At 65.8% G+C, this 55,785-nt stretch carries 54 protein-coding genes, 2 tRNA genes and 1 pseudogene (1 of these 57 only partly in view); 23 read left to right on the top strand and 34 right to left on the bottom strand.

The window, feature by feature from the left end:
• The 3 genes from CHB74_RS00285 to CHB74_RS00275 all read right to left on the bottom strand — a co-directional run.
• On the bottom strand, window positions 1-1,471 hold the 5' portion of the coding sequence (locus tag CHB74_RS00285) for an FAD-binding protein (RefSeq protein ID WP_089217607.1). The gene continues 239 nt to the left of window position 1, outside the view; the window shows 1,471 of its 1,710 coding nt (coding positions 1-1,471); it begins with the start codon at window positions 1,469-1,471; its stop codon lies beyond the left edge, outside the window.
• Between the two features lie 99 nt (window positions 1,472-1,570).
• The gene (locus CHB74_RS00280; protein WP_089217606.1) at window positions 1,571-1,942 is read right to left on the bottom strand and encodes a carboxymuconolactone decarboxylase family protein; all 372 of its coding nucleotides are present in this window, start codon (window positions 1,940-1,942) and stop codon (window positions 1,571-1,573) included.
• Window positions 1,939-2,763: an SDR family oxidoreductase gene (locus CHB74_RS00275; protein WP_089217605.1), complete on the bottom strand. Its 825-nt coding sequence runs from the start codon at window positions 2,761-2,763 to the stop codon at window positions 1,939-1,941. The genes CHB74_RS00280 and CHB74_RS00275 overlap by 4 nt, the downstream gene beginning before the upstream one ends.
• Window positions 2,764-3,039: 276 nt before the next feature.
• Between CHB74_RS00275 and CHB74_RS00270 the strand changes: the two genes are divergently transcribed.
• The 3 genes from CHB74_RS00270 to CHB74_RS00260 are packed head-to-tail and all read left to right on the top strand — an operon-like array spanning window position 3,040 to window position 5,916.
• A complete protein-coding gene (locus CHB74_RS00270; RefSeq protein ID WP_245842515.1) occupies window positions 3,040-3,945 on the top strand; it encodes an AraC family transcriptional regulator in 906 nt (301 codons plus the stop codon).
• A 34-nt stretch (window positions 3,946-3,979) separates the two neighbouring features.
• A complete protein-coding gene (locus CHB74_RS00265; RefSeq protein WP_218821354.1) occupies window positions 3,980-4,930 on the top strand; it encodes an LLM class flavin-dependent oxidoreductase in 951 nt (316 codons plus the stop codon).
• Window positions 4,927-5,916, top strand: coding sequence for an NAD-dependent epimerase/dehydratase family protein (locus CHB74_RS00260; RefSeq protein ID WP_089217602.1), 990 nt, complete (start codon window positions 4,927-4,929; stop codon window positions 5,914-5,916). The genes CHB74_RS00265 and CHB74_RS00260 overlap by 4 nt, the downstream gene beginning before the upstream one ends.
• On the opposite strand, the gene CHB74_RS00255 is transcribed toward CHB74_RS00260, so the two are convergent.
• From CHB74_RS00255 to CHB74_RS00245, 3 genes are read right to left on the bottom strand one after another with little or no spacing between them, the layout of a single operon-like run.
• A complete protein-coding gene (locus CHB74_RS00255) occupies window positions 5,913-6,683 on the bottom strand; it encodes an SDR family oxidoreductase (RefSeq protein WP_089217601.1) in 771 nt (256 codons plus the stop codon). The two genes, CHB74_RS00260 and CHB74_RS00255, sit on opposite strands and share 4 nt — an antisense overlap.
• The gene (locus CHB74_RS00250) at window positions 6,680-8,143 is read right to left on the bottom strand and encodes an aldehyde dehydrogenase family protein (RefSeq protein ID WP_089217600.1); all 1,464 of its coding nucleotides are present in this window, start codon (window positions 8,141-8,143) and stop codon (window positions 6,680-6,682) included. The genes CHB74_RS00255 and CHB74_RS00250 overlap by 4 nt, the downstream gene beginning before the upstream one ends.
• Before the next feature lie 4 nt (window positions 8,144-8,147).
• A complete protein-coding gene (locus tag CHB74_RS00245; protein WP_179220651.1) occupies window positions 8,148-8,981 on the bottom strand; it encodes an NAD(P)-dependent oxidoreductase in 834 nt (277 codons plus the stop codon).
• A gap of 207 nt (window positions 8,982-9,188) precedes the next feature.
• On the opposite strand from CHB74_RS00245, the gene CHB74_RS00240 reads away from it, so the two are divergent.
• The 5 genes from CHB74_RS00240 to CHB74_RS00220 all read left to right on the top strand — a co-directional run bounded on the left by CHB74_RS00240 (window position 9,189) and on the right by CHB74_RS00220 (window position 14,714).
• Entirely contained in the window at window positions 9,189-9,860 is a 672-nt protein-coding gene (locus CHB74_RS00240) for a glutathione S-transferase family protein (protein ID WP_089217598.1), read from the top strand.
• Window positions 9,861-10,148: 288 nt separating this feature from the next.
• Window positions 10,149-12,440 (top strand): TonB-dependent hemoglobin/transferrin/lactoferrin family receptor, encoded by a 2,292-nt coding sequence (locus CHB74_RS00235; RefSeq protein ID WP_089217597.1) that lies wholly within the window; start codon window positions 10,149-10,151, stop codon window positions 12,438-12,440.
• 19 nt (window positions 12,441-12,459) lie between these two features.
• Window positions 12,460-13,458 carry a DUF6607 family protein gene (locus CHB74_RS00230; protein WP_089217965.1) on the top strand — a complete coding sequence of 333 codons (999 nt, stop codon included), beginning with the start codon at window positions 12,460-12,462 and terminating at the stop codon, window positions 13,456-13,458.
• A 9-nt stretch (window positions 13,459-13,467) separates the two neighbouring features.
• Entirely contained in the window at window positions 13,468-13,914 is a 447-nt protein-coding gene (locus tag CHB74_RS00225; protein ID WP_089217596.1) for a hypothetical protein, read from the top strand.
• A complete protein-coding gene (locus tag CHB74_RS00220) occupies window positions 13,911-14,714 on the top strand; it encodes a ferredoxin--NADP reductase (RefSeq protein ID WP_089217595.1) in 804 nt (267 codons plus the stop codon). The genes CHB74_RS00225 and CHB74_RS00220 overlap by 4 nt, the downstream gene beginning before the upstream one ends.
• Window positions 14,715-14,767: 53 nt before the next feature.
• On the opposite strand, the gene CHB74_RS00215 is transcribed toward CHB74_RS00220, so the two are convergent.
• Window positions 14,768-15,817 carry a Glu/Leu/Phe/Val family dehydrogenase gene (locus CHB74_RS00215; RefSeq protein ID WP_089217594.1) on the bottom strand — a complete coding sequence of 350 codons (1,050 nt, stop codon included), beginning with the start codon at window positions 15,815-15,817 and terminating at the stop codon, window positions 14,768-14,770.
• Window positions 15,818-15,896: 79 nt separating this feature from the next.
• Window positions 15,897-15,973, bottom strand: a tRNA-His gene (locus CHB74_RS00210).
• Window positions 15,974-16,090: 117 nt separating this feature from the next.
• Between CHB74_RS00210 and CHB74_RS00205 the strand changes: the two genes are divergently transcribed.
• The 4 genes from CHB74_RS00205 (at window position 16,091) to CHB74_RS00190 (ending at window position 19,000) form a co-directional block, all read left to right on the top strand.
• On the top strand, window positions 16,091-16,504 hold the full coding sequence (locus CHB74_RS00205) for an RrF2 family transcriptional regulator (RefSeq protein ID WP_089217964.1): 414 nt from the start codon (window positions 16,091-16,093) through the stop codon (window positions 16,502-16,504).
• A 96-nt stretch (window positions 16,505-16,600) separates the two neighbouring features.
• Window positions 16,601-17,524 (top strand): NAD-dependent epimerase/dehydratase family protein, encoded by a 924-nt coding sequence (locus tag CHB74_RS00200; protein ID WP_179220650.1) that lies wholly within the window; start codon window positions 16,601-16,603, stop codon window positions 17,522-17,524.
• The gene (locus tag CHB74_RS00195) at window positions 17,521-18,297 is read left to right on the top strand and encodes a glycosyltransferase family 2 protein (protein ID WP_179220649.1); all 777 of its coding nucleotides are present in this window, start codon (window positions 17,521-17,523) and stop codon (window positions 18,295-18,297) included. Before CHB74_RS00200 ends, CHB74_RS00195 begins: the two co-directional genes overlap by 4 nt.
• Window positions 18,298-18,382: 85 nt before the next feature.
• Window positions 18,383-19,000 carry an EthD domain-containing protein gene (locus CHB74_RS00190; RefSeq protein ID WP_089217591.1) on the top strand — a complete coding sequence of 206 codons (618 nt, stop codon included), beginning with the start codon at window positions 18,383-18,385 and terminating at the stop codon, window positions 18,998-19,000.
• Here CHB74_RS00190 and CHB74_RS00185 read toward each other — a convergent pair.
• The 3 genes from CHB74_RS00185 to CHB74_RS00175 form a co-directional block, all read right to left on the bottom strand.
• Complete coding sequence (locus CHB74_RS00185) at window positions 18,985-19,737, bottom strand: SDR family NAD(P)-dependent oxidoreductase (RefSeq protein WP_089217590.1); 753 nt, start codon at window positions 19,735-19,737, stop codon at window positions 18,985-18,987. The two genes, CHB74_RS00190 and CHB74_RS00185, sit on opposite strands and share 16 nt — an antisense overlap.
• The gene (locus CHB74_RS00180) at window positions 19,734-20,987 is read right to left on the bottom strand and encodes an MFS transporter (RefSeq protein WP_089217589.1); all 1,254 of its coding nucleotides are present in this window, start codon (window positions 20,985-20,987) and stop codon (window positions 19,734-19,736) included. The genes CHB74_RS00185 and CHB74_RS00180 overlap by 4 nt, the downstream gene beginning before the upstream one ends.
• A gap of 140 nt (window positions 20,988-21,127) precedes the next feature.
• Window positions 21,128-21,562 carry a helix-turn-helix transcriptional regulator gene (locus CHB74_RS00175; RefSeq protein ID WP_245842514.1) on the bottom strand — a complete coding sequence of 145 codons (435 nt, stop codon included), beginning with the start codon at window positions 21,560-21,562 and terminating at the stop codon, window positions 21,128-21,130.
• Between the two features lie 7 nt (window positions 21,563-21,569).
• Here CHB74_RS00175 and CHB74_RS00170 point away from each other — a divergent pair.
• From CHB74_RS00170 to CHB74_RS00155, 4 genes and pseudogenes are all read left to right on the top strand, one after another.
• Window positions 21,570-22,688 (top strand): annotated as a pseudogene (locus CHB74_RS00170) (DUF885 domain-containing protein); the annotation flags it as partial.
• Window positions 22,689-22,753: 65 nt separating this feature from the next.
• The gene (locus tag CHB74_RS00165; protein ID WP_089217588.1) at window positions 22,754-24,817 is read left to right on the top strand and encodes a transglycosylase domain-containing protein; all 2,064 of its coding nucleotides are present in this window, start codon (window positions 22,754-22,756) and stop codon (window positions 24,815-24,817) included.
• Between the two features lie 51 nt (window positions 24,818-24,868).
• Window positions 24,869-25,828 (top strand): aspartate carbamoyltransferase catalytic subunit, encoded by a 960-nt coding sequence (locus tag CHB74_RS00160; protein ID WP_089217587.1) that lies wholly within the window; start codon window positions 24,869-24,871, stop codon window positions 25,826-25,828.
• Window positions 25,819-27,045 carry a dihydroorotase gene (locus tag CHB74_RS00155; protein ID WP_089217586.1) on the top strand — a complete coding sequence of 409 codons (1,227 nt, stop codon included), beginning with the start codon at window positions 25,819-25,821 and terminating at the stop codon, window positions 27,043-27,045. The genes CHB74_RS00160 and CHB74_RS00155 overlap by 10 nt, the downstream gene beginning before the upstream one ends.
• A gap of 45 nt (window positions 27,046-27,090) precedes the next feature.
• On the opposite strand, the gene CHB74_RS00150 is transcribed toward CHB74_RS00155, so the two are convergent.
• The 5 genes from CHB74_RS00150 to carA all read right to left on the bottom strand — a co-directional run bounded on the left by CHB74_RS00150 (window position 27,091) and on the right by carA (window position 33,197).
• Complete coding sequence (locus CHB74_RS00150; protein WP_089217585.1) at window positions 27,091-27,753, bottom strand: rhomboid family intramembrane serine protease; 663 nt, start codon at window positions 27,751-27,753, stop codon at window positions 27,091-27,093.
• A 12-nt stretch (window positions 27,754-27,765) separates the two neighbouring features.
• Window positions 27,766-28,242: a transcription elongation factor GreA gene (gene greA / locus CHB74_RS00145; RefSeq protein ID WP_089217584.1), complete on the bottom strand. Its 477-nt coding sequence runs from the start codon at window positions 28,240-28,242 to the stop codon at window positions 27,766-27,768.
• Window positions 28,243-28,324: 82 nt separating this feature from the next.
• Window positions 28,325-31,669, bottom strand: coding sequence for a carbamoyl-phosphate synthase large subunit (gene carB, locus CHB74_RS00140; protein WP_089217583.1), 3,345 nt, complete (start codon window positions 31,667-31,669; stop codon window positions 28,325-28,327).
• The gene (locus tag CHB74_RS00135; protein WP_089217582.1) at window positions 31,669-32,031 is read right to left on the bottom strand and encodes a ribonuclease E inhibitor RraB; all 363 of its coding nucleotides are present in this window, start codon (window positions 32,029-32,031) and stop codon (window positions 31,669-31,671) included. The genes carB and CHB74_RS00135 overlap by 1 nt, the downstream gene beginning before the upstream one ends.
• Entirely contained in the window at window positions 32,028-33,197 is a 1,170-nt protein-coding gene (gene carA, locus CHB74_RS00130; RefSeq protein WP_089217581.1) for a glutamine-hydrolyzing carbamoyl-phosphate synthase small subunit, read from the bottom strand. The genes CHB74_RS00135 and carA overlap by 4 nt, the downstream gene beginning before the upstream one ends.
• A gap of 135 nt (window positions 33,198-33,332) precedes the next feature.
• Between carA and CHB74_RS00125 the strand changes: the two genes are divergently transcribed.
• The 5 genes from CHB74_RS00125 (at window position 33,333) to CHB74_RS00105 (ending at window position 39,278) form a co-directional block, all read left to right on the top strand.
• Entirely contained in the window at window positions 33,333-33,788 is a 456-nt protein-coding gene (locus CHB74_RS00125; protein ID WP_089217580.1) for a GatB/YqeY domain-containing protein, read from the top strand.
• A 46-nt stretch (window positions 33,789-33,834) separates the two neighbouring features.
• Window positions 33,835-35,694 (top strand): DNA primase, encoded by a 1,860-nt coding sequence (gene dnaG, locus CHB74_RS00120; protein WP_089217579.1) that lies wholly within the window; start codon window positions 33,835-33,837, stop codon window positions 35,692-35,694.
• Between the two features lie 16 nt (window positions 35,695-35,710).
• On the top strand, window positions 35,711-37,732 hold the full coding sequence (gene rpoD / locus CHB74_RS00115; RefSeq protein WP_089217578.1) for an RNA polymerase sigma factor RpoD: 2,022 nt from the start codon (window positions 35,711-35,713) through the stop codon (window positions 37,730-37,732).
• 200 nt (window positions 37,733-37,932) lie between these two features.
• Complete coding sequence (locus CHB74_RS00110) at window positions 37,933-38,589, top strand: DUF6975 family protein (RefSeq protein ID WP_089217577.1); 657 nt, start codon at window positions 37,933-37,935, stop codon at window positions 38,587-38,589.
• Window positions 38,590-38,753: 164 nt separating this feature from the next.
• Window positions 38,754-39,278 carry a nuclear transport factor 2 family protein gene (locus tag CHB74_RS00105; RefSeq protein WP_089217576.1) on the top strand — a complete coding sequence of 175 codons (525 nt, stop codon included), beginning with the start codon at window positions 38,754-38,756 and terminating at the stop codon, window positions 39,276-39,278.
• On the opposite strand, the gene CHB74_RS00100 is transcribed toward CHB74_RS00105, so the two are convergent.
• Genes CHB74_RS00100 through CHB74_RS00060 form a run of 9 tightly spaced genes read right to left on the bottom strand, consistent with a single transcriptional unit; the run spans window position 39,268 to window position 47,621 of the window.
• The gene (locus CHB74_RS00100; RefSeq protein ID WP_089217575.1) at window positions 39,268-39,855 is read right to left on the bottom strand and encodes a retropepsin-like aspartic protease family protein; all 588 of its coding nucleotides are present in this window, start codon (window positions 39,853-39,855) and stop codon (window positions 39,268-39,270) included. The two genes, CHB74_RS00105 and CHB74_RS00100, sit on opposite strands and share 11 nt — an antisense overlap.
• Window positions 39,852-40,622 carry an MBL fold metallo-hydrolase gene (locus CHB74_RS00095; RefSeq protein ID WP_089217574.1) on the bottom strand — a complete coding sequence of 257 codons (771 nt, stop codon included), beginning with the start codon at window positions 40,620-40,622 and terminating at the stop codon, window positions 39,852-39,854. The genes CHB74_RS00100 and CHB74_RS00095 overlap by 4 nt, the downstream gene beginning before the upstream one ends.
• Before the next feature lie 4 nt (window positions 40,623-40,626).
• Window positions 40,627-41,403, bottom strand: coding sequence for a TatD family hydrolase (locus CHB74_RS00090; protein WP_089217573.1), 777 nt, complete (start codon window positions 41,401-41,403; stop codon window positions 40,627-40,629).
• Window positions 41,403-42,923 carry a methionine--tRNA ligase gene (gene metG, locus CHB74_RS00085; protein WP_089217572.1) on the bottom strand — a complete coding sequence of 507 codons (1,521 nt, stop codon included), beginning with the start codon at window positions 42,921-42,923 and terminating at the stop codon, window positions 41,403-41,405. The genes CHB74_RS00090 and metG overlap by 1 nt, the downstream gene beginning before the upstream one ends.
• 3 nt (window positions 42,924-42,926) lie before the next feature.
• Window positions 42,927-43,913 carry an AAA family ATPase gene (locus CHB74_RS00080; protein ID WP_089217571.1) on the bottom strand — a complete coding sequence of 329 codons (987 nt, stop codon included), beginning with the start codon at window positions 43,911-43,913 and terminating at the stop codon, window positions 42,927-42,929.
• Window positions 43,910-44,533: a dTMP kinase gene (tmk, locus tag CHB74_RS00075; protein WP_089217570.1), complete on the bottom strand. Its 624-nt coding sequence runs from the start codon at window positions 44,531-44,533 to the stop codon at window positions 43,910-43,912. The genes CHB74_RS00080 and tmk overlap by 4 nt, the downstream gene beginning before the upstream one ends.
• A 17-nt stretch (window positions 44,534-44,550) precedes the next feature.
• A complete protein-coding gene (locus CHB74_RS00070) occupies window positions 44,551-45,726 on the bottom strand; it encodes a D-alanyl-D-alanine carboxypeptidase family protein (protein WP_089217963.1) in 1,176 nt (391 codons plus the stop codon).
• A gap of 55 nt (window positions 45,727-45,781) precedes the next feature.
• Window positions 45,782-46,567, bottom strand: a complete 786-nt coding sequence (locus tag CHB74_RS21860) for an SPOR domain-containing protein (protein ID WP_179220648.1) — start codon at window positions 46,565-46,567, stop codon at window positions 45,782-45,784.
• Complete coding sequence (locus CHB74_RS00060; protein ID WP_089217569.1) at window positions 46,551-47,621, bottom strand: lytic murein transglycosylase; 1,071 nt, start codon at window positions 47,619-47,621, stop codon at window positions 46,551-46,553. Before CHB74_RS00060 ends, CHB74_RS21860 begins: the two co-directional genes overlap by 17 nt.
• Before the next feature lie 117 nt (window positions 47,622-47,738).
• On the opposite strand from CHB74_RS00060, the gene CHB74_RS00055 reads away from it, so the two are divergent.
• Both CHB74_RS00055 and CHB74_RS00050 read left to right on the top strand, forming a co-directional pair.
• Window positions 47,739-47,828: transfer RNA gene (locus CHB74_RS00055), tRNA-Ser, on the top strand.
• Between the two features lie 135 nt (window positions 47,829-47,963).
• Window positions 47,964-49,607, top strand: coding sequence for an MFS transporter (locus tag CHB74_RS00050; RefSeq protein ID WP_179220647.1), 1,644 nt, complete (start codon window positions 47,964-47,966; stop codon window positions 49,605-49,607).
• An 18-nt stretch (window positions 49,608-49,625) separates the two neighbouring features.
• Here CHB74_RS00050 and CHB74_RS00045 read toward each other — a convergent pair whose 3' ends face one another.
• Genes CHB74_RS00045 through gspG form a run of 9 tightly spaced genes read right to left on the bottom strand, consistent with a single transcriptional unit; the run spans window position 49,626 to window position 55,624 of the window.
• Window positions 49,626-50,084 (bottom strand): hypothetical protein, encoded by a 459-nt coding sequence (locus CHB74_RS00045; protein ID WP_089217567.1) that lies wholly within the window; start codon window positions 50,082-50,084, stop codon window positions 49,626-49,628.
• Window positions 50,084-50,806, bottom strand: a complete 723-nt coding sequence (locus CHB74_RS00040; RefSeq protein WP_089217566.1) for a type II secretion system protein N — start codon at window positions 50,804-50,806, stop codon at window positions 50,084-50,086. The genes CHB74_RS00045 and CHB74_RS00040 overlap by 1 nt, the downstream gene beginning before the upstream one ends.
• The gene (gspM, locus tag CHB74_RS00035; protein ID WP_245842513.1) at window positions 50,803-51,294 is read right to left on the bottom strand and encodes a type II secretion system protein GspM; all 492 of its coding nucleotides are present in this window, start codon (window positions 51,292-51,294) and stop codon (window positions 50,803-50,805) included. Before gspM ends, CHB74_RS00040 begins: the two co-directional genes overlap by 4 nt.
• The gene (gene gspL, locus CHB74_RS00030; protein WP_089217565.1) at window positions 51,294-52,397 is read right to left on the bottom strand and encodes a type II secretion system protein GspL; all 1,104 of its coding nucleotides are present in this window, start codon (window positions 52,395-52,397) and stop codon (window positions 51,294-51,296) included. The genes gspM and gspL overlap by 1 nt, the downstream gene beginning before the upstream one ends.
• Entirely contained in the window at window positions 52,394-53,377 is a 984-nt protein-coding gene (gspK, locus tag CHB74_RS00025) for a type II secretion system minor pseudopilin GspK (RefSeq protein WP_089217564.1), read from the bottom strand. The genes gspL and gspK overlap by 4 nt, the downstream gene beginning before the upstream one ends.
• Window positions 53,374-54,144: a type II secretion system minor pseudopilin GspJ gene (gspJ, locus tag CHB74_RS00020; protein WP_089217563.1), complete on the bottom strand. Its 771-nt coding sequence runs from the start codon at window positions 54,142-54,144 to the stop codon at window positions 53,374-53,376. The genes gspK and gspJ overlap by 4 nt, the downstream gene beginning before the upstream one ends.
• Window positions 54,141-54,614 carry a type II secretion system minor pseudopilin GspI gene (gspI, locus tag CHB74_RS00015; RefSeq protein ID WP_089217562.1) on the bottom strand — a complete coding sequence of 158 codons (474 nt, stop codon included), beginning with the start codon at window positions 54,612-54,614 and terminating at the stop codon, window positions 54,141-54,143. The genes gspJ and gspI overlap by 4 nt, the downstream gene beginning before the upstream one ends.
• On the bottom strand, window positions 54,601-55,143 hold the full coding sequence (locus tag CHB74_RS00010; protein ID WP_425442218.1) for a GspH/FimT family pseudopilin: 543 nt from the start codon (window positions 55,141-55,143) through the stop codon (window positions 54,601-54,603). The genes gspI and CHB74_RS00010 overlap by 14 nt, the downstream gene beginning before the upstream one ends.
• 22 nt (window positions 55,144-55,165) lie before the next feature.
• Complete coding sequence (gspG, locus tag CHB74_RS00005; protein ID WP_089217961.1) at window positions 55,166-55,624, bottom strand: type II secretion system major pseudopilin GspG; 459 nt, start codon at window positions 55,622-55,624, stop codon at window positions 55,166-55,168.
• Between the last annotated feature and the right edge of the window lie 161 nt (window positions 55,625-55,785).

The following is a 55,785-nucleotide window of genomic DNA, read 5'->3' as shown; positions in this document are numbered from 1 at the left end:
AGAATGGCGCCTTTTCGAGCGGCAGCAAATTGGGGTTGGGCTGAACCTTGGGGTCGCCATAATAACGGTCATAGGGCTGATGCCCACGCCCGAAATCGGGATCCTCGCCCTTGCGGGCGTTGGCGTTGAAGCGTTCGACCGTTTCGACAAGCGCATCGACTGGTAGACCCAGCTTTTCGGCCAGTTCGGCAATGCTGCTCGCCTTGGTGACGATTTCCTTCACCTCGCCGCGCATGGTGAAATCCGGGAATACCGGCATCACCGGGCCCATCGGGTATTTTTTACGGAAGGTCGCGTCGAAGATCACATAAGCCGGCGTCGTTTCGGCACCTGGCAGGTTCTTCTCGAACATCTCCTTGCCGCAGATGTGATAGGACGCCGCTTCGTTGGTGAAGCGCTTGCCGGCCTGATTGACGATCATCGAACCCGGCAGCGAGCGTTCGAAGAATAGCGGGCGCGCGCGATCCTCGCCCGGCACCTTGATCGTGGGGGCCCACCAAGCCGAATCGAGCCGATCGACCGCCGCACCGATCTTCTGCGCCGCAATCAGCGCATCGCCGGTGTTGCAGGGCTGGCCGCCGCTGGCGTCGGGATCGGGCGACTGCTTCAGGTTGGCGCCTCGCAGTTCGGCGTTCCGTTCGAACCCGCCGGCCGCCAGGATCACGCCCTTGCGCGCGCGGATGCGCTGGTGGCGGCCATCCCGGGAAACGATCGCGCCGACCACCCGACCGTCTTCGACGATCAGATCCTCGAACGCGGTCTTGCGCCACAGCGGCACATGGCGCTTGTCCATGGCGAGCTTCAATCGCGCGACCAGCGCATTGCCGCCGGTCAGGAAGCGCGCGCGATCGGATTTGATGCGCTGGCCGACGTCCGAATAATAGCGCCAGAGCACCTTGATCAGGCTCTTGATCCAGCCCGGCCAGCGCGTGATCATCGGCGCGGCCTCCGCCGCCGTCCAGCTGATCTTACCGAACAGCATCGCGGCGGGGTGCGTCGGCCGCATCCACTTCAGGTCGTCGCCCAGCAGGCGCCCGTCCACCGGCACCGGATCATGGCTGCGCCACCCGAGCTTACCGCCCGGAAGTTCGGCGTGATAATCGGTGTAGGGGATCGAGTTGTAGAGGACATTCGCCTCGCGCTCGACATATTGCAGCATCGCAGGCGCGGTATCGACGAACGCCTCGATCTGCTTGCGATCGACCTTGCCGGCCAGTGCGGCGATATATTCGATCGCTTCGTCGCGCGAATCTTCCTGACCCGCCGCCTTGGCGAGATGGCTGTTCGGGATCCACAGAACGCCGCCCGACGTTGCCGTAGTGCCGCCGAAAAGTTCGCCTTTTTCGATGACGAGCACATCGGCGTGGTTGTCCGCCGCCACGATCGCCGCCGTCATCGCGCCTGCGCCGGACCCGACGACCAATATGTCGGTTTCATGGTCCCAGCCGGCCGTGACCTTCCCCTCCATCATGCACTCACCCTCTGCAACTCGCGCATTCCGCGCGGCAATTTTGAAACTGTTGGAACACGGCATGGCAACGAATGCCGCCCGCCGCAACGTCCGATCGGATTAGCTTTGTTCGGCCAGCACCCTGTTCAACACCTGCTGAAAACCGGATGCGCGCGGATAGCCGACATAATTGACCATGAAGACCAGGATTTCGCGCGCTTCCGCCGCCGTCAGTTCGCCATTGGCGAGCGCCGCGCGAAGCTGGACTTCCTGAATGCCGGTTTCGCCTAGCGCGAGAACCGCGCCGATGATCAGCAGGCGACGCGAACGGATGTCGAGCACGTCACGCGACCAGATTTCGCCGAACAGATGATCGATCGTATTGTCGATGAACGCATCGCGCTTTTCGGCCGGCGGGATCGGCACGACCGGGCCATAGACCCGGCCGAACATGGCCTCGCCGGTTTGACGCCGGCCCTCGACGCCGCTCACGCCACCGCCTCCGCCAACAGCCGGTCGAGCGCAATCTGGCCCGTCGCCATGCCCGCCGTGAAACCGGCATCGGTGATGAAGTTGCAGCCGTTGATATAGCTCGCGCCTTCGGAATTGAGGAATATCAGCGGGAAGGCCTGCTCCTCGGGCGCGGAACGCCGGCCAAGTGGCTGGGTATAGACATCGATCACCTTGGCACCGGCAAAGCTGTCGAAATCGGGCGTCATGCCGCTGATCGTCGGCCCCGGGCTGAGCAGGTTGAGCCGGATGCCGCGATTTTCGGCAATCCGCGCCGATTCGCGCATGGCCCACACGATGATGGCCTCCTTGGAGAAGGAGTAAGGATCGCCGAGTTCCGCCAGTCGAGGCTCCGCCCACGCCACTGCCGCACTGCCGTCAGACGTCGTGACGAATTCGGTGACCGTCGCGGCGCGGGTGACCCAGCCATTGCCGGCCGTCGAAGCGATGATCGCAATCGCCCCGCCATCGCGCACCAGCGGCCGCGCCCGCTCGATAAAATAGCGGGCATTGATGAAGTTGACCTTGAGCACATCCATCGCCGGATGCGTCTGCGGCAGACCCGAACAATAATAGATGGCGTCGAGCGGGCCGGCGATCTGCCCCAAGGCCGCATCTATGGAGCCGGTGTCGCGCAGGTCGCAGAGCGTGAACGCGCTTAGGCCGATACCGTCGACCGACTTCCAGTCCATGCCGTGCACGCGCGCACCCAGCCGAACGAGTTCCTCCGCCGTCGCCCGGCCGATGCCCGAATAGCAGCCGACAACCAGAACATTCCTGCCCTCATGGGACCAAACCGACATCCACCCTCTCCTTATCCGCTTGTCCGGCCCATCCTTCCATCGCCGTTCCCAGGGTCGCGAGCGCGACCTGTTCGGAAATAGGGACAAGTTTCGCACAACGGACGCAAACTCCGCCTCGCATCTTCTCTCTTTCTATGACATGCGCAGCGATGTTATTAGCTCCTCACGCATAACAGAGAGACGAAGGCGTCCAAACGATAAAATGCGGAAACGGAGAATCGGATAACTGAGAGAGGTGCGACGCACGTGATCGAGACAAAGCCAGCGGACACCCCGATGTCCTCCCCCCAGGTCGATGCGGCCATCGCCGCACCCAATTGCGCCATTCAGATCGTCAGCATGGTCCACCCCTCGCCGGTGGAATTCAGCCATGTCGAAGCGCATCACACGATCGCTATGCAGCGCCAGCGCAAGCAGGCCTTTTCGTCCGGGCGCTACCTTGTGGAAGGCGCCGAGAAGCGATTCGAAGATATCGGCCGGGTTCTGGTGGTGCCGGCAAACGTGCCGTTGCAGGTGCGCGCCGAAGGCGGGCCGACGCAGGCGGTGCGCTGCATCTTCAGCCAGGATGCCTATGCCCGGATCACCGGCCTCGACGAACTGGTGCACCCCAATGAAATGGTCGGCTGCCTGGACGTCAAAAGCCCGCGAATCACCGACACGCTCGCCCGCCTTGCCAATGAAGCTGAAGCCCCGGGCTTTGCGTCGCGCGTGCTGGCGGAGGCGCTTGGCACTTCGCTGATGGTGGAAATCGCGCGCTATGTGAACGACCTGCAGCCGCGCTCGACCATCCAGCGCGGTGGCCTGGCCCGGCGCACGCACCGCCAGATCATCGAGTATGTCGAAACCCAGAACGGCACGCCGTCGCTCAGCGATCTGGCCAAGCTGACCGGTCTCAGCCGGCGCCACCTGAGCCGCGCCTTCAAGCAGACCACCGGCCAGACGATCTACGATTATGTCGAACAGGTTCGCTTCAATCGCGCGGCCAACATGCTGGCGGACACCGATTTCCTGATCAAGGACATCGCCTTCAAGCTTGGCTTCACCTGTTCGAGCAGCTTCTCGGTCGCGTTCCGCCGGGCTTGCGGCGAAACGCCCAAATCGTTCCGCAAGCGCATGCGTCCGGGGGCAATCGAAGAAGCGGAAACCCCGCGCAGCGGAGCCCCCATCCACGCGGCTTTCTGACGTGGCGCGCATAGAGGCCGTCCTCCGCCTGAACATGAGTGGTCAGGCGGAGACGCGGAGCGCCGAATCCGACCGTTATCGCGCCGCGATCGCGATGTCGGAGTTTGCCGACAAGGCCGGCTTCGCGGTGGTCAATGTGGAGGAGCATCACGACGCCGCGTTGGGCTGGCTGTCGTCGCCGCTGCTTCTGGCCGGGATGATCGCGGCACGGACGAGCGACATCATCATTCGCGGCTCCGCCGTGCTCGGCCCGCTATATGACCCGATCCGGCTGGCCGAAGATCTGGCGATGCTCGATCTCGTCAGCCGGGGGCGTTTCCTGATGGTGCTGGGGCAAGGCTATCGCCCCAGCGAATATCACGCGATGGATCGGGACTTCGATACGCGGGGCGCCGATACCGATTTCCTGATCGAAACGCTGTTGAAAGCATGGAAGGGCGAAGCTTTCGACTATCGCGGCCGCACGATCCATGTGTCGCCACCGCCCTACACCCAGCCGCACCCGCCGCTTTATTATGGGGGCATGAGCGCCGCCGCCGCGCGCCGTGCCGCGCGATGGGGGCTACCCTTCCTGCCCGGCCAGCCGATGCCCGAGATCGAGGCAATCTATGTGGCCGAGTGCGAACGGCTGGGCGTGGCGGCGCAGGTCGAAACCTTCACCGACATGACGCAGATTTTCGTCGATCCGGACCCGGAAGCGGCTTGGCGCGAACTCGGCCCCTTCTTCCTGCGCGAAGTCGATCAATATGCCGAATGGATGAAGGCCGGCGTGCAACGCGTCTATGACGCCGGCAGCGGATCGATCGAAGCGCTGCGCGCCGCCGGGACCTATGAAATCCTGACGCCCGCCCAATGCCTCGAACGGGCCCGATCGCTCGACCGCCCATGGCGCCCGATCCTGCACCCGCTGGCCGGGGGCATTGCCCCAGAGCGCGCGTGGCGCTGCCTGCAACTTTTCCGGGATGAGGTGCTGGCGAAGCTGTGAGCGGCACCATCCTCGTCACCGGCGCCGGCGGATTCCTTGGCAGCCATGTCGTTCGGCAATTGGCGGCGGACGGCCGGCGCGTCAGGGCCTTTGTCCGCAAGTCGACCAATGTGGCGGCACTCGCGGGATTGCCGATCGAATGGGCCTATGGCGATGCGCTCGACCCCGCATCGGTCCACGCGGCGATGGCGGGATGCGAAAGCGTGATCCACTGCGTGGTCAACACTCAGGCCTGGCTGCGCGATCCGACGCCGATGTTGCGGGTGAACGTGGATGGGCTGCGCATCGCCATCGACGCGGCGCTTGCCCATGGTGTGCAGCGTTTCGTGATGACGAGCACGATCGGCACGATCGGGCTCAACCCCGGCGGCCTTTCCACCGAAGAGGACATATTCAACTGGGCCGCCAGCGCCGGACCCTATATTCGCGGCCGTGTCGAGGCCGAAGCCCTGTTCTTCGACGCGGTGCGCCAACGCGGCCTTCCCGGTGTCGCGATGTGCGTTGCCAATACCTATGGCCCCGATGATTTCGCTCCCACGCCGCATGGCCGGCTGCTGGCGGCGGCGGCATCCGGCAAGCTCGGCTTCACGATCGACGCGGGATTGTCCTGCGTGGGGATCGAGGATGCCGCTACCGCGATGATCCTGGCGGTGGAGCGCGGGCGGATCGGCGAGCGATATATCGTGGCTGATCGCTGGCTGCGCTATGAGGAGCTCTGTTCGATCGCCGCCGATCAGGCCGGCCAATCCCGGCGTTTCCGCAAGCTGCCCTTTCCCCTGCTCTATGCCGCCGGGTTTCTGGCGGACGGCATCGCCCGCCTGCGCGGACGCGACAGCCAGTTGTCCGTCGAATCCGTGCGGTTGAGCCACATCATGAACGATATGTCGGCGGCCAAGGCCCGGACGGAGCTTGGCTGGAGGCCGCAGCCCGTCGAACGATCCATCCGGGCGGCGGTCGATTGCTATCGCGCCCGCGGGCTCGCTTAGCCGCCCTCCATCACCTTGGGATGGCGCCCCACGGGCCGCATCATGACGAATTCGAACGCCGCCTTGTCGGGCAGATCGAAGCAATGGGCGATCTGCTCGCCCACCGCCTCCACCTCCATCATTCCGTTCCAATAGGGGCCGCGTTCCAGCCATTCGGTATAGGCCGCGCCGGCCACCGCTTCGTCCCAGCCCTGGCCGAAACCGGTTGCGGTATCGCCCGGAATGAAGGTCGTCACACCGATATCGTCCTTCTGCACCTCGTGCCGCAGTTCATCGGCAAAGCGCTCCAGTCCGGCCTTGGTCGCGCCGTAGATCGACAGGAAGCTGAACGCGCCATCGCGGTGAACCGTGGCTGACGAGACGTTGACGATGCGCCCGCCGCCGCGCGCGCGGAGATAGGGGATCACCGCCCGGCAGGTGAGGATCGGCGCCAGAAAATTGATGCGGATCTGTTCGTTCAGCTGATCGAGATCGAGATTTTCGACGGTGTTGGGATAAGCCACGCCGGCATTGTTGACGATGCCGTCGATACCGCCGAAATGCCCTGCCACCTTCTCCATCGCCTCGCCAATCTGGCCCGCGTCGGCGATATCGAGCGCGATCGGCATGGCATCCCCGCCGATAGACGCGGCCGCCGCAGCCAGACCTTCGGCGTCCCGCCCCCACAGCGAAACCCGCGCGCCCCGCCGGGCAAGCGCCGCTGCTGTGTGGAAGCCCATGTTGCGCGCCGCGCCGGTGACGATCACCGTCTTGCCCGATACGCTCATGCGTCCACCCCGATCGTCTTGGTTTGCAGATATTCCTCGAAACCCTCGACGCCCATCTCGCGCCCGATGCCGCTTTGCTTGTAGCCGCCAAAGGGCGAATCCGGGGCAAAGACGTTAGCAGCATTGATGTTCACGGTGCCGGTGCGAATGCGCCGCGCCACGTTCAACGCCCGCTCCGGATCCGCCGACTGGACGGCGCCGCCAAGCCCATAGATCGATTCGTTGGCGATCCGAACCGCGTCATCGTCGTCGTCATAGGGAATGGCGACGAGGACCGGCCCGAATATCTCCTCCTGCGCGATCCGCATGTCGTTGCGCACATCGGCGAACACGGTCGGCCGGATATAATAGCCGCCTTCAATCTCCGCAGTACCGCCCCCCGCGACGATGCGGGCGCCTTCCTGCTTGCCCAGATCGATATAGCCGAGCACCCGATCATATTGCGCGCGCGACGCCACCGGACCTAGGATCTGCTCTTCGGACGCCGGGTCCCCATAAGGCATCTGGTCGTACATCGCGGCGATCGTCGCCACCGCTTCGTCATAACGGGATCGGGGCAGGAGAATGCGGGTGGGCAGCGAGCAGCCCTGCCCCGCATGATAGCAAACCGCGAGCGACGAATAGAGCGCATCGGGAAATGGGGCGTCGTCGAGCACGATATTGGCCGACTTCCCGCCCAGTTCGAGGAACACCCGTTTCAGCGTCGGCGCGGCGGCGGCCATGATCCGCCGCCCGGTCGCGGTCGATCCGGTGAAGGAGATGATGTCCACGCGCGGATCGGCGACCAGTTGCTCGCCAAGCCCGGCCTTGTCCGCCCCGGTGACGACGTTGAGCACGCCCGCAGGCAGCCCGGCACGATGGGCCGCTTCGGCAAGGAGAATGGCCGACCACGGTGTTTCCGGCGCGGGCTTCAGCACCACCGTGCATCCCGCCGCCAGCGCGGCCGTCACTTTGGCAAGATTGATCTGCACCGGCATGTTCCACGGCGTGATCGCACCGACCACGCCCGCCGCCTCCTTGATCACCAGGCGACGCGTCGGATGGCCCATGGCGGTCGCCACGCCGATGTCGCGCTGCCATTCGTAGCGGCGGGCCAGATCGAGCGTCCATTCCATGAAATTGATCGGAAGGTTGAGCCCCGGACCACGGGTGACGCCGATCGTGGCGCCGGTTTCGGCTGAAATGCGGGCGCGATAATCATCGGCCAGGTCGAGCAGCGCGTGCCGGAAGCGATCGAGATGATCCAATCGCTTGCCGACGTTCGTCGACCAGTCGGTCGTATCGAATGCGCGCCGCGCCGCGGCGATGGCGTCATCCATGGCCTGCGCGGTGCCATCGGCGGCTTCCCCGACCTTCCGGCCCGTTGCGGGTGCGATGTTGCCGTATGTCGCGCGCCCCTCGGCATCGCGGAAAGCGCCGTCAATGTAAAGCTGCGACGTCGGGAATGTCATTTCGGTCATCGGTTCAGAACCTCGTTACGGCGGCGCGGAAATGCTGGGCGGTCGCATCGCCCAGGGGAACGGCAAGGCCGCATTCCCCCGCGAGTTCAGCGGCGAGCGACAGATCCTTTTCAGCGAGCGTCGCCAGCGCCGTCTGCGTCGCGGCAAAAGCTGCCGCGCCGATCTGCTCCGGCCCGGCCGCTCGAAAGCCGACATAGGCGCGCATCGCAGGCGTAAGATTGCCGTTATCGCCCATCACCTCGCTTAGCTTTGCCGGGTCCAGGCCGGCGGCGGCGGCAAGGCGATATGCCTCCACTGCGCCCAGCAGCTCGACATAGGTCACGAGATTATTGACGATCTTGAGCGCCATGCCCTGCCCCACGGGGCCGGCATGAACGATGTTCGAACAATAAGCGGCAAGCAGCAGGCGGGCGGTTTCGATCGCATCCGCATCGCCGCCGACCATGCAGGTCAGCCGTCCGTTCCGCGCACCATCTGCCCCGCCGGTAACGGCGGCGTCGATGACGGAGACGCCCTGACGCGCGGCGCGTTCAGCCAATTCGACAACCGTTGCAGGCCGCACGGTGCTGTGGATCGCGATCAGCCCGCGCGACATCGTGCCGAGCAGCGCCGTGACGACCGCGTGCACATCGGCATCGTCGCGCACGCATAGGCCGATGAGTTCCGCCCGACGCCCGACATCCGCTATGTCGGACGCGATGGCCGCGCGCCCATCGAACGACCGGGCTGCCTCCGCCACGACATCGAACACGGTCAGGTCGAACGCGCCACCGACCAGCCGTTCAGCCATCGGCAGGCCGATATTGCCAAGGCCGATATAACCCACCTTGAGCGCCATTTTCGCTCCTCTCATCCTGCGGGCTTGTTGCCGCCCGTCATTTCGGGTGCAGGTCTAGCCAACCCCATCGCCGCCGAGAATGAGCATGCCGGAACAAATGGCCAGATGTGACGATTTGGCCCGGAACTACATGTTCAACGGAATATTTACGTTAAAGGCACAACAGCCCTTCCGCCCGCGCGATCACGCCCGTAACAAGGGCGGGCTATGTGGCAGTTGTTCCAATTTCCGCTCTGTCCGTTTTCCCGCAAGGTCCGGCTCCTGCTCGGCGAGAAGGCCGTAGGGTACGAACTTGTCCGCGAATCGCCCTGGGCGCAGCGCGACGAGTTTCTCGACATGAATCCCACCGGGCAGACGCCGGTGATGGTGGACAGTGCCGCCGGATTGGTGCTGATCGATTCCAGCACGATCTGCGAATATTTCGAGGAAACGATCGACAAGGCATCGATGCTGCCCGGCACCGCCGCCAATCGCGCGGAAATCCGGCGGCTCGTCGCCTGGTTCGATGAACGCATGTACGCCGAAGTGGTGGCGCCCCTGATGCACGAACGGATGCTCAAGCGCATCGTTCACCGCATGACGCCGGACGCCAAGGCCCTGCGCGAAGCGATGAAATCCGCCAACGCGCATCTCGATTATCTCGATTATCTGCTCGATCACCGCCGCTGGATCGGCGGGCCAGTGCTGAGCCTTGCCGATCTGGCCGCCGCTGCGCATCTTTCGGTCGCGGATTATCTCGGCGGGATCGACTGGCGCGGCCATGATCGGACCAAAGAATGGTATGCGGCACTGAAGTCGCGCCCCAGCTTCCGTCCGCTCCTGTCCGAACGGATGGAGATCGTCGGCCCGCCCGATCATTATGACAAGGTCGACTTCTAAAGCCCTCCTCGTACAGCCCCGGCACGCCCCGCCGCGCTGACAGATTGCGATCCGCCCAAGCCGTTCGGGCGCGCCGACCAGCGCGACCGAGCGGCTTTTTGCGCTGGCGCGCGACCGGCGGCTGTGGCGCGGCAAGCCATTCCTATCCATCGATAACTGCCGTCCGCGCCGGTTGTTCAGGCCGGCCCGGCAAGGCTGCCTTCATCCCCTTGACCATCAGTCCTCCCGCCACTAATCGCGTCGATATTGCGAATCTATTGCATTAGCATCAACGCGGGGTGGAACAGAATGCATCGTCGGACTTCGAACATCAGTGGCGCCGGCACGCGCGCCGCGGCGCTCCATAGTGTCGCGTGGATCGCGCTTGGCGCCATGGCGCCCTTCTGCATCGCGGCCCCGGCCTTTGCGCAGGATGGCGACCCGCTGTTCCTTCCTGACGCCCGCAACACCATCACCGTCAGCGCCACGCGTATCCCCACCTCCATCCTGGACGTGCCGGCGACGGTGAGCGTGATCGACGACACCAAAATCGCTGACAATCTTGTCGCCGACGTGAAGGATCTGGTGCGTTACGAACCGGGGGTCAGCGTCCGCCGTGCGCCCAGCCGCTTCGGCGCGGCGCAGGGTTCCACGGGCCGCGACGGCAATGCCGGCTTCAACATTCGCGGTCTCGAAGGCAATCGCGTGCTGATCCAGGTCGATGGCATTCGCGTACCCGATGATTTCAGCTTCGGCGCCCAGGCCGTCGGGCGCGGCGATTATGTCGACCTGAGCCTCGTCAAGTCCGTGGAAATCCTGCGCGGCCCGGCATCGGCCCTTTATGGCAGCGACGGCCTGGCCGGCGCGGTGAGCTTCACCACCAGCGATCCCGCCGATCTGCTGGCCGGCCAGGGCGATTTCACCGCGCTTGGCCGTGTCGCTTACGATTCCGCCGACGACAAGTTCAGCGAGACGGCAATCGTTGCCGGGCGCTCGGGCGACTGGTCGACGCTCGTGGCCTACACCCGCCGCGACGGCCATGAATATGAAAATCAGGGCACGAACGATGCGCCCAACGCCACGCGGACCAAGGCCAATCCGCAGGACACTTCATCCGATGCGGTGCTCGGCAAGATCGTGTGGACGCCCAGCGATGCGCACCGCCTGCGGCTGACGGTCGATTACCTGAACGACCATATCGACACCAACGTGCTGAGCGGGATCGCCGCGCCGCCAGCGACGGGCACGCTTTCGCCCACTGCCGTGATCGGCCTGACCGCCGCCGACAAGACCGAGCGCACCCGCGTCTCGTTCGACTGGCGCTACCAGGGCAGCGGCGCGATCGATTCGGCGCAGGTCGCCTTCTGGTATCAGGACAGCGAAGCCCGGCAGTTTACTGCCGAAGATCGCAACATCGCCGCCGACCGGACGCGCCTCAACACGTTCGAAAACCGCGTCATCGGCGCGAGCGCGGAAGCGCGGAGCGATTTCGCCACCGGATCGATCGGACACAAGCTGGTCTATGGCGCCGACGTTTCGGTCACGCGCCAGAAGGGCCTGCGCGATGGCACCGTGCCGACCGCGCCCGACACCTTCCCGAGCCGCGCCTTCCCGGTGACCGACTACACGCTGGCCGGCGCTTATGTGGCGGACGAAATTTCGATCGCGGACGGCGCCGTCACGATCTTCCCGGCGCTGCGCTTCGACTATTACGACCTCAACCCGGACAATGATCCGCTGCTGCCCAGTTTCGCGGCGGCCAAGCAGGATGGTTCGCGTTTCTCGCCCAAGTTGGGTGTCGTCGGCAAGATCGGCGGCGGCGCGAGCCTGTTCGCCAACTATGCCCGTGGCTTCAAGGCGCCACTGCCCAGCCAGGTGAACCAGTTCTTCGAAAATCTCACCTCGCCCTTCTTCGCCTATCGATCGATCCCCAACCCCGATCTGAAGCCGGAAACGAGCGAAACGCTGGAAGGCGGCCTGCGTTATGGCGGCGACTGGCTGGATGCGAGCGTGACGGCCTTCTGGGGCAAATATCGCAATTTCATCAGCCAGGAACAGGTGGGCACCCATGCCGGCACCCCGGCCGATCCCATCGTCTTCCAGTTCGTCAATCTCGATCGCGTGAAGATCAAGGGCATCGAAGGCAAGGTGGAAGGACGGACGCGCGTCGGTCTCACCGGCACGCTCGCGGTTTCCTACTCCACGGGCGAGGTGACCGACGACAGCGGCAGCAAGACGCCGCTGCTCACCGTCGATCCGCTCAAGCTGGTGGCCGGCATCGGCTATCGCGATCGCGAAGGGCGCTTCGGCGGCCAGATCATCATGACGCATTCCGCCGGCAAGGAAGCCAGCCGCACCGACGGGCTGTGCACGCCATCCTGCTACCGCCCCGATGGGTTCACCATCCTCGACGCCACGGCCTTCGTGAAGATCAGCGACATGTTCACGGTGCGCGCAGGCGTCTTCAACATCTTCGACACCAAATATGCCTGGTGGAGCGACGTGCGCGGAATTGCCGCGACGCCGGCCAACCTGGCCGTGGCCGACGCCTATACCCAGCCCGGTCGCAACGCGAGCGTCTCGCTCTCGGTCCGCTTCTGATCATCCTGGAGAGATAATGATGAACCGCTTTCTTCTGCGCAGCCTGCTCGCCGCCGGCGTCGCGACCGCCCTTCCCTTCGCCCCGGCGCTTGCCGACGGCCCGGTCGCGGCGCGCGCCGCTGGCGATGAGGCGGCGTCGCTTGCCGCCGATCGCGCCTCGATCCTCGCCATGGCGGGCGATTACAAGGTGACGTTCGATTTCCGCGAAACCACGCCGTGGCGCGCGGACTACACGCCGATCGCGCCCAAGGTTTCGGGCGGGCATGAAAGCGTCCGCGTGATCGAGAATAGCCCCGGCAAGATCGTCCTCCAGCATCTGCTCGTCGTTTCCGACGACAAGGGCAAGACGATGGTGATCAAGCATTGGCGGCAGGACTGGACCTACGAGCCGGAAAGCGTTCTGGCCTATGCCGGCGAAGGCAAATGGGTGCTCGAAACGGTGCCGGAACGCATGCGCAAGGGCCGCTGGTCGCAGACGGTGTGGCAGACCGACGACAGCCCGCGCTACGGCGGCTGGGGCCAGTGGACCGAGGAAGGCGGCGTGCGCCGCTGGCGGAGCAACTGGACGTGGCGTCCGCTCGCCCGGCGCGATGCCGTCCGCACCCCGCCTTATGACCGCTATCTCGCGATCAACCGCCACTCCCCCTCGCCCGCCGGCTGGATCCACTGGCAGGACAATATCAAGATGGGCCCCGAAGGCGGTGTGAGCGGCGGCAAGATGGTGCCGTTCGTTCAGGAATCGGTGCTCAACACCTATGCCAAGGCCGGCGACTACGACATCAAGGCCGCCGACGCCTATTGGACAGCGACCAAGGACTATTGGGCCGCGGTGCGCACGGCGTGGGATGAAGCGATCGCCAAGGGCAATGGCGTGCGCGTCGCCGAAGTGGCCGAGACCGGATCGGCCTCGGGCGAACGGCTGATGAGCTATGCGGATGAACTCAACGCCGGAAAGCTCAGCACCAGCCAGGCTGTCGCCAAGGCCCGCGCGATCATCGCGCAGGTAACGGCGGGCTGACGACGGGACATGTATGCCTTCGTCGATCGCCCTGTCACCGATCTTGGCAATGGCGACCGATTCGCCCTGTGGGCGATGCGGGCATGGGTCTATGCGCTGGGCGAGGGCCGCTGCCCCGCCCGCGCACTGGGCCCCGCCTTCGCGCAGATGGGGGTGTCGGACGCGCTGGCCGATTTCCACGCCACCATGGCGATCCTGAACCGCCAGCCCCGCGAAAAGCTGGCGCTGGCGCCGCTTGGCGACCATCACATCGCCGAGGATGAGGCCATTCTTCTCGCCCTATGGGCCGCTGCGGCGACGGGCGAGAAGATTGGCTTGCAGGGCACGCTGAAATTGATGGTTGATGTATGCTGCGCTGCCACAATATGGGGCACGCTTGAACGGGCGGCGCCCAAACTCGCCGCACTCGATCTGATCCCGTCGGGGGTCGCCACAACCGAAGGAAATCGCCCATGAGCGACCGCAACGCTGCGTTCGCGCCGTCAACCGCCCTGTCCGTGGAAGAGGTCCGTTCGGTCCGCCACTGGAACTCGCACCTGTTCAGCTTCTCGATCAGCCGTCCGGCGAGCTTCCGCTTCCGTTCGGGCGAGTTCGTGATGATCGGCCTGCCCGGCGAGAACCGGCCGCTGCTGCGCGCCTATTCGATCGCCAGCCCGGCTTATTCGGACGAGCTGGAATTCCTGTCGATCAAGGTGCCCGATGGCCCGCTGACGTCGGAGCTCCAGAAGATCCAGCCCGGTGACAGCATCTTCCTCGGCCGCAAGCCGACCGGCACGCTCGTCGCCGATGCGCTGTTGCCCGGAAGCCGCCTGTTCCTGCTGTCGACCGGCACCGGCCTCGCGCCGTTCCTCAGCCTGGTTCGTGATCCGGATATCTATGATCGCTTCGGCCAGATCGTGCTGGTCCATTGCGTCCGCAGCGTCAGCGACCTCGCCTTCCGCGAGCAGTTGGAAAGCCAGCTTGCCGATGATCCGCTGGTGCAGGATCAGGCGCTCGTCCAGTTCAGCTATCTGCCGACCGTCACGCGTGAGGCGTTCCACACCAGCGGCCGCATTCCCGCGCTGATCGAACAGGGACGCCTGTTCGAAGGCCTGACCGGGCCGCGCCACTTCGACCCCGAACTGGATCGCGTGATGATGTGCGGCAGCATGGATATGATCCGTGATCTGGGCGCGCATTTCGACAGCCTCGGCTTCGACGAAGGCTCGAACGCCAAGCCGGGCCATTATGTGATCGAACGCGCCTTCGTAGGCTGAAAACCCAAAACCCTATCGGCGGGAGCGCGCGGCGCTCCCGCCGGTGATGCGGATCAGACGCGCCCGATCAGGCGGCGCGCGATACGATCGGCCACTTCGGCCGCAGGATCGCCGGTGGCAGCGCTTTCATCCCAGATCTGTTCGAGCCGGCCCGGAATATGGCCGATCCGTTCCTCGACGTCCGCGCGATCGCCCTGGCCGAGATATTCCAGCCCGACATTGATGATGCCACCGCCGTTGATCACATAATCCGGCGCGTAGAGCACACCGCGCGCGTGCAGGCGCGCGCCATCCTCCTTGGTGGCAAGCTGATTGTTGGCGGCACCCGCGACGATCGGCGCCGAAAGCAGCGGGATGCTGGTTTCGTCGAGGATCGCGCCCAGTGCGCAGGGGCTGAACACATCCGCCTCGACGCGCGCAATATCGCCGGCCGCAACCGTCACGGCGCCCAGCTCTGCGGCGAGCCGTTCGGCACGGGCCGCGTCGACGTCGGCCAGTGTAAGCTTCGCGCCCTCGGCGGCCAGACGGCGCGCAAGCGTGCCGCCAACGCTTCCGACGCCCTGGATAGCGACATGGACGCCGGCAATGTCATCGCGTTTCATGGCGCGACGAATCGCCGCCTTGACGCCAAGGAACACGCCCAGCGAGGTGGACGGGCCGGGATCGCCGCCAGCGGCATCGCTGCCCACGGGCAGGCCCGCGACGTGCATCGTCTGCTTGCGGATTTCCACCATGTCGGCGTCGCTCATCCCGACATCTTCCGCCGTGACGTAGCGCCCACCCAGGCTATCCACCGCGCGCCCGAAGGCGGCAAGCATCTCGGGCGTCTTGGTGCGCTGGGGATCGGCCAGAATCACGCCCTTGCCGCCACCCATGGGCAGGCCGGCCATGGCATTCTTGTAGCTCATCCCGCGTGACAGGCGGAGCGCATCGGTGATCGCGTCGGCGCGATTCGGATAATGCCAGAATCGGGTACCGCCTGCCGCCGGCCCAAGCGCCGTAGAATGAATCGCGATGACCGCTGTCAGGCCCGACGCCTGATCGCGGAACAGGTGGACGCCCTCATGGTCGTCATAATCGGGGAAATCCCACGGCGCTGTCATCGGCTCAACCTCACAGGAACTATATTACGCCACTGCGTAATAAAGTTTCCCATTCGTGAAAGCCAGCCCCAAAAAGGGGTGGGGCGATCGACGGGGATCGAACCCGCAACCTCCGGTACCACAAACCGGCGCTCTAACCGATTGAGCTACGATCGCCACGACACTGTGTCGGTGGCGCGCTCATAGGAGTGGTCATGCCACGTCGTCAAGAACCGCTTTCACGATATTCTTCGCCTCTTGCGCTTGACCGCGCACAGCGCCAAAGACTCGACCGTGCTTTCGCAACGGACCCGCTACGCCATACGCGCCCTCCTCCACCTTGGCGATCGCTATGGAGAAGGGCCGGTCCAGTTGCCGGAAATCGCCGAGGCGCAGAATATTCCCGCGAAATTCCTGACGGTTATCCTGTCCGAAATGAAGCGCGCCGGGCTGGTGGAAACGCTGCGCGGCAAGGAAGGCGGCTATTGGCTCGCCCGCCCGCCCGAAGAAATCACCTATGGCGAAATCGTCCGGCTGACGCGCGGCTCGCTGGCGCTGGTGCCGTGCGCGGCCCGCCTGGCCTATCGGCCATGCGAAAATTGCGTGGACGAAGCGACGTGCCGACTGAAGGCGGTCATGCTGTCCGTCCGCGATGAAACCGCCAATATCCTCGACCGCGTCTCTCTGTCCGAAAAGATGGCCGTCTGACGCGCGCCACGGGCATGTCTGGGCCCTGTTGGTGCGTTTCCCGCGATTCTGATAGCATGAAGCGTCACGACCATCGGGCAAGGTCGAGGGGGTAGCGTGAAACCAGTGCTCATCACGGGCAGCTCCGGCCTGATCGGCGCCGCCTTGATCCGCGCCATGGCCCGCGCCGGCTGGCCCGCGATCGGCGTGGACAGCCGCCCTGCCCCGACAACGACGATCGTGCACCACCTGCTCCCCGGCGACCCACGGATCCCCGCGCTCGTTGCCGAGGCGCGCGGCGTGATCCATCTCGCCGGAATGTCCCGGGTCAAATGGGGCGAGCTGGACCGCGCCCGGTGCTGGGCGGAAAATGTCGCCCTCACCGCCACGATCACGGACGCCGCCATTGCCGCGCCCACGCGGCCCTGGCTGATCTATGCGAGCAGCCGCGAGGTTTATGGCGAGCCGGCGACGCTGCCGGTCAGCGACGCGGCGCCGATCGCCCCGCTCAACATCTATGGTGCCTCCAAGGCGGCGGCGGAGGCGCTTGTCACGCAGGCGGCGCGCCAAGCGGATCTCGCGACCGCGATCCTGCGCTTCTCCACGGTCTATGGCGGTGCGGAAGACCATGACGACCGCGTGATCCCGGCTTTCCTTAACGCTGCCATGGCACACCGACCGCTTCAGGTGTTCGGGGCAGAGGTGATGGTCGATCCCACCTGGATCGGCGACGTCATAGATGCGGTGATGCGGCAGGCCGAGGCGCTGACGCTCGGCGCGGTCGCCGATCGCCCCGTCCTGCTTTGCGGCGGGCAGGGCATCACGCTCCTCGATCTCGCTCGCCGGATATGCGCGCTGACCGGCAGCACAAGCCCGATCGAGATCAGCGCCGGACGGGATTATGACGCCGTTCGCTTTCACGGCACGCCGCTTTATGCGCGGCAATGGCTGGGCTGGCAGCCGCAGACGTCTCTGGACGACGGCATATGCCAATATGCCCGCCTGCTGGCTCCGCGCGCCGCGGCTGCGGGCCACGGATGACGCCCCATGCCGAACGACTGGGCACGACGCTGGTCGTAACGCCCTATCATCGCGAGCCCCGTCACCTGATCGAACGCTGCGTCGCCAGCGTCGCCGGACAAACCATGCCGGTCGATCACATTCTGGTCGCCGATGGCCACCCGCAGGCATGGATCGACGACCTGCCGGTTCGTCACATCAGGCTCGACCGTGCCCACGCCAATTTCGGCAACACGCCGCGCGCGATCGGCATGATGCTCGGCATTGCCGAAGGTTATGGCGCGATCGCCCCGCTCGACGCGGACAATTGGCTCGACCCGGATCATGTGGCGGAATGCCGTGGGGCAGCCGCCCGGGTCGAGCATTGCGATTATGTGATTGCCGGCCGCCGATTCTGCCGCCCAGACGGCAGTGTCATGCCCGTCCCCGAGGAGCCGATCGACCGCCATGTCGATACGAGTTGCTTCTACTTCCTTCCGTCGAGCTATTGGCTGTTGCCCTTGTGGGGAACGATGCCCAATCCCGTCTCGCCGCTTTGCGACCGTGTTTTCTATCACGCGATCAGGGCGCGCGGATTGCAGGCCGCGATGACCGAGCGACCGACGGTGAACTTCAACGTCACCGTGCGCGGTTTCTTCACCGAACTGGGCGAGGAACCGCCGCCGGAGGCCAAGGATCCGCCCGATTTCGGCGCCATCCAGGGCTGGATCGACGGGCTGGACGATCGCCAGTTGGCGGACGCCGCCCGCCGGGCGGGCGTGGCGCTGCTGCGCGGTCCGCAACCGCCGCAATGACGACGGGGCGCCATGCTGCGCGTGGAGTGACGCGGCGGGCGTTCCCCCCTTCCCTTTGACACCCGGCTCGGGCCAGCATCGGGGGATGATCAAGTCCATCGCCTTCATGCCCCGCCGCCCCGGCACCAGCCGCGCCGATTTTCGCGACCATTATGAGGAGCGCCACGTGCCGCTGGCGCTCAACTGGTTTCGCTTCAGCAAATATGTCCGCAACCATCTGCAGGGCGAAGTGGAGCCCGGCTTCGATTGCCTGTCCGAATTCTGGCGGGTGAACCCGGCGGAGATCGGGCCGCTGATGGCCGGCCCAGTGGGAGAAACCATGGCGGAAGACGAACGGCGCTTCGTCGACAAGCCGAATATTCAGGCTGCATTGGCCGAAACGGCCGATCTTGGCTGTGGCGCACGGCCTTATGAGGCGAATGCGTCGCCGAAGCGCCTGCTGCTGCTGCAAGGTAGCGATCGCGACACACTCGTTGCCGCTGCGACCGATCTTGCGCGGGCACGCGCCGAACGCACCGCGCTCGACCTGCTCATTCCATACGATGATCGTCCGCTGCGCTGCGACGCGATCCTTTCGCTATGGGGCGCGGGCGACGACGCCTTCGCACCGCCTGCTGGCTGGACCATCGTGGCCCGGCTGGAAGCGGTGGCGGAAGAGACGCCGCCCGAAACCCTTGCGAAGACGCCTCAGCCCGCGGTCTGACCGCCATCGACCGGCAGCATGATGCCGGTGATGAAGCGCGCATCGTCCGATGCCAGGAAGGCGACGGCAGCAGCCACGTCCTCCGGCCGGGCGAGCGGCGCCATCTTGGGCGACATGCGGGCGACGAGCGCGAAATCGATCCCTTCGATCTGGCCCATCACGGCGCCGCCAGCGATCAGCGGCGTATCGACGCCACCCGGGCAGATCGCGTTCACGCGCACCTGGCGCGACGCATATTCGATCGCCACGGTGCGGGTGTAGCCGACGACACCCGCCTTGGTGGCGGAGTAGGCCGAGGCGTAAGCCGCACCGACGAGGCCGGAAGCCGACGACATGTTGACGATGTTGCCCTGCGTCTTTTCCAGATGGGGCAGCGCCGCCTTGCTCAGATGGAAGATCGACGAAAGGTTGATCGCGACCAGCCGATCCCATTCCTCGTCCGCGATCTGCGCGGCGTGGCCAAAACCGCCGATGCCGGCGATGTTGCAGAGCACGTCGAGCTTGCCATGCTTGGCGATGACGTGATCGACGACCTTGCGGCACGCTTCGGCCGAGGCGGCGTCGAATTCAACGGCACTCGCCCCCGGCAACTGGGCAGCGGTTTCCTCCGCGCCCGCAAGGTTGCGATCGGCGCAGACGACGATCGCGCCTTCGCTGGCAAGCCGGACGGCACTCGCCCGGCCGATGCCGGATGCCGCCCCCGTCACGAGGACGATCTTTCCGGTCATACGGTTCATAAATGGCTCTCCCTGGTTGCAAGATTGGCTGCGCGGGTTTCGGGCAGCGCGAAAAGGATAAGGGGCACCGCCGTAAAGCAACTTAGCCCCAACCAGAAGCAGGTATCCGCAATCGATCCTGTCTGTTTCGAAAGCCAGCCGATCAGCAACGGCGCGCCGACCATGCCCCAGCGGCCGACCAGATTGTGGCACCAGCCGTTCGCCGCCGCGCGGACATGGGTGGGGAACAGTTCCGAATTGATCGTGAAGCACACCGTCCACACGCCCAGCATGGCCTGGATCGCGACGAAGCACGCGGCAATCACATACCAGTCGGTCGCGGCGTAACAGGTCATCACCAAGATACCGTTGGCGATGAAGAACAGGATCGCCGTGGCCCGCCGCCCGATCAGGTCCATCAGGAAACCGACGCCCAGATAGCCAAGGAACGCCGACACCAGGCCGAAGGGCGAGATCAGGGCGAGATCGAGCGCGGTCCAGCCACGTTCGTTCAGGACATAGAAGGTGAAGAAAAAGGTCGACACGACCGCGCTGAAATTGGCGATGAACCACAAGGCGCTCATCGTGGCGAAGCGCCCGCGCAGGCCCGGCGCCAGCAACGTGCGCAATTCGGCAAGGACGGACATGCGGGGCGCACCGCTGGTGCGGTTCGCCTGAAAGGCCGGTGTTTCCTTCAGGAATATCCAGAGCAGCGGCAGGATCAGCAAGGGCGCAGCCCCGACGAGGAACAGCGCCCGCCACGACAAAGTGGTGTCGAGTGCCGCGCGCAGGAACAGCGCCGGCAGGGCCGCACCAAAACTGCCGCACGCGCCCAGCAGGCCATTGGCGCGCCCCCGCATATGGGCCGGCAATGTCTCGGACACGATAAGATAGGCGGTCGCGATCTGCGATACCAACGCGATCCGGGTCAGCGCCTGAACGATCGTGTAGCTCTCGATCGTCGGCATCAGGATCGTCACCAGCGACCCGACGGAGAACGCCGCCGCCGACACCATCAGGATCGGGCGCCGGCCGAAACGATCGCTCAACCGGATCAGGAACCAGGCCGCGATTGCGCCCAGGCCGATCACGGACAGCGAACGCCCCAGCCCTTCGGCATCGACGCCATAGGCCTTGCCCGCGAACGGCAGCACGACATTGGTGAGGCTGATATCGAAACCTTCGAACATCACGACGAAGGCGAGCATCGCGATCAACCCGAGATGCGATGCCTTCAAACCCGCCGGCTCACTTTCTGCTGCTGCCGCCATGCCGCCTCCCTTCGCCAAACAGCCGTTGCGGCAGTTTTCCGTTCAATGATGTCAGAAATGCCCTGCGGCCGGCCCTATCCGATGGGAAGGCGCACGCGCACAAATCGCCGCGATCACAGCCGTTGTGCCGAAAAATGGCACTAGCGACTTAGCGTGGTCGCCGAAGCGCGGGCGCGATAGTCGCGCGGGGTTTCGCCAAAGCGTCGGCGGAAGGCGGCGGAAAAGCTGCCCTGCCGTTCGTAACCAAGGGAAACGGCGAGCGACTTCACCGGAATGGACGTTTCCCCCAGCATCCGCGCCGCGCGGGCAAACAGCGTCCGTTCGACATGCTCCATCACCGTCGATCCCCGCGTCGCCTTGAACGCCCGCATCAGGTGGCGCCGGCCGATCCCGCACAGCGAGGCCAGTTCCGAAACGCTGGGCACCGGGCGGCTTTCGTCGGCCAATCGCTGGTCGATCCGCTTGAGTTGCCAGGGCGCGAGCGTGCCGGCGCGGTGGACGCCCCGTTCGCGCACGGTTTCGAAATGGCGGGTGAGTTCCGCCAGCAGCACCATGCCCAGCCCCCGGATCAGCATGTCGCGCGCGGGCGATTGGGCGGCACAGGCCGAAAAGATCGTCAGCTCGGCCGTCTTCCCGGCGCTCGACCGGCAGATCGCGCTGGTCAAGGAACTGCGCGCCAAGGCCAGCGCGGACGCCGGTGTGTGGCGGGTGCCGGGCGGCTCCGAATATTATGTCGACGCGCTGGCCGTGGCGACGACCACGACGATGACGCCCGACGAGATCCACAAGATCGGCCTGGAACAGGTGGCCGAACTGACCGCCCGGATCGACGCGATCCTGAAGGCCGAAGGCATGACCACCGGCACGGTGGGCGAACGCCTGACCGCGCTCAACGCCGATCCGAAGCAGCTTTACGCCAATACCGACGAAGGCCGCGCGGCGCTGCTGGCCAGCCTGAATGCCGATATCACGAAGGTGAGCGCGCTTCTGCCCAAGGCTTTCTCGACCCTGCCCAAGGCGCCGATCGAGGTGCGCCGCGTGCCGCCGTTCATCCAGGACGGCGCGCCCAACGGCTATTACAACCCGGCCGCGCTCGATGGGTCGCGCGACGCGATCTACTGGATCAACCTGAAGGACACGCATGACTGGCCGAAATATGGCCTGCCCGCGCTGACCTATCACGAAGCCGTGCCGGGCCATCATTTGCAGGGCAGCATTGCCCAGGAAACCAAGGGCATCCCGATCCTGCGCCGGCAGAGCTTCTTCTCCGCATATGGAGAAGGCTGGGCGCTTTATGCCGAAGGCGTCGCCGAAGAACTGGGCGCCTATGGCGACGATCGCCTCGGCATTGCCGGCAGCCTGCAATCGCTGCTGTTCCGCGCCGTGCGGCTGGTGGTCGACACCGGCATCCATGCCAAGCGCTGGACCCGCGAACAGGCGACCGACTATATGGTCGCGAACACCGGCTTCCCCCGCCCGCGTTCGCTGCGCGAGGTTGAGCGTTACTGCGTCTGGCCGGGCCAGGCGTGCAGCTACAAGGTGGGCCACAACAAGTGGGTGGAACTGCGCAAGCGCGCCGAAGCCGAGCTTGGCGACAGGTTCAACCTGCCCTGGTTCCACGATGTGCTGCTGGATGGCGCGATGCCGCTCACCATCCTCGAAGCGCGCGTGAACGAACGGATCAAGGCCCGGAAGGCCTGACCGCAAACAGAATCTCGACGCGCATCATCGCCCGTGTTAGCTGCATATGACAGCATGACCCGGCGATGATGCGCGACGACGATCCCTACGAAGACGACTGGAACGAACCAGAAGACACGCAGCGCGGCAGCCGATCAGGCGATGCCGCGATCGCGGCGGCGCGTCCGTTCTGGAAACGCTGGCGTTTCTGGAAGCGCGCGCTGCAGGCCGGCGCGATTCTGTTCGTCCTGCTGGTCGCCTGGCTGGCGGTAACGGCACCCTTGTCGCGATCGCTGAAGCCGATCGCACCGCCCAGCATCACCCTGCTGTCGGTGGACGGCAAGGCATTTGCCCGCAAGGGCGCGATCATCGACCGGCCGGTCGTGATCCCCGATCTTCCCCAACATGTGCCGCAGGCGTTCATGGCGATCGAGGATCGGCGCTTTTACAGCCATTGGGGCATCGATCCGCGCGGCATCGCCCGTGCGGCGTGGCGCAACACGGTGGCCGGCGGCGTCCGCGAAGGCGGCAGCACCATCACCCAGCAGCTCGCCAAGGTCGCTTTCCTCGATTCGGACAGGACCGCCGCCCGCAAGCTGCGCGAAGTGCTGATCGCCTTCTGGCTGGAAGCGCGGCTGAGCAAGGACGAGATCCTGCAACGCTATCTGTCGAACGTCTATTTCGGCGACAATGTCTATGGCTTGCGCGCCGCCGCGCTCCATTATTTCAATCGGCAGCCGGAAAAACTGACGATCGGGCAGGCCGCGATGCTGGCGGGCCTGTTGAAGGCCCCTTCCCGCCTGGCGCCGACCGACAATCTGAAAGGCGCCCGCGCCCGGCAGGCAGTGGTCGTCGCGGCGATGGCCGATGCGGGCTTCATCACCGAGGCTGAAGCCCGCGCTGTGCAGCCCGCGCGGCTCAACGTGCGGCCATTGCGAACACTGCCGAGCGGCACCTATTTCGCCGATTGGGCGCTGCCGGCGGCGCGCGACGCCTCCGGCGCGGTCTATGCCGAGCAGGAGGTCAAGACCACGCTGGACGACAGGCTCCAGCGCGCGGCCGAGGCCGCCGTGCGCCGCGCCGGCCTGGGCAAGGCGCAGGTGGCGCTGGTGGCGATGCGCCCCGATGGCAGCGTCGTCGCGATGGTGGGCGGCAAGAAATATTCCGAAAGCCCGTTCAACCGCGCCACCCAGGCGCTGCGCCAGCCCGGATCCACGTTCAAGCTGTTCGTCTATCTGGCCGCCCTGCGCGAAGGCATGACGCCGGACACGATCGTCGACGACGAACCGATCACCATCGGTGACTGGACCCCAAAGAACAGCGACGGCCGCTATCGCGGCAAGATCACCCTGCGCGAAGCTTTCGCGCGATCGAGCAACGTGGCGGCGGCGCGCATCGCCCGCGAGGTGGGCATGGACAATGTGATCCGCGCGGCCCGCGATCTCGGCATCACCAGCCCGCTTGCCGCCGACGATGCGACGCTCGCGCTCGGCACCTCGGGCGTTTCGCTGCTGGAACTCACATCCGCTTACGCCACGGTCGCGGCGGGCGCCTATCCGGTGAAGCCCCACGCGCTCCCCGAACGCGAGAAGAGCTGGTACGATTCCTTCTGGGATCGGCCACGCAAGTTCGACGGCGAAACCCGCGCCATGCTGCTCGACCTCCTCGGCGCCGCCGTCCGTGAAGGCACCGGCCGTTCCGCCACGCTGGCGATCGACGCCTTTGGCAAGACCGGGACAACGCAGGACAATCGCGACGCCATCTTCGTCGGCTTCACTGGCGATCTGGTTGCCGCCGTCTGGGTGGGCAATGACAACAACAGTCCGCTGGGCGGCATTGCGGGCGGTGGGTTGCCGGCGCGCATCTGGCGCGACTTCATGAGCCGCGTGGTCGATGGCGCGGCCCCGCCCCGCGTGGAACGCGCGCCCGAGATCGAGGCGGAGCCCGAGCCGCTCGACAATCTTGCGGTCAATATCGAAGGCGCGATCGGCGATGTCGGCGTGGGCCTCAGCGTCGGGCCGGATGGCGTCACCATATCGGCCAATCCCGCCGGCCCGGGCGATCGGCCGACCGATAGCGCGCCCACCGTCACGATCGCGCCCCCGCCGCCGCAACCGCGTGAGGCCGAGCCGGCGCCCGAGGGACAATAGCTTCCGCTCGACGCTTGAGATTGCGCGCGGGCGGTTCTAGACGCTGGGGGAATGCCTACCGATCCGCATCCCTTTCCGCACCGTCATCTGACGGGCATCTACGGCCTGCAGCCGTGGGAAATCTCCTTCCTCCTCGATGAGGCCGAACAGTGGATCGCGCTCAACCGCGGCACCGCGAAGCATGATGACCGGCTGGCCGGCCTCACGCTGATCAACGCCTTCTTCGAAAATTCGACGCGCACCCTGCTGTCGTTCGAGATCGCCGGGAAGCGGCTGGGCGCGGACGTGGTGAACATGCACGTCGCCGCATCGAGCGTGAAGAAGGGCGAAACGCTGATCGACACGGCGATGACGCTGAACGCGATGCGCGCCGACATGATCGTCATCCGCCACGAGGCATCGGGCGCGGTGCACCTGATCGCCGACAAGGTGGATTGCCCGGTGCTGAACGCCGGCGATGGCCGCCACGAACATCCGACGCAGGCGCTGCTCGATGCGCTCACCATCCGCCGCCGCAAGGGCCGGATCGACGGGCTGCGCGTGGCGATCTGCGGCGACGTGCTTCACAGCCGCGTCGCCCGTTCGAACATTCTGGCGCTGACCGCGCTCAATGCCGAAGTGCGCGTCGTAGGCCCGCCGACCCTGCTGCCGCCGGCGATCGAGCGCATGGGCGTGACCGCCTACACCGATTTCGATGCCGGCCTCGACGGGGCCGACGTGGTGATGATGCTCCGCCTGCAACGCGAGCGCATGGCCGGTGGCTTCGTGCCCTCGCCCCGCGAATATCATGCGCTCTACGGGCTTACCCCCGAACGCCTGGAACGCGCCGCGCCCGATGCGCTGGTGATGCACCCCGGACCGATGAACCGCGGCGTGGAAATATCCTCGTCCGTCGCCGACGATGCCGAGCGATCGGCCATCATCGAACAGGTCGAAATGGGCGTCGCCGTGCGCATGGCCTGCCTTGACGTATTGACCCGCGCACGCCGGGGAGTGCCGGGATGGAACTGAAACCGCTCGCCATCCTGAATGGCCGCATCATCGACCCGCAAGGCGGCGAAAGCCGTGGCGGCGTGCTCATTCACGACCGGCATATCGCCGCGATTGGCGATGTGACGCCGGGCGACGCCGAGGTGATCGATGCCAAAGGCGCGCTGATCGCCCCCGGCATCGTCGATGCGGGAAGCTTCGCGATCGACCTCAAGGCCTTCACCGCCGGGGGCATCACCCGTGCGGCGCTGATGCCGGATCAGTCGCCTCCCCTCGACGATGCAGCGCTTGTCCAGCGCGCGGCGGCGGCGGGCAAGCCCGATGTCTGGATCCACCCGATCGCCGCGGCGACGCGCGACCTGGCGGGCGAGGAACTTGCCGAAATCGGCCTGATGAAGGCCGCCGGGGCCTGCGCGGTGGCGACGGGGCGGCATTCGATCGCCGATGCCGCCGTGATGCACCGCCTGCTCAGTTATGCCGGCGCCTTGGACATGGCCGTGATCGTCCATGCCGAGGACCGCGCGCTGACCAAGGGCGCGGTGGCGACCGCCGGGGAAACGGCGACGCGGCTCGGTCTGCCCTCCGCGCCGGCCATTGCGGAGGCGATCGCGATCGCGCGCGATCTGATGCTCGCCGAAGATACCGGCGCGCGCATCCACTTCCATCAAGTGACGACGGCCACCGGGTTCGATCTGATCCGTGCCGCGCGGAAGCGCGGCGTGCGCGTTACCTGCGGGATCACGCCCGCCCATCTGCTCCTGTCGGACACCGCCATCGGCCTGTTCCGCACCTTTGCCCGGTTGACGCCGCCGCTGCGTGAGGAACGCGACCGGCTGGCAGCGATCGAAGCGGTGCGCGACGGCACCGTCGATATCCTGTGTTCCGCGCACGACCCCCAGGGGCCGGAAGCCAAGCGGCTGCCTTATGTCGATGCGGAGCCCGGCATGGCGGGTGCCGAAACGCTGCTGACGCTCGCCCTGACATTGGTGCGCGACGGCGTGATCGGCCTGCCGCGCCTGTTCGAGCTGCTATCCACCAATCCCGCCCGCCTGCTCGGCCTTCCCGGCGGCACGCTGGCGGTGGGCGCCGAAGCCGATCTGATCCTCGTCGATCCCGATACGCCGTGGAAGATCGATGCCGATCGCATGGCCGCCAAGGCCGGCAACACGCCGTTCGATGGGCTGCCGGTTCAGGGCAAGGTGCTGCGGACGATCAAGGGCGGCCGCGCGCTGGGTTAAGAATTGCCTCGTCATCCCGGTTCTCCGCCGGGATGACGGATGGCCTCAGGCCCGCCTGTAGCGCAGGAGCAGCAGAGGCTGGGCGAGCGCCAGCCCCGCGAAATAGCCGCCGATATGAGCCGCGATCGCAATGCCGCCACCGCCCTCGCCGCCCCAGGACGCAAGCCCGACCATCAGCTGCAGCAGCACCCAGGCGGCAGCCAGCCATAGCGCGTTGGCGAGCTGGTTCAGCCGGCGATTGGCGAAGGTGCGTCGTTTCTCGCCATAGAGCAGCGCATAAGCGCCGATCACGGCGGAGACGGCACCGCTCGCCCCGATCATCGGCCAGGGCTGGGTCGGCCCCGCGAGATAATGGCCGAATGCCGCGACATAAGCGCCCACGACATAGAGGATCACCATCCCCCGCGCGCCGATCGCCGCTTCGACGAAGCGGCCGCAAAAGCCCAGGATCAGCATGTTGAAGGCGATATGGATGAAGCCGCCGTGAAGCAGCGTCGCCGTCAGCGGCGTCAGCCATTTCGGCACGAAGCCATAGCCGCGCACCGCCATTTCCAGCGTCGGCGGCACAACATCGGCCGAAAAGCGCGCGGGAATGAAACCGCCGGCATAAGCCGCGATATCGTCCATCCCCGTCGCCGTGGCCAGCAGCCAGGCGGCGACGGTCGCGCCCAATATGGTCAGTGTCGCGCGGGCGGGCGGGAGTTGCATCCGCCCGGCTCCTCAGATGAACTCGACCTTGGACACCACATAGTAGCGGTCGCCCGACGGCACCGTCACCTCGACTTCATCGTCCACCTTGCGGCCGATCAGAGCGCGGCCGAGCGGCGAATTGTAGGAAATCTTGCCCGACTTCGCGTCCGCCTCGGTCTGGCCGACGATCTGGTAGGTGATCGGCTTGTCGTCCTCGTCCAGCAGGTGGACGGTCGCGCCGAAGACGACCTTGTCGCCCGACAGCGTCTTGGGATCGATCACCTGCGCGCGGCTCAGGCGATCCTCGATGTCGGCGATCATCGCCTCGATCTGGCCCTGCCGTTCCTTGGCGGCATGATATTCCGCATTTTCGGAAAGGTCGCCATGCGCGCGGGCTTCTTCAATCGCGTCGATGACCTGCGGCCGCTCGAGCTTGAGGCGCGCGGCCTCATCCTCCAGCATCCGGTAGCCTTCCGCCAGCATCGGCAGCTTTTCGACGGTCGCCATTAGCGAAAACCCCTTCAGTAAAATCTTGTCCCCGGGCGGTTCCAACCGGCGCCGCCCGCGCGTCCATCAGCGAATGTGGGGATCAATCACGCAATGTGGAATAATATGATTGGAGCGGCCGCACTTCAAGATGTCGTTCTTGCAGCGCAGCAATTGCCTTCGCAGCCGCCACACTGGCCGCCGCAGTGGTGAAATAAGGCACCTTGCCGAGAAGCGCGGACGCCCGGATCGACTGCGAATCCTGCAACGACTGCCAGCCTTCGGTGGTGTTGAAGATCAGCTGCACGCCGCCATCCTTGATCCGGTCGACGATATGCGGACGGCCCTGCTGGACCTTGTTCACCGTCTCCACATCAAGGCCGATGCCCTGCAGGTAGGTGGCGGTGCCACCCGTCGCGACGATCTTGAAGCCGCGATCGATCAGCTGGGCGACCGCCGGGCCGATATGCCCCTTGTCGCCATCCTTGACCGAAACGAACACGGTGCCGCCGGACGGCAGCAGCGTGCCGCCACCGAGCTGCGCCTTGAAGAAGGCGGTTTCGAAATCCTTATCGATTCCCATCACTTCGCCGGTGGACTTCATTTCCGGCGACAATACCGGATCGACACCCGGGAAGCGCGCGAACGGGAACACGGCTTCCTTGACGGCGATATGGCTGATGTTGCGATCGATCTTCGGCAAGTCCGCCAGCTTCTCGCCCGCCATGACACGCGCCGCGATCTTGGCGATGGGCGCGCCGATCGCCTTGGCGACGAAAGGCACCGTGCGGCTGGCGCGCGGATTGACCTCGATCAGATAGACCGCTGGTCCTTCCGGGCCATCCTTGACGGCGAACTGCACGTTCATCAGGCCGCGCACCTCAAGCGCGCGCGCCAGCGCATCGGTCTGCCGCTCGATTTCGGCAATGACTTCGGCGGGAAGGCTGTAGGGCGGCAGGGAGCAGGCGCTGTCGCCCGAATGGACGCCCGCCTCCTCGATATGCTGCATGACGCCGGTGACGACCACATCGGTGCCATCGCCGATCGCATCGACGTCGACCTCGATCGCATCGCGCAGATACTGGTCGATCAGGACCGGGCTGTCGCCCGACACCTGCACCGCGGTGGTGATATAGGTTTCGAGCTGCGCGGGATCCTCGACGATTTCCATCGCGCGGCCGCCGAGCACGTAAGACGGACGCATCAGCACCGGATAACCGACACGCTCGGCGACGATCAGGGCCTCTTCGCGGCTGCGGGCGATGCCATTGCGCGGCTGCTTCAGCCCCAGACGGCTGACGAGATCGGCGAAGCGTTCGCGATCTTCGGCCAGATCGATCGCATCGGGGCTGGTGCCGAGGATCGGGATGCCGGCGTCCGCCAGCTCCTGCGCCAGCTTGAGCGGGGTCTGCCCGCCGAACTGGACGATCACGCCGGCCAGCGTGCCATTCGACATTTCGACGTGCAGGATTTCCAGCACGTCTTCCGCCGTCAACGGCTCGAAATAGAGGCGATCGGACGTGTCATAGTCGGTCGACACCGTTTCCGGGTTGCAGTTGACCATGATCGTTTCGAAGCCGACATCGCCCAGCGCGAAGCAGGCGTGGACGCAGCAATAATCGAACTCGATACCCTGGCCGATGCGGTTCGGGCCGCCGCCGAGGATGACGACCTTCTTGCGATCGGACGGCTGGCTCTCGCACTCGGGCGTGCCGAAGCTCGGCGCCTCATAGGTCGAGTACATATAGGGCGTCTTCGCCTCGAACTCGGCCGCGCAGGTGTCGATCCGCTTGAACACGGGGCGCACGCCTAGCCGGTGACGCAGCGCACGCACTTCCTTTTCGGTGACGCCGCCGGTCATCGCCGTCACGACATCGTGCACGAGGCCCGAACCGTGGGCGTGGGCGCTTTCCATGCCGCGCAGATGCGCCGACCGCAGCGCGAGATAGGCAAGGCGCTTATCGGAGAAGCCCATTGCCTTGAGCTTGCGCAGCCCTTCGGCGTCGCGCGGCAGCCCTTCGGACGCGACCTTGTCTTCGGCGGCAACGATTTCGGCCAGCCGTTCGAGGAACCACGGATCATATTTGGCGATCCGGTTGACCTCCTCGACCGAGAAGCCCTCCCGCAGCGCCTGGGCGGCGACGAGCAGGCGATCCGGCGTCGGACGTGCAAGCTCCGCCTCGATCACCGAGCGCGGCGCGCCGACCAGCGCATCGACGAAGTTGAAGCCGGACAGCCCGGTTTCCAGACCGCGCAGCGCCTTCTGCATGGATTCATGGATGTTACGGCCGATCGCCATCACTTCACCGACCGACTTCATCGCGGTCGAGAGCAGCGGCTCGGCGCCCTTGAACTTCTCGAACGCGAAGCGCGGGATCTTGGTGACGACATAGTCGATCGTCGGTTCAAACGAGGCCGGCGTCGCGCCGGTGATGTCGTTGTCGATCTCGTCGAGCGTGTAACCGACGGCGAGCTTGGCCGCGACCTTGGCGATCGGGAAGCCGGTGGCCTTGGAAGCGAGCGCCGACGAACGCGACACGCGCGGGTTCATCTCGATCACGATCAGGCGGCCATCCTTGGGATTGACCGCGAACTGGACGTTGGAGCCGCCCGTTTCCACGCCGATCTCGCGCAGCACCGCGATGCTGGCGTTGCGCATGATCTGATATTCCTTGTCGGTCAGCGTGAGCGCCGGCGCGACGGTGATGGAATCGCCCGTGTGGACGCCCATCGGATCGACATTTTCGATCGAGCAGATGATGATGGCATTGTCGTTGCGATCCCGCACGACCTCCATCTCATATTCCTTCCAGCCGAGCAGCGACTCTTCGATCAGCACCTCGGTGGTGGGCGAGGCATCGAGACCGCTGGTGACGATCTGGATGAACTCCTCGCGATTATAGGCGACGCCGCCGCCCGTGCCGCCCATGGTGAAGCTGGGGCGGATGATCGCCGGCAAGCCGGTGAATTCGAGCGCGGCCACCGCCTCGTCGATCGTGTGGGCGACGCGCGACCGGGCGCTTTCGAGACCGATCTTGTCCATCGCCTCCCGGAAACGCTGGCGATCCTCGGCCTTGTCGATCGCATCGGCATCGGCGCCGATCATGATGCAGCCGTACTTTTCCAGCGTGCCATCGTTGAACAGGGCCAGCGCCGTGTTCAACGCCGTCTGCCCGCCCATCGTCGGCAGCACCGCGTCGGGCCGTTCCTTCTCGATGATCTTGGCGACGACCGCGGGCGTGATCGGCTCGACATAGGTCGCGTCGGCCATGTCCGGATCGGTCATGATCGTCGCCGGGTTCGAGTTGACGAGGATGATGCGATAACCTTCCTCGCGCAGCGCCTTGCACGCCTGCGTGCCCGAATAATCGAACTCGCACGCCTGGCCGATGACGATCGGGCCCGCGCCGATGATGAGGATGGAGGAGATGTCGGTGCGTTTGGGCATCAGTGGGTCAATCCGGTTTGAGCGACACATCCCCAGCCATCATATTCGAGGCCGAACATCGCTTCGATCTGCAAGCAAATAATCGTAAGAGCTTTGATGGCGTCCGCGTCCGACGTCTGCGTTCGCTGAAGGAAGAGCCAGGGCTCGCCATCTTCGGAGGGCTCGGTTTCGATCACCTCGAACCCCAGTTCCTCCGCTGCGTCCGCCAGATCGTCCAGCGCATCGGGCGATCCACGAAAGCTGACGTCCACCGGCCTTGGAATGTCGGACTGGTCGCCATTTTCGCGAAGATTCGCCAGGACGTCCTGATCCGCGCGCCATTCCTCGTCCAGCCGCGCCGGATCGACCGGCGGCAGTTTCACGCCGCCTTCTCCAGCGCCGCCACGAACTTCTCGAACAGATAATGGCTGTCCTGCGGGCCGGGGCTGGCTTCGGGGTGATATTGCACGCTGAACGCCGACTTGTCGGTCAGTTCAAGACCGGCGAGCGAACCATCGAACAGCGAGATATGGGTCGTCCGCGCGTTCGCCGGCAGCGACTTCTCGTCAACCGCGAAGCCGTGGTTCATGCTGGTGATTTCGACGCGGCCGTCATCCGAACGCTTGACCGGATGGTTCGCGCCGCGATGGCCCTGATGCATCTTGTAGGTCTTCGCGCCGATGGCGAGGCCCAGAAGCTGGTGGCCGAGGCAGATGCCGAACAGGGGCTTGCCCACCTTGAGCAGTTCCTGGATCACCGGCACCGCATATTGGCCGGTGGCCGCGGGATCGCCGGGGCCGTTCGACAGGAACACGCCATCGGGCTGGTGCGCCATCACCTCGTCGAAGCTGGCGGTGGCCGGCACCACCGTCACCCGCGCGCCGGCGGCGACGAGGTTGCGCAGGATGTTGCGCTTGAGGCCGTAATCGATCGCGACGACATGCGGGCCCTCCGGGTTGGCGCTATGCGTGGCATAGCCTTCGGCCAGCGTCCACAGCCCGTCGTCCCACTTGTAGCTCTGCGTGGACGAAACCTCCTTGGCGAGGTCCATGCCCTCCAGCCCCGGCCACGCCTTCGCCTTGGCGAGCAAAGCGGGTATATCGAATTCGCCCTTGGCATTATGAGCGATCACGCCATTGGGCGCGCCCTGAATGCGGATCGCGCGGGTAAGCGCGCGGGTATCCACGCCGGCAAGGCCGATGCGGCCATTGGCCTTCAGCCAGCCATCGAAATGCTGGACGGCGCGGAAGTTCGACGGATCGGTCACATCCTCGCGGACGATCAGGCCCAGTGCGTGCGGATTGGTCGCTTCCACATCGTCATGGTTGGTGCCGACATTGCCGATATGCGGGAAGGCGAAATTGATGATCTGCCCGGCGAAGGACGGATCGGTCATGATTTCCTGATAGCCGGTCATCGACGTGTGGAAGCACACTTCGCCCACGGCATCGCCTTCGGCGCCGAAGCCCCTACCCCAGATGACGGAGCCATCAGCTAGAACCAATACGCCAGTGGCACCTTCTGGGCGCGCGTGATCGGTTTCGGCCATTGATGGGCTCTCCTGTGGCTGGGGCGGCGGGTAAACGGCGGGGTTCCTAGGAGTGTGACCGGGGCGGGTCAATCTATTAAAATTCTGCACGCCGCGCTATGGTGATCGCTTTCCCGGACCATCTCCCGAGGCTCCATGATTCGTGATGACATTAAGGCGGGCCTGGTGTCCGCGATGAAGGCGCGCGACGCCGAAAAGACTGCCGCCATCCGCCTGATCCAGGCCGCGATCAAGAACCGCGACATAGAAATGCGCACCGCCACGGGATCGGGCGACGACGATGTCGTTGTGATCGAGGTGCTGCAGAAAATGGCCAAGCAGCGCCGCGAATCGATCGAGATGTTCGAAAAAGGCGGCCGCGTGGAGCTTGCCGCCACCGAAAAGGCGGAGCTCGCCGTGATCGAGGGCTTCCTGCCCGCCCAGATGGACGAGGATGCCGCCAAGGCCGCGATCGCCACGATCGTTGCCGATCTCGGCGCGACCTCGGTCAAGGATATGGGCAAGGTGATGGCCGCGGTGAAGGAGCGCCTCGCCGGCCAGCTCGACATGAGCAAGGCCAGCGGGCTGGTGAAGGGGGCGCTCGCCGGCTGATGGCGGGCGAAGCGTTTGACCACGCATATTTCGGGGAGGCGGGCCGTTGAGCCTGTCGCCCCAATTTCTTGACGAACTGCGTTCCCGCACGCTGCTGTCGGCGCTTGTCGGCAAATCGGTGAAGCTGGAGCGCGCCGGGCGTGAATTTCGCGCCTGCTGCCCGTTCCACAACGAAAAATCGCCCAGCTTCTACGTCAACGACGACAAGGCCTTTTACCACTGCTTCGGCTGTGGCGCGCACGGCGATGCGATCCGTTTTCTGACCGATCACAAGGGCCTGCCCTTTATCGATGCGGTGAAGGAACTCGCCGCCGCCGCTGGCATGGAGGTTCCCGCCGCCGATCCGCGCGCCGCCGAAAAGGCGGAGCGCGCATCCGGCCTGCACGACGCCATGGAGGAGGCCGCGCGCTGGTTTACCGAGCAGTTGCACGGCATCGCCGGCGCGGAAGCCCGCGCCTATCTGGCGAAGCGCGGCGTCGATGCCGCGACGCAAGCCGCCTTCGGCTTCGGCTTCGCCCCCGATTCGCGCGGCAAGCTGAAGGCGGCGCTGGCGCGTTTCGGCGATGACAAACTGGTCGAGGCCGGGCTGCTGATCGCGGTCGACGGCAAGGAGCCCTATGATCGGTTCCGCGGGCGGCTGATGATCCCGATCCGCGACGCACGCGGCCGGACGATCGCCTTCGGCGGCCGCATCATCGGCGCGGGCGAACCCAAATATCTGAATTCGCCGGAAACGCCCTTGTTCGACAAGGGGCGCACGCTGTTCAATATCGACAAGGCCGCCGCCGCGACCCGCAAGACCGGCCGGGTGATCGTGGTCGAAGGCTATATGGACGTGGTCGCGCTCGCCCAGGCCGGCCTGGGCGAGGCGGTGGCGCCGCTCGGCACAGCGCTCACCGAAGGCCAGCTCGAACGGCTGTGGCGCATGGCCGAAACGCCCGTCCTGTGCTTCGACGGCGACGCGGCCGGACAAAAAGCCGCCATCCGCGCCGCGCTGCGCGCGCTGCCGATGATCGAACCGGGCCGCACGTTGCGCTTCGCCACCCTCCCCGCCGGGCAGGATCCCGATGATCTTGTCCGCGCCGGCGGCCCGGCCGCGATGGAGGCAGTGCTCGAAGCCGCCGAGCCGCTGGTCGAACGGCTGTGGAAATATGAACTGGGGGCCGCGCCGCTCGATACGCCCGAAGCACGGGCGGGAATGCGCAAGCGGCTGGCCGACCATGCCGGCACGATTCGCCATGGCGATGTGCGCGGGCAGTATCTCGCGGATTTTCGCCGTCGTTTCGATTCCCTCTACGAACGCACGCCCCCTGCCCGCTTTCAGCCCGGTGGCGGCGGACGGCGCGGCGGTATCTTCCAGCGCGGCAAGCCGCCCGAAGCCCCGCCATCGGCGGCAACGCGCACGATCAGCAGCGGCGGCGTGACACCGCTTGTCGGGCGCGCCGTGCTGGCCGGATTGCTGCGCCATCCGCAGGTCATCGCCGATCAGGCGGAGGCCGTGGCGGCGCTCCCTTTGCCCGATCCCGCACTCGCCAATCTTCGCAATGCGATGCTTGATGCAGCTTTTGGCAGCGATGCGCTTGATTCGCAGGCGTTGGGAACCATATTGGCGCAAGTGGGCTTGGCTGGAGCGATGGAAACGCTTCGTGCGCCGAACGGACTTGCCTTTTCCTTCCTACGCGGCAATGCCGAATCGGGGCGCGCTCGGCGCGATCTCGCGGCGGCGATCGAAGCGTTGGCGGCAAGGCCGGAACTCGATGCGGCACTGGCAACGGTGACGGCGCGGTTGATGGCCTCGCCCGACGAGGCCGGGTTTGCCGAACAGCGGCGTCTTCGGGCGGCGCGAGACGAGGCGGATCAGGCGCTGGCGAAGCTGGCGGCGGGCGAAGACGACGCGGGACTGTAATTTAGGGTTGGTCGGAATGGCGAAAACGAACATGGCGGAACCGGCTGAAAAGACCGAGAGCGGCGATGCGCCGCTGATCGATCTTAACGAGGCTTCGCTGAAGAAGCTGATCGCGCGGGCCAAGAAGCGCGGCTACATCACCGTCGACGAGCTCAACAGCGTCGTCGGCGAGATGTCGACCGACCAGATCGAGGACGTCATGTCGGCGCTCAACGAGATGGGCGTCAACGTCGTCGAGAATGAAGAGCAGAGCGAGGACGAGCAGCCCGAGGAAGCCGCCGACGACGAGATCGTCGGTGTCGACGAAGGCGAAGGCGGCCCCGTCCTCACCCAGGTCACGAAGAAAGAGACGGTCGATCGCACCGACGATCCCGTCCGCATGTATCTGCGCGAAATGGGCGCGGTGGAGCTTCTGTCGCGCGAGGGCGAAATCGCCATCGCCAAGCGCATCGAAGCCGGCCGCGACACGATGATCCTTGGCCTATGTGAAAGCCCGATCACCTTCAACGCCATCATCGACTGGTCGTCGGCCTTGAACGAAGGCACGATGCAGCTGCGCGAGATTCTCGATCTCGACGCCATGCTCTCCAAGGGCCCGACCGCCGAACAGGTGGAAGGCGCCGAGGACGAGAATGGCGAAATCAGCGAAGAAAGCACCGGCCCCTCCTTCAAGGAAGAAGAAGAGCCCGAGGAAGCATCGGCCGACGAGGACGATGACGGCCTGACCGAGCGCCGCACGCCGCGTCCTTCGGACGACGAGGAAGAGGACAACACGCTCAGCCTCGCCCAGATGGAAGAGCAGCTCAAGCCGCTGGCGCTTGAGAAGTTCGCCACCATCACGGACCTCTACAAGAAGTTCCACAAGATGCAGATCGCCCGGCTCGAGGCGATGGGCGCTGGCGGCGAGCTGCCGGCGAATGACGAGAAGAAGTATCAGAAGCTCCGCGAGGAACTGACCGCCGAGGTGGAAAGCGTCCAGTTCCACGGCGCCAAGATCGAATATCTCGTCGATCAGCTTTATTCGTTCAACCGTCGCCTGATGGCGCTGGGCGGCCAGATGCTGCGCCTTGCCGAACGCCACAAGGTTCCGCGCAAGGGCTTCCTTGACGCCTATGTCGGGCATGAGACCGAGGAAGGCTGGCTGGATCGCGTCGGCACGCTCGACAAGAAGTGGGCGGCGTTCGCGGCCAATGAAGCGGGCGCGGTCGAACGCATCCGTGTCGAAGTGGCAGAAATCGGCCAGGCGACGGGCATGTCGCTCCCCGAATTCCGCCGCATCGTCAACATGGTGCAGAAGGGCGAGCGCGAGGCGCGGATCGCCAAGAAGGAGATGGTGGAAGCCAATCTCCGCCTCGTGATCTCGATCGCCAAGAAATACACCAATCGCGGCCTGCAGTTCCTGGATCTTATTCAGGAAGGCAATATCGGCCTGATGAAGGCCGTGGATAAGTTCGAATATCGCCGCGGCTATAAATTCTCGACCTATGCGACCTGGTGGATCCGGCAGGCGATCACGCGTTCGATCGCCGATCAGGCCCGCACGATCCGCATCCCGGTCCACATGATCGAAACGATCAACAAGCTGGTCCGCACCAGCCGCCAGATCCTGCACGAAATCGGCCGCGAGCCGACGCCGGAGGAACTGGCCGAGCGGCTTTCGATGCCGCTCGAAAAGGTGCGCAAGGTGATGAAGATCGCCAAGGAGCCCATCTCCCTCGAAACGCCGATCGGCGACGAGGAAGACAGCCACCTCGGCGACTTCATCGAGGACAAGAACGCGATCATTCCCGTGGACGCCGCCATCCAGGCGAACCTCAAAGAAACGGTGACGCGCGTTCTCGCCAGCCTGACCCCGCGTGAGGAACGCGTGCTGCGCATGCGGTTCGGCATCGGCATGAACACCGATCACACGCTGGAGGAAGTGGGTCAGCAGTTCAGCGTGACGCGCGAGCGTATCCGCCAGATCGAAGCCAAGGCGCTGCGGAAGCTGAAGCACCCGTCGCGCAGCCGCAAGATGCGGAGCTTCCTCGACCAGTAACGCCTTGCCGCCCAGCGGCCTGACGCCTGCATGATCGCCGCCCATGGCCCCGCGCCTGGGCGGCGTTTTCATGTTCGCGCCGGATTAACTCTGATCTCCAAATGGTTAGCGCGGCATAAACCTCGCTTTTACGCGCTTTGCTATAAAAGCTCGGGCATCGGTGAAGTCCACGGACATTTCCGTGGCCTCAGGAGTATGCGATGCCCCTTCCCGCAACCGACAATCTGGGACAAAGCCGGCTTGCCGAGACGCTGCTTGCCGGTGCGGCGGCCGAAGGTAGCGCGAGCCATCCCTATGTCGGATCGGGCGAGCTTCGTGACGGGGCGGGCGCGATCTCCAATCTCGCCGATGCGATCCACCATCTCTGCCTGCTTCATGGCCGCCTGCCCGGCGTGATCGACCTTGCACTCGAACGTTCGCCGATCGAGGCGATGGCCTGGATGATGTCGGCCACGGCGGCTTTTGCCGAAGAACGTGCCCTGCTCACCCGGCTTGTCGTCGCGGCCCCGCCGCTGCCCAGCACGCCCGGTCAGGCCGAATGCGAAGCCGCGGTGCTGGCGCAGCGCCATGCCCTGGAAATGCTGGCGACTTCGGAACGCGCCGGCTGCGCCATGGGCGCCGCGCTTGCCCTGATGCTCGACTGGCATGTCGTGCGTGGCGTGCTCAACCTCGCCGCCGACCGGCTTGGCGTCACTGCCGAGCCCTGCCGGCTCCCGACGCGCGCGGCGATCGGCGATTTCGCCAGCCGGGTTGCCCCGCAACTCGAACGCGCCGTGGGTTTCGGCGCCGGCCAGCTCTTCCACCAGCAGCGCGGCTTGTGGGATCTGCTCGAATGCCGGGAACAGGCGCGGCGTTAGAGCGCTTTCCAAGCAGGTGGAATCACCTGCTGACTCGGAAAGCGCGGTAGACAAAGAGCTTAGAGCATTCGAGCCGACGCCGTCGGATCGGAAACTGCTCTAACGCCCTTCCCTCACCCCGCGCTTGCCGCCATGCTCGCCGGCCAGACATAAGAGGGAGCTGCATGACGGATGATCTGGCGCTGCTGCGCGAAACCGCCGACCAGATCGCCCTGTCGCGGCTGGTCGATGCCTATGCGCGCGCGGTGGATCGCTGCGATCTTGCCTTGCTACGCAGCCTCTACGCCGACGATGCCGTCCATGATCATGGCACGATGTTTCGCGGGAGCGCCGACGCCTTCGCCGATTATATCGGGAAAATGATGCGCGGCATGGTGAGCCATCATTTCATGGGCAACCGTCTGTTCGCAATCGACGGCGACGTGGCAACGGGCGAAACCTATGCGATCAACAGCCATGTCCTCGACCCGGGAACGCCCGAGGCCCGCGATTATATCGCCGGCGGCCGCTATCTCGATCGCTTCCGCCGCACCAGCGCCGGCTGGCGCATCGCCCATCGCACCCGGGTGATCGACTGGACGCATGAACGACCGCATCAATCTGGCGCCACCGCCGCAGGCCTCGCCGCCGGCGGCAAGTGCCCCGACGATCCCTCCTACGCTTTCCTTTCGGCAGGCTTCAGGGCCTGAGTATCAGCGTTCGGCCCTCGACGCCCCAGCCGCCGAGCGAATTGAGGAAGTTCATCCCCAGCACGTTCATCTCACCGAACTCCACCGCAGTCGTCGCCCGCACATCCTCACGGTGGATCGGCCCGATGCGCAGGTTGGCGATCCGCACCCGGCGGGCCATGATCGTGCCATTGGCGGTGGCGACCGGCGTTCCGAATGCATCATCGCCCGGGTCGATACCCGCAGCCCGGGCCACGTCTGCCGACAAAGCGGTGGTCGTCGCGCCGCTATCGATCAGGAAGCGCGTCTCGACGCCGTTCACCTCGCCCAATACCCAGAAATGGCCATCATCGGCGACGGGAACACGCAGCGTCTCGCCCGCAACCACGCCCTTTTCGGGGTAGAGGCCGAGTTGCAGCCGTTCGCCGATATCGTCCTTGAAGGAATAGAGCAGCAAAGCGACGATGAAGATGGCCAGCCAGCCAAGCGCCATCTTGATCGTCGATCCCAGCGGCAGGCGGCGGGCGACCAGCGCGCTGCTGACGAGGACGAGCATCATCGCCGCCGCGACGAATTGCAGGGCCTGATCGCTGTTCATGCCATCACCACCTGTCCATCCATGCCCGGTTCGACATTGGCGGGCAATTCCGCCGCCAGCCCGGCATAATCCATTGACTGGTCCATGTGCGTCAGCACCGCGCGGCGGGCGCCGAACCGCTCGATCCAGCCAAGCGTCTGCCCCAGATGCGGATGCGTGGGGTGCGGCCGCCGACGGAGCGCATCGACGATCCAGAGATCGAGGCCGCTATAAAGGCGCTCCATCGCGGCCGTCATTTCATTGAAATCAGTGGCATAGGCCATGGACTTCCCGTCATGCTCGAAACGCAGCCCAACGGAAGTGATCGACCCGTGCGGCTGATCCGCGCAGGCGATCGCGATATCGCCGATGACCAATTGGTCGGGCAGATCATGGCCGCTCACGATCGGAGGATAACCCTCCTTGCCCTCGAACGCATAGCCGAAACGCTGCCTGAGCGCGTCGAGCGTCCAGGAGCGCGCATAGGCCGCCACGGGTGTGCCGCGTGCGTGGAACAGTTGCCTAAGGTCATCGATGCCGTGGCAATGATCGGCATGGTCGTGCGTCCAGATCACCGCGTCCACATCAGAAACGGCGGCATCGAGCAGCTGCTCGCGCAGATCCGGGCTCGTGTCGATCAGGATGCGGGTCGTATCGCTTTCGACCAGCACGGAAGCGCGGCGGCGGCGGTTGCGCGGGTCGGCGGGATCGCACGCGCCCCAATCGTTGCCGATCCGCGGCACGCCGGATGAGGTGCCGCAGCCAAGGATGCGCGCCCTCATCCCCATAAGGTCAGCGCCGCGCCTTTGAGAATAAATTGAAGAAGTTATCAGACGTTTCTATTGCCAAATCTTCGATGCTCACCCCACGAAGATCCGCAAGAAAGCGTGCCGTGTCGGCCACGAAGGCCGGCTCGCACGTCTTGCCGCGATGGGGCACCGGGGCAAGGAAGGGGGCATCGGTTTCGATCAGCAGCCGGTCCGCAGGAATGGTCGCAGCGGTCGCCTGCAACTCCTTGGCATTCTTGAACGTCGCGATCCCCGAAATCGAAATGTACAACCCCAGATCGAGGGCGATCCGCGCGAAATCGTCGCTGGCCGTGAAGCAGTGGATGACGCCGGGATAAGCGCCCCGCCCCATTTCGTCACGCAGGATAGAGGCGGTGTCCTCCTCGGCATCGCGGGTATGGACGATGAGCGGCAAGCCGGTTTCGCGGGCGGCGGCGATATGCGCGCGGAAGCTCGCCCGCTGCCGGTCGCGATCGGAATGATCATAATAATAATCGAGGCCTGTTTCGCCGATCGCGATCACGCGGGGATGCGCGGCCATGGCCACCAATCGGGCGGTATCGACGTCGGGATGCTCATCCGCCTCATGCGGGTGAATGCCGACCGACGCCCACACATCAGGCTCTCGCTCGGCCGTGGCGATGATCTCGCCCCACTCCCGTTCGCGCGTCGAGATGTTGAGCATCGTCGAAACGCCCGCACCGCGCGCGCGCGCCAGCACGGCGGCCTGATCCTCGACCAGGCCGCCATAATTCAGGTGACAGTGGCTATCGACGAACATCAGCCTTCCTGTTCCACCCAACGCGGGAACACGCCCTGCGGTGCCGGAAGCGTCGTGCCGGGCATGATCGGCGTCGCGAGCGCGGCAAAGTCACGCGCATCGGCCGGCTGAGCCAGCTGATCGAGCAGTTTATCCGCGCTTTCCGGGATGGCCCAGCGAACCAGAATGGCGAGCAGGCGGATCGCCTCCGCCGTGGCGTGCAGGATGGCATCGGCCCCTTCGGGATCGGTCTTGCGCAATGCCCAGGGCGCACTGTCGGCAAAATAGCGATTGGCCTCGGCCACGCCTTCCCAGATCACTTCGAGCGCGCGATGGATGGCGAGGCTGGCCATCGCTTCCTCCACCCGTGCCTGCAAAGCGGCGGCATCCAGCACGGCGGCCGGCGCGCCCGTGCCCGGCACGACCCCACCGCAATTCTTGGCGATCATCGACAGGCAGCGCTGGGCGAGATTGCCCAGTCCGTTGGCAAGATCGGCATTGGAACGGGTGACGATGGCTTCATGGCTGTACGAACCGTCCTGGCCGAAGCTCACTTCGCGCAGCAGGAAATAGCGCAGCTGATCGACGCCATAGGTCCGCGCCATCTCCATCGGATCGACGACATTGCCGACCGACTTCGACATCTTCTCGCCCCGGTTGAGCAGGAAGCCATGGCCGAACACCTGGCGGGGCAACGGCAGATTGGCCGACATCAGGAAGGCCGGCCAATAGACCGCATGGAAGCGCACGATATCCTTGCCGATGATGTGCAGATCGGCTGGCCAGAACTTGCGATAAGATTCTGTATTATCCGGATATCCTACGCCCGTCAGATAATTGGTCAGGGCATCGACCCACACATACATCACATGGCCCGGCGCATCGGGAACCGGCACGCCCCAATCAAAGCTGGTCCGCGAGATCGAAAGGTCCGAAAGGCCGCCCTTAACGAAGCTGATCACCTCGTTGCGGCGGCTTTCCGGCCGGATGAAATCCGGGTTCTGTTCATAAAGTTCCAGCAGGCGATCGCCATAAGCCGACAGGCGGAAGAACCAGCTTTCCTCCACCGTCCACTCGACCGGCGTGCCCTGCGGCGACAATTTCTGGCCGGATTCGTCGGCGACGAGTTCCTTCTCGTCATAAAACGCCTCATCGCGCACCGAATACCAGCCTTCATAACGACCGGCATAGATGTCGCCATTGGCCACCATCGCGCGCCACAGCGCCTGGCTCGCCGCATAATGGGCGGGTTCGGACGTGCGAATGAAGCGATCATTCGAAATATTCAGAACCGATGCCATCTCACGGAAATATCCGGACATTTCATCCGCAAGCTCACGCGGGGAAATGCCACGCGCACGCGCCGCCTGATCCATCTTCAGGCCATGTTCGTCGGTGCCCGTCATGAAGAACACGTCGCGGCCCTGCATCCGCCGGAAGCGGGCGATCGCATCCGTCGCGATAACTTCATAGGCATGCCCGATGTGCGGGCGCCCATTGGGATAGGAGATTGCGGTGGTGATGTAGAATGGTTCAGCCATGTCTCAGGCTTTAGCGCGGTCGGCTCCGGGAGCAAGCGCCGCGACCAAAGTGGCGAGCTCGAAAACAGTCGTTTGCGGATCCAGCGACAAGCGAACCGCAGTTTCGGCCAGCCGTCGCGCTTTTTCCCAAAGCTCGATCGCGCGTGCCAAAGCGGCGCCTTCACGGGCCTTTGCCTGCGCGGCGATGAACGCCGGCAGCCTTTCGAGGAAAATCTCGTAGCGCGGCTGGGCCGCCTTGAGCGCCAGGGCCTTGGCGAGCGCCATGCGCTGCGCGTTCGAAGGATCGCCATCGCGGGCGAGGTTCAGCAGCGCCGAGTCGATCGCCGATATGTCGAGACCGGCAAAGCGCAGGGCGCGGCCCGGGGCGCCGCCACCGCTTGCCACCAGCGCCGCGATTTCGGTGTCGGACGCCCCGGGCAGCAAGCGTCGCAGCGCCACGCCCATATCGCCATCGTCCAGCGCGCCGAAGCGGAGCAGCCGGCAACGCGAGCGGATTGTGGGGAGCAGCCGCCCCGGCGAATGGCTGACGAGCAGGAACAGCGTGTCCGCCGGCGGTTCTTCCAGATTCTTCAAAAGGGCATTGGCCGCCGGCCGCTCGAGATCGTCGATCGCGTCGATGATCACCGTGCGCCGCGCGGACATGCTGGGCGTGACCGAGAAGAATGGCTGAAGGCCACGCACCTGATCGATCGTGATGTTGCGGGCCAGATCGCCCGTCTTGTCCCGCGGCAGGCGCGCCAGCTGGCGATAATCGGGATGGCTACCGGCAGCGATCAGCTTCGCGGTGGGATGGTCTTCGGCGACATCCAGGCCGGGGCCGGCAGGCGGCCGATCGGTCCCTTCCGCCAGATAGCGCGCGGCGGCGGCTTGCGCGAACATCGCCTTGCCCACGCCCTGCGGCCCGGCGAGCAGCCAGGCGTGGTGCATCCGCCCCTGCCCGATCGCGGCGCGGAAAGCGGCAAGCTGTTCGCGGTGGCCGATCGGCGTCATAGATCGTCGATCGCAGCGAGCAGCCGGGCGGTCACGTCTTCCGCGCTGCCGGACGAATCGACGATGCGGAAGCGCGCCGGGTCACCGGCGGCGAGTTGAGCGAAAGCCGCTGCCACCCGCGCGTGATAGGCCGCATCGCGCGCGCCAAAGCGATCGGCCGCGCCACGATCGCGCGCTGCCGCCCGCCCTGCGGCCTCGGCCTCCGGCAATGCCAGCAACAAGGTGCGATCGGGCAGAAAGCCATTGCTGCCCACCTGATGAAGCTGACGGATCACCGCTTCGCCAATCCCGTCCGCGCCGCCCTGATAGGCGAGCGAGCTATCGAGGAAACGATCGGACAGCACCCATTGGCCGGCTTCCAGCGCCGGCAGGATGGTCTTGGCAACATGATCGGCGCGCGCCGCCGCGAACAGCAGCGCTTCGGCCGCCGGCGTCCAGCGACCGGCATCGCCGTCGAGCAGCAGCGAGCGGATCGCCTCCGCCCCCGCACTGCCGCCCGGTTCGCGCGTCTCGATGACGTCATGACCGCGCGCGCGAAGGGCGGCGGCAAGCGCGCGCAATTGCGTCGACTTGCCGACCCCTTCCCCGCCTTCGAGGCTGATGAAACGCCCGCGTGCCACGCCCCCGCGCTCTTCGATCAGGCGAGCCCGAACAGCCAGCGGAAGCCGGCGGCGATGCGATCGAAGAAGCCCGCTTCCTCCACCGCCTTGTCGGCGACCAGCGGCATCATCTGCGGCGGCGTATCGCCGGTCTGCACGACGAGATCGGCGATATGCTGGCCAGCCTTGATCGGCGCCTTGATCGGCCCGTTATAGACGACCGTCACCTTCATGTTGCCGGCAGCACCCGCCGGCACGGTGACGGCCAGGTCACGCGGCGCGACAAGGCCGACTGAGCGGACGTCGCCCAGCTGCACCTCGGCGTCCTGAACCTTCTTGCCCTTGGCGACCAGCGGCACGGCCTTCCACGCCCGGAATCCCCAATCCATGAAGGCGACCGACTGTTCGATGCGCTGGTTGGAACTCGTCAACCCGGCCACCACCATCACCAGACGGCGGCCATTCTGTTCGGCCGATCCGGTGAAGCCATAGCCCGCTTCTTCGGTATGGCCGGTCTTGAGGCCATCGGCGCCGGACACGCGGCCCAGCAGGGGATCGCGGTTCTGCTGGGTGATGGCCGAGCCATTGCCCATGGTCTTGCCCCAGGTGAACTCCTTCTGGCTGTAGAAAGCCTTGTAGAGATCAGGGAAGTCCTGAATCGTCCGCGCGGCGAGTTCGCCCAGATCATGTGCCGTCACATAGGTGGCGCCATTATCCGGCCAGCCGTTCGACGTGCCGAAATTGGAATTGGCGAGACCCAGTTCCTTCGCGCGCTGGTTCATCAGCGCCACGAATGCCGGCTCCGTCCCGGCGATGCCTTCGGCCAGCACGACGCAGGCATCATTGCCCGAAAGCGTGACGATCCCGTGGAGCAGGTTCTGCACGCTCACCTGTTCGCCCGGCGACAGGAACATCGTCGATCCCGCCTGCGGGCCATGCCACTGGCGCCAGGTTTCCGGCCGCACGGTGATCATCTGGTCGAGCTTGAGCTCACCCTTCTTGATGAGATCGAAGGCGACATAGACCGTCATCATCTTCGCCATCGACGCCGGCGGCATGCGGCGATCCGCATCCTTGGCATAGAGCACGGCGCCCGAGGACAGATCCTTCATATAGGCGACCGGCGCGTCCGTCTGGAACGGCGGCGCGGCGGCGGGCGCCGGCACGGCGAGAACGGAAGCAGCGGCGGCTGCAAGGAGAAGCTGGCGGGTCATCACGATCATTCCGGCTGATGCTCTTTCAGGACTGTCCGTTCACCGGCGGGCCGATTCACGGATTGGCGGAGACGATATGTGCATCCTGATAGCCGCGCCTGCGCACCTCCGCCAGCGCAGAGAAGGTCGCGGCTTCATCGACGAAGGGGCCAAGGCGCACGCGGTAGAGATCACCGCCCGGCGAGACCGACGCGGTGGCGACATCCCGCAGGCCCGCCGCCAGCGCATCGGCACGGTCGCCATCGCCGAAGGCGGCAACCTGGATGTAGCGATCGAGGATGGCGGCCTGCGATCCCACCGGTGCCACAACCGGCGCAGTTGCCGGACGCGCTGGCGACGGCGCAACCGACGCCACCCGCACTTCGCGCCCCCGCAGCAGCGCCTTGCGCTGCGCTTCCGAAGGATAGACCCGCCGCACGCGAACCCGCGCCACGCCTTCCTTTTCCACGCCCAGCGCCCGCGCCGATCCACGCGACAGATCGAGAATGCGATTGGCCGCGAACGGCCCGCGATCGTTGATGCGGACGAGGATCGTCCGCCCGGTCTTGAGCGCGGTGACTTCGGCATAGCTCGGCATCGGCAATGTCGGGTGCGCGGCGGACAGCCCATCCATGTCGAACCGCTCGCCATTGGCGGTCAATCGCCCGTGATGCTGGCCGCCATACCAGGACGCCATGCCGGTTTCGTCATAATCGCGGTCGTCGCGCGGCACATAGGTCCGCCCGCCGACCTGATAGGGCTTGCCGATCTTGACCGCGCCGTCGCTGACCTGGCGGGTCGAGGCGCAGGCCGACAGCAGCGTCGCCGCCGCCAGTACGGCCAGTTCAGCGCGCCACTTCATCGGCAAGCAGCCCGACCGACAGCGCGTAGAAATTGGAGCAGTTATAATCGAGAATGACGCGGTAATTGTTGGTCAGCAGATAGGCCGTCGCGCCCGGGCCGTCAGGTTCGAGCAGCGTCGCCAATTCGCCATCGGCCGGCGCCGGCCAACCCGTAACGCGGACCCCCATCGCCTTCCACTCGCCGATCGACAGCCAGCGGCTGTGCCGTTCATGCACGCGCGCGCAGCGCGGCGAACGCAGCAGCGGGCGGACGGCGCTGCGATCGAAGGCCGTCGGCACGATCGCCGCAACACCCCAGGGCACGTTGGGCTTCCATCCGGCCTGAACCAGATAATTGCCGATCGACGCCAGCGCGTCCGTCTCGTTCGACCAGATATCGATCCGCCCGTCGCCATCGCCGTCCACGGCAAGCCGCTGATACATGCTCGGCAGAAACTGCGGATAGCCGGTCGCCCCGGCCCAGCTGCCCTTGAGCGTCGACCGAGGAATGCCGCGATCGAGCAACTGCAATGTCGCGATCAGTTCTGCCGTGAACAGTTCGCGGCGGCGGCCGTCATAAGCGAGGCTCGCCAGCGAGCGAATGAGATCGAAGTCGCCCGTATAGGTGCCATATCCGGTTTCGTGGCCGTAGATCGCCATCATGATCGATTCGGGCACGCCGGTGCGCTGTTCGATCCGCGCCAGCCGGGGCCGAAGATCCTGATAACGCTTGCGGCCGCGATTGATGCGATCGGCATCGACATGCCGGGCCTTATAGGGCGCGAAGCGCGGGATAGCGGCTGCCGGCGCGTTGGGATTGCCGCCGGGTTGCGCCCGATCGAGCCGGATCACGCGGGCGTTAAAGGTAAGCCCTGCCGTGGCGCTGTCGAACGTCGCCGGCCGAACCCCCGCCGCCAGTGCGCGCGGCCGGATACTGCGCAGAAACGCCTGGAAAGCCGCGTTCTCGTCAGCCGAGGCTGCCGCGTCGGACGTGGCAGCACTTTGCGCCACCCCCTTGTTGGGCAGCACGGCCAATGCGGCGGCAAGCGCCAGGATGCGGAACGAAATACGCATAAATAACCCCTTACCCGCCCTTGGTGCCACAGAGGCGCAGGCAGGTGAATCCCTTTTCTTGGAAAGATATCACACCGCTTGCACGATCGGCCGTGCTTGGTGATAAGCGCGCCCAGCGGACAGGTGGCCGAGTGGTTTAAGGCAGCGGTCTTGAAAACCGCCGTGGGTGGAAGCCCACCGTGGGTTCGAATCCCACCCTGTCCGCCAATTTCCCTGCCCCGGAACCCAGCGCCGCCGACAGCTTTCGCGGCTGCGCCTGCGGATGCCCGATTTTCATGGCCATCTTGCATGGTCCCCCTCACCTCGCGCAGAGAGGCGTCAAAGCACAGGCGGGGATGGCGAATGGGTGAAGGCACGGGCGAACGCGCGTCGATGCGGCGGGTGGTGGTGGCGTCGGCGGCAGGCACTGCCTTCGAATGGTATGATTTCTTCATCTTCGGCGCGCTCGCGCCCGTCATTGCCAAGGTCTTCTTCGCCGGGCTGACCGAAACGGCCGGCTTCATCGCCGCGCTCGGCCTGTTCGCTGCGGGCTTCGCCTTCCGCCCGCTGGGCGCCATCCTGTTCGGCACGATGGGGGATCGGCTGGGCCGCAAGGGCGCCTTCCTGATCACCGTGTCGCTGATGGGCGGCGCCACCTTCGCCATCGGCCTGCTGCCCACCTATGCGCAGGCCGGCATCTGGGGGCCTGCGCTGCTGATCCTGATGCGCATCTTCCAGGGCATGGCGCTGGGGGGCGAATATGGGGGTGCCGCGATCTACGTGGCCGAGCATTCGAAACCCGACAAGCGCGGCCAGGCGACCGGCTGGATCCAGGCGTCGGCCGCCTTCGGCCTGATCGCGGCGCTGGTGGTTGTGCTCGCCACCCGCACGTCGATCGGCGAGGATGCCTTCGCCGCCTGGGGCTGGCGCGTGCCGTTCCTCGTTTCGGCCGGCCTGCTCGCCATCTCGATCTGGATGCGGTTGAAGCTGACCGAAAGCCCGACCTTCCAGAAGATGAAAGCCGAGGGCGAGGTTTCGCGTGCGCCGCTGGCCGAAGCGTTCGGGCAGTGGAGCAATATCAAGCTGGTGCTGCTCGCCTTTTTCGGCGTGATGTGCGCGCAAGGGGCGCTCTGGTACTGCTTCTTCTTCTATTCGCAGGTGTTCTTCGAAAAATCGCTGCAGGTGCCGCCGACCACGGTGAACGTGCTGATCATGGCGATGACGCTGGTCTCCGCCCCCTTCTACGTGCTGTTCGGCTGGCTTTCGGACAAGATCGGCCGCAAGCCGGTGATGCTGGGCGGCATGATCGTCGGCCTGATCGCCTTCTTCCCGGCCTTCCACGCGCTGGCGGGCTTTACCAACCCGGCGCTTGTGGAAGCGCAGGCCCGCACCCCCGTGGTGGTGGCCGCCGATCCGGCAAGTTGCTCGGTCCAGTTCGATCCCGTTGGCGCGGCCAAATTCTCGACCGCGTGCGACATTGTCAAGAGCGTCCTCGCGTCGAGCGGCATCCCCTATCGCAATGCCCCGCTTTCCGCCGGCGCGACCACCGAGGTGCGGATCGGCGATCAGGTGATCCAGCCCAAGGATGGCAGCACGCTTTCAGCCGATGCGCTGAAGGCATTGAAGGCGGACGAAACCAAGACGATCCGCACCGCGCTACAGGCCGCCGGTTATCCGATGACGGCGGACACCGCGCGCATGAACTATGCCGGCATCGGCGCGATCCTGCTGCTGTTCGTTATCGCCGCGACGGCGCTATATGGCCCGATGGCCGCAATGCTGGTGGAACTCTTCCCCGCCCGGGTCCGCTATACCGCGCTGTCGCTGCCTTACCATGTGGGCACGGGCTGGGTCGGCGGTTTCCTGCCGGTGACGGCCTTCGCCATCGTCGCGATGACGGGCGATCTTTATGCGGGGCTCTGGTATCCGGTGATCTTCACCGCGATCAGCGTGATCACCATGGCCTTTCTGGTGCCCGAAACCCGCGGCCGGCCGCTCGACGCCTGAGGGGCCGCGCCCAAGGGTTCAGCGGCAGGCGAGCAGGCCGGCGACGGGCATGACGAAGCTGTCGCCGGCGGCGCGATCGAGGCTGAGCGATCCCCCGGTCACCACCGCACCGCCCTGCAATTCCTCGCGCTTTTCCAGCACGACGTCGATCGTCACGCTCGTCGTGCCATCGCTGTAGGTGGCGTTGCTGAACGCAGCGCCGGCCGCAAGGCCATCGGCATTGGTGCGGGGCAGATCGAGCTGCCGTCCATCGAGCGCGATCCGCGCCAGCGGCGGATCGACCCGCGCCATCACCACCAGCCGGGCCTCGTTCCCCGCCTTCCACAGGAACAGCGCACACTGCCCCTGCGGCAAGGCCTGCCGGGGCAAGGTGCCCAGCGGAATGCCGTCGTCCGGTTGGCTGGCGGGCGCGGGCCGGGTGGCCGGCGCAGCGCAGGCGCTGAGCAACATGGCCGTAGCAAGGATCGCGACGCGCATCACAATTGCCCCGCCACCGACAATTTCAACCCATCGCCGGACGGCGCGAACCCGTGGGTCTGCAACGCCTGCTGGACTGCGGGGTCGGAACTGCGGACCGTGAAGTCCGCCGTATAGCCGCCATTCTTGACGATGCGGAGCGCCAGCATCTCCATGCCGCTCTGGCTGGCGAGCGGCAGCAGCAAGGCGCCGCCATCGCAACGTGCGGTGCCACTCATCCCGCCGGGCAGCGACAGGCCGGGCACATCGGCCTGCAATTCGGCCCGCACCAGCCCCTCGGCCCGGTCGCACACGCCCTCCCGGAAGCGGACGCTCACGTCGCCGAGATCGACGGCACTCACCGGCAGCGGCGCGAATATGGCAGCGGCCGGCAGCCGCATCGTCGCATCATCCAGCCCAAGCGTATGACGGGTAACGCTGAGCGCGCCTTGTAGCGCATCGCCCCCCTCACCCGCCCGGCTGGCATCGATGCGCGCGCGACCGACGAACAGGGGGAAGAAGTTCAGGCCCGCGTCGACATCGCCCAGTGCGGCGGCGCCAAAGCGCACCTCCTTCAGCTTGCCGTGCCACACGCTGCCCTGCACTTCGCGCACCGACAGGCCAACGGCGCCGAGCCCCAGCGCGCCGAGCATGATCCGCATCGGGAACAATGCCACCAGCGCCAACGCGAAAAATGCGAGGAACAGCCCCGCGCGGCGGAGCGAGAGGCGCACGCGCATCATTTCGCGCGCGTCCGGAAGGTGGCTTCCACCGACAGCGTAGCATCGTTGTTGGTGGTGGCGTTCAGCCCTTCCACGATCAGGCCGTCGCGACGCTCAAGCTCGCTCACCCAGGCGAAAAACGCCTGCGACCGAACGACGTTGATGACGATCGTGGCCTGCGCGGCACTCACCGGATCGACCCGAGCGACGGTGAAGCCCGCTTCGCTCGCCTTCTGCCCGATCCATACGTCCACCGGCGCCGGCAATGCCTTGGGCCCGGCACGTTCAAGGCTGGCAATGGCATCCGCCTGCCCGCCGGCTTCGGCCCGGGCAAGGATCGCCCGGTCATGGCGCGCGCGCGCATCGGCCAGCGCATCGCCCAGCGGACGAACGAGCAGCAACCAGCCGAGCGTGACGCCCAGCAACCCCGCCATCACCAGCAGCATGATGCGCTCGCGCGGCGAACGCGACGTCCACCAGGGGCGGAACCGTTCCATCAGCGTCGCCATCACTGCCCCCGCACCGCAAGTTCGGCGATCTGCCGGCCGCCGCCCGATCGCGGTTCGCCAGCATTGGCGATGAAGCCCTGCCCGGCAATCCGCTGCTGAAGCGCGGCGATATCGCTCGCCGCGCTCGCGCTCACCGTCGCGCGCAGGCTGCCGTCGCGATCATAGCGCAGCGCCGTCAGTTCGACATTCGCGGTATCCCGCACCCCTGCGAACAAGGCCGCCGCCGTCGCGCTGAACCCCCGGCCGCCGCCGCGCAGCTCGGCCAGCCGCTCGTTCAGTTGCGCCGGCGCGTTGGCAATCCGCTCGACGCGCGGCAGCGCCTTGCTGGCGATGACGTCCACCTCGCGCTCCAGGCTGTCCGCCGCGACGGTGTAGCGCAGGATCAGCGCCGCCTGGATCAGCAAGGTCAGCAGGAACAAGCCCGCGACCATCCAAGCCAGCCGCCGCACCAGCCGCCAGTCGATCGCCCATGGCCGCCGCTTGACGAACGGCCCCTGCCGCAGATCGACGGGGATCGAGGCCAGCGCCGTCGCCAGCCCGGCTTCGACCGCCTTGTCGTCCAGATTGACGACCGGCCCCGCCACCAGCGCATCCGCGATCGTCGCTTCGGCGGCAAACGCCGTGCGATCGCCGCGAACGAGATGCAGGTCGCCGCGCGCCCAACGCCGCACGCCCGTTTCAGCCTGCGGAATCAGCAGGGTTTCGGGAACGACATGATCGGGATCGAGCGCCAGCCCCTGCAACGCGGCCACCCAGCCACCCATCCGCGCGTTCGACACCAAAGCCATGGCGCGCGCGCCATCCGCATCCGCCGGGCCGACCGCGATATGCAATTGATCGATCGGCTCCGCCGTCACGTCGGCCGCCAGCAGCCGCGCCGCCGCCGCCGCCTGTGCCTGCGAAAGATCGGGCAGATCGACCCAATGGATCGCGACATCCGGGCCGGGCGCCACCGCGACGATCCGCTCGTCGGCATCCTCTTCGCCGATGGCCGGCACGTCACGCCCGCGCGCGACGACCGCTCCGCCGGAAATGCGCAGCCAGCCGCCCAGCGGTTCGCCTTCGCCGCCCGGAAATAGCAGGAGATAGCGATCGTCGGTCATTCGTCGCCCCCCCATTTGCGCGACACCAGCCTTGCCGGCGTCAATCCGCCGTCGATCAAGGCCGTTTCGCTCACCTGCGCGCCGCCGATTTCCACGTCAAGCGCGAGGTTGAACCAGCGCGTGCGAAGCTGCGTCTGCCCCTGCACCTCCATATCCGGGGTCAGCGCCTCCAGCGCCGGCAGCTTCCAGAAGTCCACGGTGCTGCTCCAGCCGGTTGCCGGCCGTTCGGCCAGGATCTGGCGAGCACGGGGGATATCGAGTTGATCGGGTATGAGCATGGCCACAAGCGGAGCCTGATCCATCGAAAGCGTGTTGATGTTGATGGGCGAAAGATCGGTCGTCGGCAGCGCGCACACCCACGGGCGCAGCAGCCGGTAGATTTCGGGCGTGACACCGGCAACGGCGCGAAGCTCGCTGACGTCGCCCAGCAGGGTGTTGGCCGCGCGGTACGGCGTTGCCGCCTGCATATAATAATCATCCTCCGCCCCATCGGGGTTGGGCGCGGAATCCGCGTCGATCCAGTCGACCAGCGATGCCGCGACACGACGGGCCTCGGCACCGTCCATGCCCAGCGACTGCATCAGCGCGACGAACTGGCGAATGCCAACCTCGCGCGGCGCATAATCGCCGGCGATCAGGCCTTCGGCCACGCTGTTGAGGTTGAAGCAATTGCCCCCGTCGGTCAGCGTCGCGGTGACGATGCCGCCGGGCAGCGGCAGTGCGAGCGGGCGTCCATGCCATCCGCCGGCAAGCGTGGTCATCCCGGTATCGCGCCCTGAAAGCACGCCGATCCGATCGAGCGCCATGGACTCCGCCCCCAGCGCATAGGCGCGGGCCTGATCGGCCGCCGCGCCATTGGCGGCAAGCCGCGTCGAAAGTCGCAGGCGTTCCAGCGCCGCCACCGACAAAGCGGACATCACCGCCACCAGCAGCAGCACCGTCAGCAAGGCGCCACCGCGTTCCGAATACGGAACCTTCATGGCCCGACCCCGGTGCCGGTGAGGAACAGCATCCGCACCGCGCCGATCCCTGCTACGTCGAGCACCATCTCCACCGCGTCAGGCATGGCTTCGGGCCTTACGGAATCCCACCGGTCGCGCCATTCGCCCTTCCGGCGATAGCGCACCGTCATGGCTTCCACCCCGCGCATCACGATCGCGGGCTTGGCCGGCGCGGCACCATCGAGCATCGGCCAGGTGCGACGTTCCAGCCGATCCCCGGCCAGCCGATATTCGACGCGCTGGAGCGACGCCCGTGCCGCCATGGCCCCATTGCTCCAGCCGCGCCGCACGAAATTGAGCGCGATGGCATCGGCCGCGCCGCCATCGCCGATGAACGCGACCTGGCGAATACCATCCTGATCGCGCACCAGCCGTGGCGCCGCCTGCGCCAGATCCGACGTCAATATCGCCCCGACGCGGCGGATGGCCGCCACTTCATCCAGCCGTTCCTGCGCGGCCTCCTGCGCCCGCACGCTGAACCCCAGCAATCCCACACCCGCGGCCGCCAGCATGCCGAAGATCAGCAAGGAGATCATCAGTTCGACAAGCGTGAAGCCGTGTTCGGCGGAACGCCTCACGGGCGTGAAGCCGTGTTCGGCGGAACGCCTCACGGGCGTGAAGCCGTGTTCGGCGGAACGCCTCACGGGCGTGAAGCCGTGTTCGGCGGAACGCTGCGTAAGATCGAAGCCGTGTTCGGCGGAACGCCGCGTAAAATCGGACCCGTGTTCGCCGCGATGCTCGTTCATGGCATCGGCCTGAACACGGTGAGCGCGCCGGCTGGCTGGCCGTTATCATCCACCACCGCGATGTCGATCTGCTGCAGGTTTACCTGCGTCGCGCGGATGGAACGGCGGGTCCAGCGCCAGGCGCGGCCCGCATTTTCCTGCACGCCTTTGGTTTCGCCAAAGCTGGGCGCCACCGGATCGGTCAGCGCCTCCACCGCCAGATTGCGCGCGACGATCTGCCCGATGGTTCGATCCGCAAGCGAGGCCGTGCTGGTCAACGTCGCCCCTTCCAGCCGCAACAGCGCGAGCGCCGCAATGCTGAAAACCGCCAGCGCCACCATCAGTTCGATCAGCGTGAAGCCGTGTTCGGCGGAACGCCTTGCGGACGTGAAGCCGTTCTCGGCAGAACGAGCAAAGGGCCTGAAGCCGTTCTCGACAGAACGGACAACCGGAGCGAAGCCGTGTTCGGCGGAACGATCAGGAGCCGACATGAATCGTGCCGTCCCCCTCGATCCGCACTGTGGCACGCGCGGAATCCCGAACAAGCGTCACGTCCAGCGGCTCGGAAAAGCCCGTGGTGTCGAAAATCACGCGTGCACGCCCGGCATCGCCGACAATGGCCTGCGCGCCTTCCCATCGACGGTCCTCGAACGGCTTCTCGTCGATCGGCCGCCAGCCGCGCCGGTCGCGCTGTTCGAAGCCATAGCCGTCCGCCGAAACCCACAGCGCCATTTCATGTGCCTCGATGATCGCCGCATCCTGCGCGGCGCGGGCGCGCGCGGCAAAACGCTCCGCCTCGTGCCGCACATCGCCACGCGGATCGGGCATCGCCAATACCACCGCCCCGGTCAGCAGGCCGATGATGGCGATCACCACCATCAATTCGACAAGCGTGAAGCCGTGTTCGGCGGAACGCCTCACGGGCGTGAAGCCGTGTTGGGCGAAACGCCTCACGGGCGTGAAGCCGTGTTCGGCGAAACGCCTCACGGGCGTGAAGCCCTGTTCGGCGAAACGCCTCACGGCCGGAACCGCAGGATCGCGCCTAGTTCCAGTTGCCGATATCGGCATTGTCCGCCTCACCGCCCTCGCGGCCGTCGGCGCCATAGCTGTAGATGTCAAAGGCGCCATGCTGGCCGGGCGACGCGTACTGATAGGCGTTGCCCCACGGATCTTCCGGCAGCTTCTTCACATAGCCGCCACGGCGGTAACGTTCGGGCCGCGTGAGCGAGGCGGGCGGCGATATCAGCGCCTGCAACCCGTCCGCCGTGCCCGGATAGGTCAGATTATCGAGCCGGTACATTTCCATCGCCTGCTCCAGCAGCGCGATATCGGCCTTGGCCTTCTCGACCCGGGCCTTGTCGCCGCTCGGTAACACGTTGATCGCGACGATCGTCGTCAGCAGGCCGATGATGACGATCACCACCATCAGTTCGACAAGCGTGAAGCCGTGTTCGGCGGAACGCCTCACGGGCGTGAAGCCGTGTTCGGCGGAACGCCTCACGGGCGTGAAGCCGTGTTCGGCGGAACGCCTCACGGGCGTGAAGCCGTGTTCGGCGGAACGCCTCACGGGCGTGAAGCCGTGTTCGGCGGAACGCCTCACGGGCGTGAAGCCGTGTTCGGCGGAACGCCTCACGGGCGTGAAGCCGTGTTCGGCGGAACGCT

The organism is Edaphosphingomonas laterariae, from assembly GCF_900188165.1.
GTDB classification, from domain to species: domain Bacteria; phylum Pseudomonadota; class Alphaproteobacteria; order Sphingomonadales; family Sphingomonadaceae; genus Sphingomonas_E; species Sphingomonas_E laterariae.
The sequence above is the reverse complement of the archived record's forward strand: the minus strand, read 5'-3'. Positions and strand labels throughout refer to the sequence as shown.

Coding starts and splice junctions, on each gene's coding strand:
- metG (WP_089217572.1), bottom strand. CDS start 42,923: ATGGCTGAACCATTCTACATCACCACCGCAATCTCCTATCCCAATGGG.
- gspK (WP_089217564.1), bottom strand. CDS start 53,377: ATGAAGGTTCCGTATTCGGAACGCGGTGGCGCCTTGCTGACGGTGCTG.
- CHB74_RS00250 (WP_089217600.1), bottom strand. CDS start 8,143: ATGACCGAAATGACATTCCCGACGTCGCAGCTTTACATTGACGGCGCT.
- CHB74_RS00185 (WP_089217590.1), bottom strand. CDS start 19,737: ATGAACCGTATGACCGGAAAGATCGTCCTCGTGACGGGGGCGGCATCC.
- carA (WP_089217581.1), bottom strand. CDS start 33,197: ATGGCCGAAACCGATCACGCGCGCCCAGAAGGTGCCACTGGCGTATTG.
- CHB74_RS00275 (WP_089217605.1), bottom strand. CDS start 2,763: ATGTCGGTTTGGTCCCATGAGGGCAGGAATGTTCTGGTTGTCGGCTGC.
- CHB74_RS00155 (WP_089217586.1), top strand. CDS start 25,819: ATGGAACTGAAACCGCTCGCCATCCTGAATGGCCGCATCATCGACCCG.
- CHB74_RS00165 (WP_089217588.1), top strand. CDS start 22,754: ATGATGCGCGACGACGATCCCTACGAAGACGACTGGAACGAACCAGAA.
- CHB74_RS00040 (WP_089217566.1), bottom strand. CDS start 50,806: ATGATGCGCGTGCGCCTCTCGCTCCGCCGCGCGGGGCTGTTCCTCGCA.
- CHB74_RS00220 (WP_089217595.1), top strand. CDS start 13,911: ATGAGCGACCGCAACGCTGCGTTCGCGCCGTCAACCGCCCTGTCCGTG.
- CHB74_RS00105 (WP_089217576.1), top strand. CDS start 38,754: ATGACGGATGATCTGGCGCTGCTGCGCGAAACCGCCGACCAGATCGCC.
- CHB74_RS00095 (WP_089217574.1), bottom strand. CDS start 40,622: ATGGGGATGAGGGCGCGCATCCTTGGCTGCGGCACCTCATCCGGCGTG.
- CHB74_RS00270 (WP_245842515.1), top strand. CDS start 3,040: ATGTCCTCCCCCCAGGTCGATGCGGCCATCGCCGCACCCAATTGCGCC.
- gspL (WP_089217565.1), bottom strand. CDS start 52,397: ATGACCGACGATCGCTATCTCCTGCTATTTCCGGGCGGCGAAGGCGAA.
- CHB74_RS00125 (WP_089217580.1), top strand. CDS start 33,333: ATGATTCGTGATGACATTAAGGCGGGCCTGGTGTCCGCGATGAAGGCG.
- gspM (WP_245842513.1), bottom strand. CDS start 51,294: ATGGCGACGCTGATGGAACGGTTCCGCCCCTGGTGGACGTCGCGTTCG.
- CHB74_RS00060 (WP_089217569.1), bottom strand. CDS start 47,621: ATGCGTATTTCGTTCCGCATCCTGGCGCTTGCCGCCGCATTGGCCGTG.
- CHB74_RS00240 (WP_089217598.1), top strand. CDS start 9,189: ATGTGGCAGTTGTTCCAATTTCCGCTCTGTCCGTTTTCCCGCAAGGTC.
- CHB74_RS00070 (WP_089217963.1), bottom strand. CDS start 45,726: ATGACCCGCCAGCTTCTCCTTGCAGCCGCCGCTGCTTCCGTTCTCGCC.
- CHB74_RS00160 (WP_089217587.1), top strand. CDS start 24,869: ATGCCTACCGATCCGCATCCCTTTCCGCACCGTCATCTGACGGGCATC.
- CHB74_RS00150 (WP_089217585.1), bottom strand. CDS start 27,753: ATGCAACTCCCGCCCGCCCGCGCGACACTGACCATATTGGGCGCGACC.
- CHB74_RS00265 (WP_218821354.1), top strand. CDS start 3,980: ATGAGTGGTCAGGCGGAGACGCGGAGCGCCGAATCCGACCGTTATCGC.
- CHB74_RS00175 (WP_245842514.1), bottom strand. CDS start 21,562: ATGCTGATCCGGGGGCTGGGCATGGTGCTGCTGGCGGAACTCACCCGC.
- CHB74_RS00235 (WP_089217597.1), top strand. CDS start 10,149: ATGCATCGTCGGACTTCGAACATCAGTGGCGCCGGCACGCGCGCCGCG.
- CHB74_RS00080 (WP_089217571.1), bottom strand. CDS start 43,913: ATGACGCCGATCGGCCACCGCGAACAGCTTGCCGCTTTCCGCGCCGCG.
- CHB74_RS00195 (WP_179220649.1), top strand. CDS start 17,521: ATGACGCCCCATGCCGAACGACTGGGCACGACGCTGGTCGTAACGCCC.
- CHB74_RS00215 (WP_089217594.1), bottom strand. CDS start 15,817: ATGACAGCGCCGTGGGATTTCCCCGATTATGACGACCATGAGGGCGTC.
- carB (WP_089217583.1), bottom strand. CDS start 31,669: ATGCCCAAACGCACCGACATCTCCTCCATCCTCATCATCGGCGCGGGC.
- CHB74_RS00245 (WP_179220651.1), bottom strand. CDS start 8,981: ATGGCGCTCAAGGTGGGTTATATCGGCCTTGGCAATATCGGCCTGCCG.
- CHB74_RS00110 (WP_089217577.1), top strand. CDS start 37,933: ATGCCCCTTCCCGCAACCGACAATCTGGGACAAAGCCGGCTTGCCGAG.
- CHB74_RS00190 (WP_089217591.1), top strand. CDS start 18,383: ATGATCAAGTCCATCGCCTTCATGCCCCGCCGCCCCGGCACCAGCCGC.
- CHB74_RS00255 (WP_089217601.1), bottom strand. CDS start 6,683: ATGAGCGTATCGGGCAAGACGGTGATCGTCACCGGCGCGGCGCGCAAC.
- gspI (WP_089217562.1), bottom strand. CDS start 54,614: ATGTCGGCTCCTGATCGTTCCGCCGAACACGGCTTCGCTCCGGTTGTC.
- CHB74_RS00050 (WP_179220647.1), top strand. CDS start 47,964: ATGGGTGAAGGCACGGGCGAACGCGCGTCGATGCGGCGGGTGGTGGTG.
- CHB74_RS00230 (WP_089217965.1), top strand. CDS start 12,460: ATGAACCGCTTTCTTCTGCGCAGCCTGCTCGCCGCCGGCGTCGCGACC.
- CHB74_RS00225 (WP_089217596.1), top strand. CDS start 13,468: ATGTATGCCTTCGTCGATCGCCCTGTCACCGATCTTGGCAATGGCGAC.
- greA (WP_089217584.1), bottom strand. CDS start 28,242: ATGGCGACCGTCGAAAAGCTGCCGATGCTGGCGGAAGGCTACCGGATG.
- CHB74_RS00100 (WP_089217575.1), bottom strand. CDS start 39,855: ATGAACAGCGATCAGGCCCTGCAATTCGTCGCGGCGGCGATGATGCTC.
- CHB74_RS00045 (WP_089217567.1), bottom strand. CDS start 50,084: ATGCGCGTCGCGATCCTTGCTACGGCCATGTTGCTCAGCGCCTGCGCT.
- gspJ (WP_089217563.1), bottom strand. CDS start 54,144: ATGAACGAGCATCGCGGCGAACACGGGTCCGATTTTACGCGGCGTTCC.
- CHB74_RS00180 (WP_089217589.1), bottom strand. CDS start 20,987: ATGGCGGCAGCAGCAGAAAGTGAGCCGGCGGGTTTGAAGGCATCGCAT.
- rpoD (WP_089217578.1), top strand. CDS start 35,711: ATGGCGAAAACGAACATGGCGGAACCGGCTGAAAAGACCGAGAGCGGC.
- CHB74_RS21860 (WP_179220648.1), bottom strand. CDS start 46,567: ATGAAGTGGCGCGCTGAACTGGCCGTACTGGCGGCGGCGACGCTGCTG.
- CHB74_RS00090 (WP_089217573.1), bottom strand. CDS start 41,403: ATGTTCGTCGATAGCCACTGTCACCTGAATTATGGCGGCCTGGTCGAG.